At 63.1% G+C, this 56,145-nt stretch carries 58 protein-coding genes (1 of these 58 only partly in view); 24 read left to right on the forward strand and 34 right to left on the reverse strand.

The features are described 5' to 3' along the window. Window positions 1–239 precede the first annotated feature (239 nt). The 6 genes from iolG to JI744_RS00030 form a co-directional block, all read right to left on the reverse strand. Window positions 240–1,241, reverse strand: a complete 1,002-nt coding sequence (gene iolG / locus JI744_RS00005) for an inositol 2-dehydrogenase (protein ID WP_202657014.1) — start codon at window positions 1,239–1,241, stop codon at window positions 240–242. 39 nt (window positions 1,242–1,280) lie between these two features. Continuing rightward, window positions 1,281–2,048 carry an ATP-binding cassette domain-containing protein gene (locus tag JI744_RS00010; RefSeq protein ID WP_202657017.1) on the reverse strand — a complete coding sequence of 256 codons (768 nt, stop codon included), beginning with the start codon at window positions 2,046–2,048 and terminating at the stop codon, window positions 1,281–1,283. 11 nt (window positions 2,049–2,059) lie between these two features. After that, window positions 2,060–3,172 (reverse strand): ABC transporter permease, encoded by a 1,113-nt coding sequence (locus tag JI744_RS00015; protein WP_328756536.1) that lies wholly within the window; start codon window positions 3,170–3,172, stop codon window positions 2,060–2,062. A gap of 100 nt (window positions 3,173–3,272) precedes the next feature. After that, a complete protein-coding gene (locus tag JI744_RS00020) occupies window positions 3,273–4,214 on the reverse strand; it encodes a sugar ABC transporter substrate-binding protein (protein ID WP_202657019.1) in 942 nt (313 codons plus the stop codon). A 74-nt stretch (window positions 4,215–4,288) separates the two neighbouring features. Then, the gene (locus JI744_RS00025; RefSeq protein ID WP_236019177.1) at window positions 4,289–5,071 is read right to left on the reverse strand and encodes a TIM barrel protein; all 783 of its coding nucleotides are present in this window, start codon (window positions 5,069–5,071) and stop codon (window positions 4,289–4,291) included. A 155-nt stretch (window positions 5,072–5,226) separates the two neighbouring features. Next, a complete protein-coding gene (locus JI744_RS00030; RefSeq protein ID WP_202657021.1) occupies window positions 5,227–6,255 on the reverse strand; it encodes a LacI family DNA-binding transcriptional regulator in 1,029 nt (342 codons plus the stop codon). 105 nt (window positions 6,256–6,360) lie between these two features. Here JI744_RS00030 and JI744_RS00035 point away from each other — a divergent pair, with 105 nt between their 5' ends. The 3 genes from JI744_RS00035 to JI744_RS00045 are packed head-to-tail and all read left to right on the forward strand — an operon-like array spanning window position 6,361 to window position 8,579. Beyond that, on the forward strand, window positions 6,361–7,449 hold the full coding sequence (locus JI744_RS00035) for a fatty acid desaturase family protein (RefSeq protein ID WP_202657022.1): 1,089 nt from the start codon (window positions 6,361–6,363) through the stop codon (window positions 7,447–7,449). A gap of 21 nt (window positions 7,450–7,470) precedes the next feature. Next, window positions 7,471–7,782, forward strand: coding sequence for a MocE family 2Fe-2S type ferredoxin (locus JI744_RS00040; RefSeq protein ID WP_236019178.1), 312 nt, complete (start codon window positions 7,471–7,473; stop codon window positions 7,780–7,782). Then, window positions 7,782–8,579, forward strand: coding sequence for a 3-methyl-2-oxobutanoate hydroxymethyltransferase (locus JI744_RS00045; RefSeq protein WP_202657023.1), 798 nt, complete (start codon window positions 7,782–7,784; stop codon window positions 8,577–8,579). The genes JI744_RS00040 and JI744_RS00045 overlap by 1 nt, the downstream gene beginning before the upstream one ends. An 84-nt stretch (window positions 8,580–8,663) precedes the next feature. Here JI744_RS00045 and JI744_RS00050 read toward each other — a convergent pair whose 3' ends face one another. Next, window positions 8,664–9,797: a Gfo/Idh/MocA family protein gene (locus JI744_RS00050; RefSeq protein ID WP_202657025.1), complete on the reverse strand. Its 1,134-nt coding sequence runs from the start codon at window positions 9,795–9,797 to the stop codon at window positions 8,664–8,666. A gap of 79 nt (window positions 9,798–9,876) precedes the next feature. Here JI744_RS00050 and JI744_RS00055 point away from each other — a divergent pair, with 79 nt between their 5' ends. From JI744_RS00055 to iolB, 5 genes are all read left to right on the forward strand, one after another. Further along, window positions 9,877–10,701: a MurR/RpiR family transcriptional regulator gene (locus JI744_RS00055; protein ID WP_202657026.1), complete on the forward strand. Its 825-nt coding sequence runs from the start codon at window positions 9,877–9,879 to the stop codon at window positions 10,699–10,701. Between the two features lie 107 nt (window positions 10,702–10,808). Next, entirely contained in the window at window positions 10,809–12,716 is a 1,908-nt protein-coding gene (locus JI744_RS00060; protein WP_202657027.1) for a bifunctional 5-dehydro-2-deoxygluconokinase/5-dehydro-2-deoxyphosphogluconate aldolase, read from the forward strand. Next, window positions 12,713–14,539 (forward strand): 3D-(3,5/4)-trihydroxycyclohexane-1,2-dione acylhydrolase (decyclizing), encoded by a 1,827-nt coding sequence (gene iolD / locus JI744_RS00065; RefSeq protein ID WP_202657028.1) that lies wholly within the window; start codon window positions 12,713–12,715, stop codon window positions 14,537–14,539. The genes JI744_RS00060 and iolD overlap by 4 nt, the downstream gene beginning before the upstream one ends. Before the next feature lie 10 nt (window positions 14,540–14,549). Then, window positions 14,550–15,446: a myo-inosose-2 dehydratase gene (gene iolE / locus JI744_RS00070; protein ID WP_202657029.1), complete on the forward strand. Its 897-nt coding sequence runs from the start codon at window positions 14,550–14,552 to the stop codon at window positions 15,444–15,446. A gap of 63 nt (window positions 15,447–15,509) precedes the next feature. Further along, the gene (gene iolB, locus JI744_RS00075; RefSeq protein ID WP_202657031.1) at window positions 15,510–16,316 is read left to right on the forward strand and encodes a 5-deoxy-glucuronate isomerase; all 807 of its coding nucleotides are present in this window, start codon (window positions 15,510–15,512) and stop codon (window positions 16,314–16,316) included. A 23-nt stretch (window positions 16,317–16,339) separates the two neighbouring features. Here the strand turns inward: iolB and JI744_RS00080 are convergent, their stop codons facing one another. The 3 genes from JI744_RS00080 to JI744_RS00090 all read right to left on the reverse strand — a co-directional run bounded on the left by JI744_RS00080 (window position 16,340) and on the right by JI744_RS00090 (window position 18,377). Beyond that, a complete protein-coding gene (locus JI744_RS00080) occupies window positions 16,340–16,948 on the reverse strand; it encodes a hypothetical protein (protein WP_202657032.1) in 609 nt (202 codons plus the stop codon). Window positions 16,949–17,186: 238 nt separating this feature from the next. Further along, window positions 17,187–17,945, reverse strand: a complete 759-nt coding sequence (gene modA, locus JI744_RS00085) for a molybdate ABC transporter substrate-binding protein (protein WP_202657033.1) — start codon at window positions 17,943–17,945, stop codon at window positions 17,187–17,189. A 57-nt stretch (window positions 17,946–18,002) separates the two neighbouring features. Beyond that, window positions 18,003–18,377, reverse strand: a complete 375-nt coding sequence (locus JI744_RS00090; protein ID WP_202657034.1) for a winged helix-turn-helix domain-containing protein — start codon at window positions 18,375–18,377, stop codon at window positions 18,003–18,005. Window positions 18,378–18,549: 172 nt separating this feature from the next. Here JI744_RS00090 and JI744_RS00095 point away from each other — a divergent pair, with 172 nt between their 5' ends. Next, window positions 18,550–19,497, forward strand: coding sequence for a GAF domain-containing protein (locus JI744_RS00095; RefSeq protein ID WP_202657035.1), 948 nt, complete (start codon window positions 18,550–18,552; stop codon window positions 19,495–19,497). A 133-nt stretch (window positions 19,498–19,630) separates the two neighbouring features. Then, entirely contained in the window at window positions 19,631–21,148 is a 1,518-nt protein-coding gene (gene exaC, locus JI744_RS00100; protein ID WP_202657036.1) for an acetaldehyde dehydrogenase ExaC, read from the forward strand. Between the two features lie 219 nt (window positions 21,149–21,367). Here exaC and JI744_RS00105 read toward each other — a convergent pair whose 3' ends face one another. The 6 genes from JI744_RS00105 to JI744_RS00130 form a co-directional block, all read right to left on the reverse strand. Further along, window positions 21,368–22,207: a fumarylacetoacetate hydrolase family protein gene (locus JI744_RS00105; RefSeq protein ID WP_202657037.1), complete on the reverse strand. Its 840-nt coding sequence runs from the start codon at window positions 22,205–22,207 to the stop codon at window positions 21,368–21,370. Between the two features lie 11 nt (window positions 22,208–22,218). Further along, window positions 22,219–22,956 (reverse strand): SDR family oxidoreductase, encoded by a 738-nt coding sequence (locus JI744_RS00110; protein ID WP_202657038.1) that lies wholly within the window; start codon window positions 22,954–22,956, stop codon window positions 22,219–22,221. Between the two features lie 58 nt (window positions 22,957–23,014). Beyond that, window positions 23,015–23,905: a bestrophin family protein gene (locus JI744_RS00115; protein WP_202657039.1), complete on the reverse strand. Its 891-nt coding sequence runs from the start codon at window positions 23,903–23,905 to the stop codon at window positions 23,015–23,017. 90 nt (window positions 23,906–23,995) lie between these two features. Next, window positions 23,996–24,409, reverse strand: a complete 414-nt coding sequence (locus JI744_RS00120; RefSeq protein WP_236019179.1) for a c-type cytochrome — start codon at window positions 24,407–24,409, stop codon at window positions 23,996–23,998. Next, on the reverse strand, window positions 24,409–25,086 hold the full coding sequence (locus tag JI744_RS00125) for an ABC transporter ATP-binding protein (protein WP_202657040.1): 678 nt from the start codon (window positions 25,084–25,086) through the stop codon (window positions 24,409–24,411). The genes JI744_RS00120 and JI744_RS00125 overlap by 1 nt, the downstream gene beginning before the upstream one ends. Continuing rightward, entirely contained in the window at window positions 25,079–26,326 is a 1,248-nt protein-coding gene (locus tag JI744_RS00130) for a lipoprotein-releasing ABC transporter permease subunit (protein WP_202658215.1), read from the reverse strand. The genes JI744_RS00125 and JI744_RS00130 overlap by 8 nt, the downstream gene beginning before the upstream one ends. Window positions 26,327–26,506: 180 nt before the next feature. Here JI744_RS00130 and JI744_RS00135 point away from each other — a divergent pair, with 180 nt between their 5' ends. After that, on the forward strand, window positions 26,507–26,968 hold the full coding sequence (locus JI744_RS00135; protein WP_202657041.1) for a hypothetical protein: 462 nt from the start codon (window positions 26,507–26,509) through the stop codon (window positions 26,966–26,968). A gap of 2 nt (window positions 26,969–26,970) precedes the next feature. Here JI744_RS00135 and JI744_RS00140 read toward each other — a convergent pair whose 3' ends face one another. Then, window positions 26,971–27,513: a DUF2937 family protein gene (locus JI744_RS00140; protein WP_236019181.1), complete on the reverse strand. Its 543-nt coding sequence runs from the start codon at window positions 27,511–27,513 to the stop codon at window positions 26,971–26,973. Here JI744_RS00140 and JI744_RS00145 point away from each other — a divergent pair. Beyond that, the gene (locus JI744_RS00145; protein WP_202657042.1) at window positions 27,507–28,397 is read left to right on the forward strand and encodes a DUF4166 domain-containing protein; all 891 of its coding nucleotides are present in this window, start codon (window positions 27,507–27,509) and stop codon (window positions 28,395–28,397) included. The genes JI744_RS00140 and JI744_RS00145 overlap by 7 nt on opposite strands. 162 nt (window positions 28,398–28,559) lie before the next feature. Here the strand turns inward: JI744_RS00145 and proS are convergent, their stop codons facing one another. The 4 genes from proS to JI744_RS00165 all read right to left on the reverse strand — a co-directional run bounded on the left by proS (window position 28,560) and on the right by JI744_RS00165 (window position 31,460). Then, on the reverse strand, window positions 28,560–29,897 hold the full coding sequence (gene proS, locus JI744_RS00150) for a proline--tRNA ligase (protein WP_202657043.1): 1,338 nt from the start codon (window positions 29,895–29,897) through the stop codon (window positions 28,560–28,562). Window positions 29,898–29,966: 69 nt separating this feature from the next. Continuing rightward, window positions 29,967–30,620 carry an aquaporin gene (locus JI744_RS00155; protein ID WP_202657044.1) on the reverse strand — a complete coding sequence of 218 codons (654 nt, stop codon included), beginning with the start codon at window positions 30,618–30,620 and terminating at the stop codon, window positions 29,967–29,969. Continuing rightward, complete coding sequence (locus tag JI744_RS00160; RefSeq protein ID WP_202657045.1) at window positions 30,617–31,108, reverse strand: arsenate reductase ArsC; 492 nt, start codon at window positions 31,106–31,108, stop codon at window positions 30,617–30,619. Before JI744_RS00160 ends, JI744_RS00155 begins: the two co-directional genes overlap by 4 nt. A gap of 7 nt (window positions 31,109–31,115) precedes the next feature. Beyond that, the gene (locus tag JI744_RS00165) at window positions 31,116–31,460 is read right to left on the reverse strand and encodes an ArsR/SmtB family transcription factor (protein ID WP_202657047.1); all 345 of its coding nucleotides are present in this window, start codon (window positions 31,458–31,460) and stop codon (window positions 31,116–31,118) included. 96 nt (window positions 31,461–31,556) lie between these two features. Between JI744_RS00165 and JI744_RS00170 the strand changes: the two genes are divergently transcribed. Genes JI744_RS00170 through JI744_RS00210 form a run of 9 tightly spaced genes read left to right on the forward strand, consistent with a single transcriptional unit; the run spans window position 31,557 to window position 40,341 of the window. Next, window positions 31,557–32,642, forward strand: coding sequence for an AI-2E family transporter (locus JI744_RS00170; protein WP_202657048.1), 1,086 nt, complete (start codon window positions 31,557–31,559; stop codon window positions 32,640–32,642). A gap of 11 nt (window positions 32,643–32,653) precedes the next feature. Further along, complete coding sequence (locus JI744_RS00175; RefSeq protein WP_202658217.1) at window positions 32,654–33,322, forward strand: P-loop NTPase family protein; 669 nt, start codon at window positions 32,654–32,656, stop codon at window positions 33,320–33,322. A gap of 57 nt (window positions 33,323–33,379) precedes the next feature. Further along, a complete protein-coding gene (locus JI744_RS00180) occupies window positions 33,380–35,542 on the forward strand; it encodes an RNA degradosome polyphosphate kinase (RefSeq protein ID WP_202657049.1) in 2,163 nt (720 codons plus the stop codon). An 11-nt stretch (window positions 35,543–35,553) separates the two neighbouring features. Next, window positions 35,554–37,089 (forward strand): Ppx/GppA family phosphatase, encoded by a 1,536-nt coding sequence (locus JI744_RS00185; protein WP_202657050.1) that lies wholly within the window; start codon window positions 35,554–35,556, stop codon window positions 37,087–37,089. Beyond that, window positions 37,089–37,703 (forward strand): VOC family protein, encoded by a 615-nt coding sequence (locus JI744_RS00190; RefSeq protein ID WP_202657051.1) that lies wholly within the window; start codon window positions 37,089–37,091, stop codon window positions 37,701–37,703. Before JI744_RS00185 ends, JI744_RS00190 begins: the two co-directional genes overlap by 1 nt. Then, a complete protein-coding gene (locus JI744_RS00195) occupies window positions 37,700–38,176 on the forward strand; it encodes a GNAT family N-acetyltransferase (protein WP_202657053.1) in 477 nt (158 codons plus the stop codon). The genes JI744_RS00190 and JI744_RS00195 overlap by 4 nt, the downstream gene beginning before the upstream one ends. 32 nt (window positions 38,177–38,208) lie before the next feature. Continuing rightward, the gene (locus JI744_RS00200) at window positions 38,209–38,913 is read left to right on the forward strand and encodes a molecular chaperone DjiA (protein ID WP_202657054.1); all 705 of its coding nucleotides are present in this window, start codon (window positions 38,209–38,211) and stop codon (window positions 38,911–38,913) included. Further along, the gene (locus JI744_RS00205; RefSeq protein ID WP_202657055.1) at window positions 38,910–39,953 is read left to right on the forward strand and encodes an endonuclease/exonuclease/phosphatase family protein; all 1,044 of its coding nucleotides are present in this window, start codon (window positions 38,910–38,912) and stop codon (window positions 39,951–39,953) included. The genes JI744_RS00200 and JI744_RS00205 overlap by 4 nt, the downstream gene beginning before the upstream one ends. Window positions 39,954–39,984: 31 nt before the next feature. Then, window positions 39,985–40,341 (forward strand): hypothetical protein, encoded by a 357-nt coding sequence (locus JI744_RS00210; protein ID WP_202657056.1) that lies wholly within the window; start codon window positions 39,985–39,987, stop codon window positions 40,339–40,341. An 86-nt stretch (window positions 40,342–40,427) separates the two neighbouring features. Here JI744_RS00210 and scpA read toward each other — a convergent pair whose 3' ends face one another. The 9 genes from scpA to JI744_RS00245 form a co-directional block, all read right to left on the reverse strand. Beyond that, on the reverse strand, window positions 40,428–42,554 hold the full coding sequence (gene scpA, locus JI744_RS00215) for a methylmalonyl-CoA mutase (RefSeq protein WP_202657061.1): 2,127 nt from the start codon (window positions 42,552–42,554) through the stop codon (window positions 40,428–40,430). Window positions 42,555–42,642: 88 nt separating this feature from the next. Continuing rightward, window positions 42,643–43,878: a Y-family DNA polymerase gene (locus tag JI744_RS00220; protein WP_202657062.1), complete on the reverse strand. Its 1,236-nt coding sequence runs from the start codon at window positions 43,876–43,878 to the stop codon at window positions 42,643–42,645. 103 nt (window positions 43,879–43,981) lie between these two features. Then, window positions 43,982–45,985, reverse strand: a complete 2,004-nt coding sequence (locus JI744_RS00225) for an acetyl-CoA carboxylase biotin carboxylase subunit (RefSeq protein ID WP_202657063.1) — start codon at window positions 45,983–45,985, stop codon at window positions 43,982–43,984. Window positions 45,986–46,108: 123 nt separating this feature from the next. Beyond that, complete coding sequence (locus JI744_RS00230) at window positions 46,109–46,327, reverse strand: hypothetical protein (protein WP_202657064.1); 219 nt, start codon at window positions 46,325–46,327, stop codon at window positions 46,109–46,111. Between the two features lie 340 nt (window positions 46,328–46,667). Next, window positions 46,668–47,066: a hypothetical protein gene (locus JI744_RS00235; RefSeq protein ID WP_202657066.1), complete on the reverse strand. Its 399-nt coding sequence runs from the start codon at window positions 47,064–47,066 to the stop codon at window positions 46,668–46,670. A 69-nt stretch (window positions 47,067–47,135) separates the two neighbouring features. After that, window positions 47,136–47,264 (reverse strand): hypothetical protein, encoded by a 129-nt coding sequence (locus JI744_RS19200; protein WP_268885755.1) that lies wholly within the window; start codon window positions 47,262–47,264, stop codon window positions 47,136–47,138. Window positions 47,265–47,429: 165 nt separating this feature from the next. After that, window positions 47,430–47,564, reverse strand: coding sequence for a hypothetical protein (locus JI744_RS19205; RefSeq protein WP_268885756.1), 135 nt, complete (start codon window positions 47,562–47,564; stop codon window positions 47,430–47,432). A gap of 196 nt (window positions 47,565–47,760) precedes the next feature. Further along, on the reverse strand, window positions 47,761–48,156 hold the full coding sequence (locus JI744_RS00240; protein WP_236019182.1) for a DUF6497 family protein: 396 nt from the start codon (window positions 48,154–48,156) through the stop codon (window positions 47,761–47,763). A gap of 54 nt (window positions 48,157–48,210) precedes the next feature. Further along, window positions 48,211–49,737, reverse strand: a complete 1,527-nt coding sequence (locus JI744_RS00245) for an acyl-CoA carboxylase subunit beta (protein ID WP_202657068.1) — start codon at window positions 49,735–49,737, stop codon at window positions 48,211–48,213. Window positions 49,738–49,921: 184 nt separating this feature from the next. On the opposite strand from JI744_RS00245, the gene JI744_RS00250 reads away from it, so the two are divergent. Next, window positions 49,922–50,275, forward strand: a complete 354-nt coding sequence (locus JI744_RS00250) for a DMT family protein (protein WP_202657070.1) — start codon at window positions 49,922–49,924, stop codon at window positions 50,273–50,275. 46 nt (window positions 50,276–50,321) lie between these two features. Next, window positions 50,322–51,719 carry a helix-turn-helix domain-containing protein gene (locus JI744_RS00255; protein WP_202657072.1) on the forward strand — a complete coding sequence of 466 codons (1,398 nt, stop codon included), beginning with the start codon at window positions 50,322–50,324 and terminating at the stop codon, window positions 51,717–51,719. A 21-nt stretch (window positions 51,720–51,740) separates the two neighbouring features. On the opposite strand, the gene JI744_RS00260 is transcribed toward JI744_RS00255, so the two are convergent. The 4 genes from JI744_RS00260 to betI form a co-directional block, all read right to left on the reverse strand. Beyond that, window positions 51,741–51,983, reverse strand: coding sequence for a YdcH family protein (locus tag JI744_RS00260; protein WP_202657074.1), 243 nt, complete (start codon window positions 51,981–51,983; stop codon window positions 51,741–51,743). An 81-nt stretch (window positions 51,984–52,064) separates the two neighbouring features. Further along, on the reverse strand, window positions 52,065–53,714 hold the full coding sequence (gene betA, locus JI744_RS00265) for a choline dehydrogenase (RefSeq protein WP_202657078.1): 1,650 nt from the start codon (window positions 53,712–53,714) through the stop codon (window positions 52,065–52,067). Between the two features lie 73 nt (window positions 53,715–53,787). After that, window positions 53,788–55,242, reverse strand: a complete 1,455-nt coding sequence (gene betB / locus JI744_RS00270) for a betaine-aldehyde dehydrogenase (RefSeq protein ID WP_202657079.1) — start codon at window positions 55,240–55,242, stop codon at window positions 53,788–53,790. Beyond that, entirely contained in the window at window positions 55,239–55,823 is a 585-nt protein-coding gene (gene betI, locus JI744_RS00275) for a choline-binding transcriptional repressor BetI (protein WP_202657080.1), read from the reverse strand. The genes betB and betI overlap by 4 nt, the downstream gene beginning before the upstream one ends. A gap of 88 nt (window positions 55,824–55,911) precedes the next feature. On the opposite strand from betI, the gene choX reads away from it, so the two are divergent. After that, a protein-coding gene (choX, locus tag JI744_RS00280; protein ID WP_202657082.1) for a choline ABC transporter substrate-binding protein crosses the window boundary here: on the forward strand, window positions 55,912–56,145 show its beginning. It continues 702 nt past the right edge of the window; the window shows 234 of its 936 coding nt (coding positions 1–234); the start codon lies at window positions 55,912–55,914; its stop codon lies beyond the right edge, outside the window.

The following is a 56,145-nucleotide window of genomic DNA, read 5'->3' on the forward strand; positions in this document are numbered from 1 at the left end:
CCTGTTCCCTGATCATCCCGATAATCTGCGCCTCGGTGAAACGGCTTTTCCTCATGTCGTCTGCTCCTTCTCAGGTTGGGCAGACTCTACATCACAGCGAGGGAACTTCCGGGGGGCAGGTCAACACTGATGAAGTAACTCAATTCGTGAACATGCCACTCGCTCCATAGCGCAGGCACAAATCACACGCTCGCCACATATAGCGGCGAGCGTGTGAATTTAGTAACTTAGAGCGACGCTCACATCACCTCAGCCACCTTCACCACCCTGCCCTCGGTCACCGACTTCACCGCCGCATCGGCCAGCGCCAGCGCGATCAGGCCATCCTCGCCCGAGGGCTCGGCCTTGCCCTTCCCGGCCACCGCGTTGATGAAGGCGGCAATTTCGGCGGCATAGGCGTCGGTATAGCGGGTCATGAAGAAATCATGCAGCGGGGGGCGGGTGTAGCCCTTGGCCCCTGCGACCTCAATCGACACCGGGCGCTGGTTTTCCGCGCTGGCAAGGCCTTCCGAGCCATGCACCTCAATCCGCTGGTCATAGCCATAGGTCGCGCGGCGCGAGTTGGAAATCATCGCCTGCTTGCCCGAAGCCGTCTTGAGCAGCACTTGAACCGAGTCAAAATCGCCCGCCTTGCCAATCGCCGGGTCAACCAGAACCGCCGCCGTAGCGACAACTTCGGTCACCTCTTCGACCAACAGGAACCGCGCCATGTCGAAATCATGGATCGTCATGTCGCGGAAGATGCCGCCGGAGCGTTTGATATAGTCAACCGGAGGCGCGCCGGGGTCGCGGCTGGTGATCACCACCATCTCCACATCGCCAATGGTGCCCTTGTCAATCTCGGCCCGCACCGCCTTGAAATGCGGGTCGAACCGGCGATTGAAGCCCACCATCAGCGTGCCTTTATGGGCGCGCACCACATCGAGACAGGCCTTCACACGCGCCAGCGACAGGTCGATGGGCTTTTCGCAGAACACGGCCTTGCCGGCCTTCACGAACCGCTCGATCAGGTCGGCATGCGTATCGGTCGGGGTGCAGATCACCACCGCGTCGATGTCTTTCGCCGTTTCAATCGCCTCGATCGTCCGCACATCGCAGCCGTATTGCGCCGCAATGGCATCCGCCGCCGCCGGGAAGGCATCGGCCACCGCCACCAGTTTCGCCTGCGCGTCGCCCGTCACCGCCTTGGCATGCACCTTGCCGATGCGCCCGGCGCCCAAAAGCCCGAACCGAACCGTCATGTCTTTCTCCTTCCGGGCCTTGCGCCCGTTCTTGCAAATTCAGGCAACGGCGGCGTCAGCGCCGCCTTTGACCCCGGTAATATAGGACACGATGTCATTGCCATCGGTCTCGTGCTTGTTCAGGCTGGCCACGATCCGGCCCCGGCGGAACACGACAATCCGGTCCACCAGATCGAAGACCTGCCGCAGGTTGTGCGAAATCAGGATCATCGGGATGCCCCGGTCCTTCAAACCCCGGATGATGTTTTCCACCTGCGCGGTTTCCTGAACGCCCAGCGCTGCCGTGGGTTCATCCATGATCACCAGTTTGGAGGCGAATGCCGCCGTCCGCGCGATGGACACGCATTGCCGCTGCCCGCCCGACATGTTGCGGATGGGGTTATCGACGTTGGGAATTTTCACCGCCGTGGTCTTCAGCGCCTCTAGCGTGCGGTCGCGCATCGCCTTGCGGTCCAGCCAGGAAAACGGGCCAAGGCGGAACTTGTACAGCTCTCGGCCCAGAAACAGGTTCGACGGCACGTCCAGATCATCGGCCAGCGCCAGGGTCTGGAACACGGTTTCAATGCCTGCCTCACGCGCCTCCAAGGGGCCGGTGTGGTTCACCTCTTGCCCGTCGAAAAAGATCTGGCCGCCGGATTTCTGTTCAACCCCGGTCACCTGACGCACGAAGGTGGATTTGCCCGCCCCGTTGTCGCCGACCACCGCCACATGCTCGCCCTGACGCAGGATGAAATTGGCGTCTTCCAGCGCGTGAACCCCGCCATAGCGTTTGGTCAGACCGCGCGTTTCAAGAATGATATCGCTCATCTTTGCCCCCCTCAGCCGCGCGCGCGGCTGCGTTGCCGCCATTGGTCCAGAACCACGGCACCGACGATGATCACCCCTTTGACCATCTCTTGATAATACGCATCCAGCCGGATCGAGGTGAAGCCAGAGATGATGACCGAAAAGATCGCCGCCCCCAGAACCGTGCCCACCATCGACCCGCGGCCACCCGACAGGGAAACCCCGCCGATCACCGCCATGGCGATGGCATCAAGTTCGTACATCACCCCCATGCCCGCCTGAGCCGTCAGGTTTTTTGAGGTGAGAAGGATCGCCGCCACCGCCGCAAGGGCCCCCGCGATCATGTAAACCAGCACCTTGTGCCGATCGACCGCGATGCCCGACATCCGCGCCGCCGCCTCGTTAGAGCCGATGGCATAGGTGCGCTTGCCGTAGACCGTGCGGATCATCACCACCTGAAACAGCACCGTCAGCAGGGCAAAAACCACTGCCGGGTTCTGGCCGGGCCAATGCAACAGGCCAAAGGTCAGCGTGCCGAGCAGGTCGCCATTGGCAAGGCCCGCATAGCTTTCGGTTGGGAAAGAAACCGGCTGGCCGTTCGACCACCACCGCGCCACACCGCGCGCCGAAACCATCATGCCCAGCGTGGCGATAAAGGGTGGAATTCTGGTATAGGCAATCAGCAAGCCGTTGATCATTCCGGCGAAAAGCCCGCAAGCAAGGCCCACAAGTATCGGGGCCAGTACCGGCAAATCCATCGCCCATTCGCCCAGAACCGCCTTGGGGTTGGGGTTGCCGTTGACCAGCGCCGTCTGGGCAAAGCTCATCACGATCATCGCCGTGGCCCCCACGACAGAGCCGGAGGACAGATCGATCCCGCCCAGAATGATGACCTGCGTCACCCCCAGCGCGATGATCCCGGTGATCGACACCTGCAACAGCATGATGTCGATGCGCTGCTGGTTGAACAGGCCGGGCACATTGTCACGCAGATTGAACAGAAAACTGGTTCCGTTCAGGCGGTTCAGCACCTCGAAAATGATGGTGATGACCACAAGCGCCACCAGAACATTCAACTCTGGCGGCCGTGCTTTCTTGGCCGGATCGTATTTGAGGCCCCCAAGGCCATGCGTCCCCTGCGACACGGGCGTGCCCCCCATTTGCTTGAAATCTGGATAAATCCGGCTGTTGCCGGCGTGTGGTGTGGGGCGGCCACGCGGGCCGCCCCTCTGCCCAAAGGCAGGCTTAGTTCTTCGACAGATACTCGGCCACATTGGCCGGGGTCACCAGTTCGAACGGCACCCAGACCTTCTTTTCCACCGCTTCGCCCTTGGCCAGCTTCAGCGCGGCATCAAGCGCGCCTGCGCCCTGACCGGCGGCATTCTGGAACACGGTCACGTCCAGATCGCCCGCCTGCATCGCGGCCAGTGCGTCTTGCGTGGCATCCACACCGCCGACGACCACGGTCGCCATGTCGATGTTGGCGGCCTTCATCGCCTGAACCGCACCAATCGCCATTTCGTCGTTGTTGGCGATAACGCCATCAAACGCAGTGCCGGTGGACAGCCAGTTGGTCATCATGTTCTGGGCCTCATCGCGGCTCCAGTTGGCGGTCTGCTCGTCGATGATGTTGATCTTCACGCCGCAATCCGGCCCGCCGATCACATCATGGATGTCCGCAGTGCGCTGCACGGCGGCCTGGTTCGACAATTCGCCCATCATGACATAGACATTGGCTTCGGTCTTGCCGGCTTCCTTGAACAGACGGCAGACCTCTTTGGTTTCCAGCGTGCCGGAATCGACCTCGTTCGAGGCGACAAAGGCTTGCTTGTCGGGCAGGCTGTCCACGTTGACCGGCTGGCGGTTCACATAGACCAGCGCCACACCGGCAGCAGCAGCCGCATCGCTCATCGCTTGCGTGGCCGAGGTATCGACCGGGTTCACCACGATCGCATCGACGCCCGAGGCGATGAAGTTCTTGATCTGGTCAAGCTGCTTGGCCACATCGTTCTGCGCATCTTCGATCTGAACCGTCACGCCGCCCGCATCGGCCGACTTCTGGATGCCGTTACGCAGCACGGTCAGGAAGTTGTCGTCGAACTTGGCCATCGAAACGCCGACCGTCTCGGCCGTCGCGGTGGTGCCCAGAAGGGCCGCAAAGCCCGCGATCAAAAGGGTCTTCTTCATGGTTTCTCCTCCACATCGGTGCCGGCTCACCTGTTCTCCCCGCCGGGCCGCCCGAAGGCGGATATTCTTTCGCCTCAGGCCTCCACGCCTTGGCGAATGAATTCCATCGATGCGGCCAAGGCCGCCTGCGGAGTGTCCAGCGCATGGACAGACTCCGCGAAAGGTTCGTAAGACACCGGGCCAGCATAGCCCGCCGCGCGCAGGGCGCGGATCTGCGCCACATTGCCCAGCACGTCATTTGGCCCCACCAGAACCCGGTGACTGTCACGCATGTCATCCAGATAGATCGGGTCTTCGACACCGGAAACGTGAACGATTCCTGTCAGTTCCGGGAAGATCGGACCGAAACCGGCCAGCGCGTGGTGGAACGTGTCATGCACCATGTAATAAGTGCCCACTCCGCCCACCGCGTCAATGCAATCGGCCAGAACATCTTTGTAACGCAAAGAGCAGACCGCAAAGCCCAAAGGTTCCACCATCGCCTTCAGACCATGAGCCTTCAGCATCGGCAGAATTTCCCGCAGCGCCAGTTCGCTGACTTTGCGGCTGTCGGCACGGTCTGTCGCCACACCGTCATTGCGCGGAATCAGGCTGACCGCTTCAGCCCCCGCCGCCACTGCGATTTTCATCAGCGCCTCGGCCTCTGCCGCCTTGGCATCGGACCAGTCATTGAACATCTTCACTTCGGCCAATGCCAGAAACCGCAGGCCACGGACGCGGGTTGCCGCCCCCACCGCCGCCGGATCGGCCCCGCCGAACAGCGGGCCTTTCAGGTCATTGCGAAACTCGACCCCGACGCAGCCCAAGGCTTTGGACAGGTCAAGAAATGCTTCCCACCCCAAACGGGGTGCCGTCATGTGATTTAGCGCGAAGGGTAGCATCGCGGGTCGGTATCCTTGAAGACTCAGGCGCTCTCCACATCGCCTGATGGAATTGATATTCTATTTTTGTCGCGTTTCAACCGAAACTTTCCAGAAAACAGAAAATTTATTCCATTCACGGAACGGCAGGCCTACAGCGTTTCAGGCAAGGTATAGGCGGGCGGCAGGAACATCACATCTCCCCCTACGGGGGCCGGGCGCGCCAGAGCAGCCCCGGCCATCCGCTCCATCAACGCGCGGCACAGCGCCTCCAGCGGCGTGTCGATCACCAGTGTCACCTGACCCTCTGCCAGCCCCTTGCGCGATTCGGGCGTCAGCGCGCTGACCACCAACGCAACCCGCCCACCCGCGCCCGAATCGCGCAGCGCCGCCACCGCCCCCTCCATCCCGCCGCCCGCCACATAGATGCCGCGCAGCTCGGGGTGGCGTGCCAGCAGGCCGCGCACCGCCTCGTAAGTCACGGCCTTGGTCTCCAGATTGACGCGGGTTTCCAGGACCCGCAGCCCCGGCCCATGCTGGCGCAACCCGTCGCGAAAGCCTTGGTCGCGCAACTCGTGGCCATGCCAGCGGTGGCCGCCGACGAACACCGCCACTTCGCCCGGCGCGTGGGAATGGGTGGCCAGCATCCAGGCTGCCGTGCGCCCGACCTTAAGGTTGTCCAGACCCAGATAGCCCGCCCGCAGGCCAATCGCGAATTCCGACAGCAGCGCAAAAACCGCAATGCCCCGCGCGCGCAGCGTTTCCACCGCTGCCGTCACCTCGGGGTGGTTCACCGCCGTTGCGGCCACCACATCGCAGCGCGCGCCCACCTCCAGCAGCTTGGCCGCCATCTCGCCCGGTGCCTGCCCGGTGGAAAACTCCAGCACCAGCCGCCCCTCGATACCCGGAGCCGTCGCCACCGCGCGCCGCAACTCCTCGGCAAAGGCCTTGTAGAACCCCTGCCCCTGCTTGTGCAGCACCACGCCAAACCGCACCACAGGCCGCGCACCTTCGGCCCCGGCAAAGCGGTAAGCCGCCGGATGCCCGATGCGCCGCGCCACCTCGGCAATATGGGTGACCGTATCGGCCCGCACCTTTTGCCGCCCGTTCAGCGCACGATCCACGGTGGCCATGGAAACCCCCGCCGCCTTTGCCAGTTCCTCGAACCCCGGTTTCTTCATCGCATCCTCCCCCCTCAACATGACGAGAAATGACGAAGAATGAAAGTGCCGCCGTTGCCCAACATGGAACACAAATTCTATTCTTACTCCAACAGGGAGGATGCCATGACCAAACGCGATTACAGCCTGCTTGGCCCGGACGGGGCCCGCGCCGTGGAAACCGGCCTTGCCGCCGCCCAATGGTATCACACCGAGGTGCCGCGCAAGGTGATGAAAGACCTGATGCAGCGCTCAGACACCCCCGCCATCCGCGACACGGTCATTCTTTACGGCTGCATGATCCTGTTCGCGGGCCTTGGCATTGCGCTGTGGCCGTCGTGGTGGTCGGCGCCGTTCTGGCTGGCCTACGGCGTGCTTTACGGCTCGGCGATGGACAGCCGCTGGCACGAATGCAGCCACGGCACCGCCTTCAAGACGCCGTGGATGAACAACGTGGTCTATGAAATCGCCTCTTTCATGATGATGCGCAATTCCGCCACCTGGCGGTGGAGCCACGCGCGCCACCACACTGACACCTATATCGTTGGCCGCGACCCTGAGATCGCGGTGATGCGCCCGCCCGTACTGTTCAAGCTGATTGGCAATTTCTTTGGCGTTTTCGATGCCTGGGCGGCGCTGCAACGCATGGTTTACAACAGCTTTCTTGGCATTCATCCCGAAGAAAAAACCTTCGTCCCCCAGTCAGAATGGCCCAAGGTCGTGCGCACCGCCCGCATTCACCTTGCGATCTATGTCGTTACCCTCGCCGCGGCTTGGGCGCTGCACTCGGTCCTGCCGCTGATGCTGATCGGCCTGCCCCGGCTTTATGGCGCCTGGCATCATGTGATGACCGGCCTTTTGCAACATGGCGGTCTGGCCGACAACGTGACCGACCACCGCCTGAACAGCCGCACCGTCTATATGAACCCGGTCAGCCGCTTCATTTACTGGAACATGAACTACCACGTCGAACACCACATGTTCCCGATGGTGCCCTATCACGCCCTGCCCCGCCTGCATGAGACGATCCGGCACGACCTGCCCGCGCCCAGCCGCTCTATCGCTGCGGCCTTTGCCGAGATGTGGCCCGCCCTGATCCGCCAGCTTCGGTACGAGGATTACTTCATCAAGCGCGAACTGCCCGGCACCGCCAAACCTTACCGCGACGAATTTCATGCCGAGGTTCCCGTGGGCGGAACCGTCGCCGCTGAATAATGACCCTTTGGGAGGAAAATCATGCCTTGGATCAACGCCTGCGCCACCGATGACATCGACGAAGAAGACCTGATCCGGTTCGATCACGGTGCCCAAACCTTTGCCATCTACCACTCGCCCGAGGGCGATTTCTACGCCACCGCCGGGTTGTGCAGCCACGAAAACGTCCATCTGTGCGACGGGCTGGTAATGGGTCACCTGATCGAATGCCCCAAGCACAACGGCCAGTTTGATTACAGGAATGGCGAGGCGATGCGCGCCCCGGTCTGCGTCAACCTGAAAACCTTCCCTGTGAAGGTCGAAGACGGTCGCGTCTTTATCGAGGTCGCCTGATGCCCCGCCCCACTGTTCACGACCTGCGCGCCAACCGCGGCAAGCATCAATACGCCATGCTGCGTGTCGAAACCCTGGTCGAGGCCGAAGCGGCCGCCAAAGCCGGGGTCGAGATGTTCTCGGTTCCCCCCGCCATGGTCTTTGACCGCCGCTTTCGCGAAGTGGCCCCCGACGCTTTCATCTTTCCGGGCGAGAATTACTTTGAAATCGGCGGAACCGAGGATTTCCTGCGTTGGGCCATGCCGCTGATGAAGCACGGGGCCGATGCGGTCTATTGCTCGGGTTCTTTGCGCACCGTGCGCGAACTGGCCGATCATGGCATTCCGGTTTGCGGCCATGTCGGGCTGATCCCGTCCAAGGCCACCTGGACCGGCGGCTTCAAGGCGGTGGGCAAGACGCTGGGACTGGCGCAGCACGTCTGGACCCAGTGCAAGGCGCTGGAGGATGCGGGGGCCTTTGCAGTGGAGATTGAGGTGGTGCCCCATGCCATCACCCAGGCCATCGCCGAAAAGACCGACCTGTTCCTGATCTCCATGGGCGCGGGCCCCGCAGGCCATGCGCAATATCTGTTCACCGATGACGTGCTGGGCCAGAACCGGGGCCGCGTGCCGCGCCATGCCAAGGTCTATGCCGATTTCGCCGCCGAGGAGGATCGTCTGCAGGCCCTGCGGATTGAGGCGATGGGCCGCTTTGCGATCGAAGTGCACGAAGGCCTGTACCCCGCCCCGCAGCATCTGGTGGACAGCCAGACCGAGGTGGTCGAAGCCTTCCGCGACTGGCTGGATCAGAACGCCTGACAGAAAGGTGCGTGCAAAGCACGCACCCTACCCCTTATCTCCATGCATCCTACCACCCGCAGAGTGCGTGTTTTGCATGCACCGTCAAAGGGCGATCCGCTTGCCGCCATCACGCGCCGAATCCGCCATGGCATGGATGGCGCGCTCAATCTCATAGCCCGCCGCAAAATCGGGCCAGCACGGTTCCAGCCCGGCAATCGCGCGCAGGAACTCTGCCGCCTCGATCACCTTCAGATCGTTGAACCCGATCTGGTGCCCCGGCGCGGGACAAAAGCGGTCATATGGCGCGTGGGCAGGCCCGGTCAGGATGGTCTTGAACCCCTGCTCGCCCACCGGCCCCCGGTTCTGGTAAAGCTGCAGTTCATTCATCCGTTCCTGATCGTAAACGATCATGCCCTCGGTGCCATGCACCTCATAGCCCAGCCGCGATTTGCGGCCCCAGGCGCTGCGCGACATCACCATTGAACCCTGCGCGCCGCTGGCAAAGCGGATCAGGGCCGATGCCGCATCCTCATTCTCCACCCGGCCCACGCCCTTGCCATCGGGCATCGGGCGGGTTTCATGGATGGTCTGCATATCGGCTTGCAGGCTGGCAATCGGCCCCATCACCCCATGGGCAAGGCTGACCAGATGGCAACCGATATCACCCAGCGCCCCAAGGCCCGCCTGCGCGATGGTGCCGCGCCAGGTCCAGGGCAGGTTCGGGTCGGCCTGATAATCCTCATCCACCCAGCCGCGGAACTGCACCACGCGGCCAATAGCCCCCGATGCCACCAACCGGCAGGCATGGGCATGCGCCGGGTTGCGGGTGTAGTTATAGCCCAGCATCGTGGCCTTGCCCGCCTCCGCCGCCACCTGCCGCATCGCGCCCGCATCTTCCAGCGTCAGCGCCATCGGCTTTTCGCACCAGACATGCTTGCCCGCCAGCAGCGCGGCCGTCGCCATTTCGCGGTGCATCCCGTTGGGCGTGGTGATCGACACCACATCCACCTCGGGGTCATTGACCAGCGCTTTCCAGTCATCGGTCACGCGGGTAAAACCGAACTCGCGCCCGATCTGGCTGGCCTTGGCCAAGGGGGTCTCGCACAGCAGTGCCAGCTCCACCTCTGGCACCTCGCCCAGCGTATGCCCGAACACCGGCCAGACGTTGCGCCACGCCAGCGCATGGGCCTTGCCCATGAAGCCGGTTCCGATAAGACCAATGCGCAAAGCCTGCATGACGGCCCCTTTGCTTTCATGTTGGAATATTTGTTCCATGTGCTAGCCTGAACCATGGGGCAGTCGTCAAGAGGAAATGATGCCGGACGATCACATCATCGAAACCGCACCCGCCACGGTCGAGGAATTCCGCGAACGCCTGACCGCGATGCTGGACACGCTGCCCAAACGCCTGCGGCAATGCGCCGATTACATCGCCACCAACACCGACCGGATTGCGGTATCGACCGTGGCCGATATGGCCACCGGCGCGGGGGTGCCTCCCTCGGCGCTGATGAGGTTCTGCCAGATTCTGGGCTTTACCGGCTTTTCCGAAATGCAAAAGCTGTTCCGCGATGCCTATGTGCCCGGCTGGCCAGATTATGCGACCCGGCTGGAAAACCTGAAATCCTCTGCCACCGGCAGCCCCGCGGCCTTGGTGGCCGAATTCATCGAGGCCGGGCGCTTGTCCTTGGAATCCTTGGCCAAGAGTTTCGACGAAATCGCGCTGAATCAGGCGGTTTCCACACTGGCGGCAGCCAAGATGGTGCATATCGTCGGCTTGCGCCGCGCCTTTCCGGTGGCCAGCTATCTGGCCTATGTCTTTGAAAAAATGTCGGTTCCGGCCATGCTGCATGATGGTGTAGGCAAGCTGGACCACCGCCACGCCCTGCGCTCTGGCGATGCGCTCTTGGCCATCACCTTTGCGCCCTATTCCGAAGAAACCATCGCCATGGCGCAAGATGCGCATGACCGTGGCCTGCCCGTCGTTGCCCTGACCGACCGGCTGACCGGCCCCCTTGCCCGCGCCGCCACCACCACCATCACCGTGACTGAGGTGGATTTTGGCGCCTTCCGTTCACTCTCCGCCACCATCGCGCTGGCGATTTCGCTGGCCGTCGCGGTCGGTTCGGCCCGCGGCTGACACCGCAGCTAAATACCCCCTTCCCCCGGCGAATAAAATGGAATAAATATTCTAAAAATGCGGCACAGGCCTGAGTCTCGCCTGACCGGCCCAAGGGAGGGGACCATATGAAGACGCTGGATGTGATCACGATCGGTCGATCCTCGGTCGATCTTTATGGCGCGCAGGTGGGCGGCCGTCTGGAAGACATGGGGTCGTTTCAGAAGTATATCGGTGGTAGCCCCACCAACATCGCCGCCGGAACCGCGCGTCTGGGCCTGAAATCGGCGCTGATCACCCGTGTGGGCGACGAACACATGGGCCGTTTCATCCGCGAAGAGCTGGCGAAAGAGGGCGTCGATGTACGGGGGGTGAAAACCGACCCAGAGCGTCTGACCGCACTGGTCCTTCTGGGCATCCGCGATGACAAGCAGTTCCCGCTGATTTTCTATCGGGAAAACTGCGCCGATATGGCGCTGTGCGAAGATGACATCGACGAAGATTTCATCGCAGCCTCGAAATCCGTCGTCGCAACCGGCACCCACCTATCGCACCCGAAAACCGAAGCCGCCACGCTGAAGGCGCTGCACCTTGCCCGCAAGCATGGCTCGCAAACCGCGCTGGATATCGACTATCGCCCGAACCTCTGGGGTCTTGCGGGCCATGGCGACGGCGAAAGCCGGTTCATCGAAAGCGCCGCCGTCACCGCCAAGCTGCAATCGACCCTGCATCTGTTCGACCTGATCGTCGGCACAGAAGAGGAATTCCACATCGCCGGCGGCACCACCGACACCATCGCCGCGCTGCGCGCGGTGCGGGCGGTCTCCAAAGCCACGCTGGTCTGCAAACGCGGGCCGATGGGAGCCGTGGCCTTCACCGGCGCGGTGCCTGACAGCCTTGATGATGGCGAATCCGGCCCCGGTTTCCCCATCGAAGTCTTCAACGTCCTTGGCGCAGGCGACGGCTTCATGTCGGGCCTGATCAAGGGCTGGATCGACGGCGAACCTTGGCCCACCGCGCTGAAATACGCCAATGCCTGCGGGGCCTTTGCCGTTTCGCGCCACGGCTGCACCCCGGCCTATCCTTCGTGGGAGGAGCTGCAATTCTTCCTGAACCGTGGCGTCAAGGAACGCGCCCTGCGCAAAGATGCCGCCTTGGAGCAGGTGCATTGGGCGACCAACCGCCACAAGGACTGGTCAACCATGCGGGTCTTTGCCTTTGACCACCGCATGCAGCTTGAGGCGATGGACGGCGCGACCCCCGAAAAGATCGGCGCCTTCAAGGAACTCTGCCTGAAGGCGGCGTTGCAGGTGCAGGGCGGCAAGCCCGGCTATGGCATTTTGTGCGATAGCCGCCTTGGCCGCGATGCGCTGTTTCAGGCGGCCGGTTCGGGTCTGTGGATCGGTCATCCGGTGGAATGGCCCGGCTCTCGCCCGCTGACGCTGGAACCCGAGATCGGCCCCGATTTCGGCGGGCTGTCGGAATGGCCGTTGGAGCATGTGGTCAAGGTTCTGTGCTTTTACCACACCGACGATGACGCCGCGACCAAGGCCGCGCAGGAAGATACCGTGCGCCGCCTGTTCCACGCCTGCCGCCGCAACCGTCTGGAAATGCTGCTGGAAATCATTCCGTCCAAGGTGGCCCCGGTCAATGATGACACCTCGGCCCGGATCATCCAGCGGTTCTACGACATCGGCGTCTACCCCGACTGGTGGAAGCTGGAGCCGTTTACCACCGATGCCGCCTATGAAAAGGCCTGCGCCGCAATTACCGCCAATGACCCGCATACCCGTGGTGTCGTTGTGCTGGGCCTCGATGCGCCTGCCGAAGAACTGGCCGCCTCGCTTGCCATCGCCGCGCGGCATGACCTTGTGAAGGGCTTCGCCGTTGGCCGCACCATCTTTGGCGATGCCGCGCGCGGCTGGCTGGCGGGCACCCTTGGCGATGAGGCTGCCGTTGAGATGATGGTTCAGAAATACGCGGGCCTCTGCGCCGTCTGGGACAAGGTTCGCGCCAAGAAGGAGATCGCGGCATGACCACCATCCGTCTTACCGCCGCCCAAGCCATGATGCGTTGGCTGTCGGTGCAGATGACACCCGAGGGCGAGCGCTTTATCGAAGGCGTCTGGGCGATTTTCGGCCATGGCAACGTCGCCGGCATTGGTGAGGCGCTGCATGCCCACCGCGATGTGCTGCCCACCTGGCGCGGCCATAACGAACAGACTATGGCGCACACCGCGATTGCTTATGCAAAAACGCACAAGCGTCGCCGCGCGATGGCCGTCACCACCTCGATCGGGCCGGGGGCACTGAACCTTGTCACCGCCGCCGCGCTGGCCCATGTGAACCGCCTGCCCGTGCTGTTCATTCCGGGCGATGTGTTCACCAGCCGCGCACCGGACCCCGTTCTGCAACAGATCGAGGATTTTGACGACGGCACGGTTTCGGCCAACGACTGCTTCCGCCCCGTGGTGCGCTATTTCGACCGGATCACCCGGCCCGAACACCTGCTGTCGGCCCTGCCCCGCGCCTTCCGCGTGATGCACGATCCGGCGAATTGCGGGCCGGTTTGTCTGGCGTTCTGTCAGGACACCCAAGCCATGGCCTGGGATTATCCCGTTGAATTCTTTGAGCCAACCGTCTGGCACATCCGCCGCCCCGAACCCGACCGGCGCGAGCTGGAGGCGGCCGTGGCCGCGATCAGGGCGGCAAAGAAACCGCTGATCGTGACCGGCGGCGGCGTGATCTATTCCGGCGCGGAAGCCACGCTGCGTGATTTTGCGGTGAAGCACAACATCCCCATGGTCGAAACCCAGTCCGGCAAGGGCGCGGTCGATTGGGAGGAGCAACTGCACTTCGGCTCGCCCGGCGTGACCGGCACCGGCTGCGGCAACAAACTGGCGGCAGAGGCCGATCTGGTGATCGGCGTCGGCACGCGGTTTCAGGATTTCACCACGGGGTCGTGGACCGTGTTTTCCGCGCCGAACCGCAAGCTGCTGTCGATCAACATCCACGGCTATGACGCCGCCAAGCGCGGGGCGCAAAGCCTTGTGGGCGATGCAAAAATCTGCCTTGAAAAGATCGCCGCCGCCCTTGGCACGCACCGCTTCGCCGACCCCGATTTTGCCGCCCGCAAGGACTGGTTCCGCACCACCGATGCGCTACTGGCGGCCCCTACGGCGAACACTCTGCCCACCGACGCCCAGGTGATTGGTGCTGTGCAGCGCAACACCGGCAAGCAATCGGTCGTGATGTGCGCGGCTGGCACCATGCCCGGCGCGCTGCATGTGCTGTGGCGCGCGGCCCAAGGCGGCTATCATATGGAGTATGGCTTTAGCTGCATGGGCTATGAGGTTGCCGGGGCCTTGGGCATCAAGATGGCTGCACCTGAAAAGGATGTGGTCTGCATGGTCGGCGACGGCAGCTATATGATGGCCAACAGCGAGTTGGCGACGGCGGTGATGATGGGCGTGCCCTTTACCGTCGTCTTGACCGACAACCGCGGTTACGGCTGCATCGGGCGGCTGCAAACCTCAACCGGATCGGCGCCGTTCAACAACCTGCTGGACGACAGCTATCATGTGAACCCCGCCAACATCGACTTTGCGGCGCATGCGGGCAGCATGGGGGCGAATGTGGTCAAGGTGGGCAGCATCGCCGATCTGGAGGCCGAGATGCAAAAGGCCAAATCGGCCACCATCCCCACCGTGATCGTGATCGACACCGATCCGATCCCCGGCACCGGCGCGGGCGGCACCTGGTGGGATGTGGCCGTGCCCGAAGTGTCGGACCGTCCGCAGGTCAACGCGGCGCGCGAGAATTACGAACAGAACACCGCCCGGCAGTGGCTGGGTAACTGAGGTAGCAGACATGATCCAATTCGGAACCAACCCGATCGCCTGGGCGAATGACGACGACCAGTCGATCGGCGCCGACCTCCCCACCGCCCGCATCCTTGACGAAGCGGGCCGCCAGATCGGCTTTGACGGCATCGAGAACGGCCACCGCTGGCCGGATGAGCCAGAGGCTTTGCGCGCCCTGCTGGCTGCGAACGGGCTGAAGTTCATCTCTGGCTGGTATTCGACCGAACTGCTGGTGCGGTCGGTGGAAGACGAGATTAAGGCGGTTCAGCATCACCTTGCGAAGCTGAAGCACAACGGCTGCAAGGTCTGCATCGTCTGCGAAACCTCGAACGCGATCCACGGCGATGCGAAAAGGCCGGTGAATGACCGGTCCCGCCTGACTGCTGCCGAAATGGTGGCATTCGGGGCCAAGCTGGAGGCTTTCGCCGCCTATCTGGCGGGTGAGGGCGTGACGCTGGTGTATCATCACCACATGGGCACCATCGTTGAATCGCCTGAAGAAATCGACGCGCTGATGGCCGCGACCGGCCCGCACACCCACCTGCTGTTTGATGCCGGCCACTGCACCTTTGGCGGCGGCGATCCGGTCGCCGTGCTGACCAAACACGCCGCCCGCGTGCGCCATTTCCACGCCAAGAACATCCGCCAGGCGATCACCGCCAAGGTGCGCGCCGAGGGCTGGTCCTTCCTGCAAGGGGTCATCGGCGGGGCCTTCACAGTGCCGGGCGATCAGGAGGGCGGGGTGGACTTCGGGCCCTTGCTGAAGATCCTGAAAGGTGCAGGCTATGACGGCTGGATCGTGATCGAGGCGGAGCAAGACCCCAAAGTGCGCAACCCGCTGCTCTATCAGACTCTAGGTCTGGCGACGCTCAAGCGGCTGGCGAAAGAGGCCGGGTTGATCTGATGCAAGGCCGGGGGCTAGCCCCCGGACCCCAAGAGTATTTCTGCCAAGAGGAAGGGCAACAGGATGGCCGATCTGCTGGTGAAACCGTCGGGGACGGTGGGCAAGGTGCATGACGTCACGCCCTCCAGCGCGGGCTGGGGCTATGTGGGGTTTGGCCTCTATCGGTTGCAGCCCGGTGAGGTGGCGGCCGAGGTGACGGGGGATACCGAGGTTATTCTGGTGCTGGTCGAGGGCAAGGCACGCGTCGAGGCCGCCGGGCAGGACTGGGGCGAGATGGGCGATCGGATGGATGTGTTTGAGAAAACCCCGCCGCATTGCCTGTATGTGCCGAACGGCAGCGACTGGCGCGCGGTGGCGACCACGGCCTGCACGCTGGCGGTTTGCACCGCGCCGGGCAAAGGCAGCCATGCAGCGCAACGGCTGGGGCCGGAGGGGATTGAGCTGACGCCCCGTGGGCGCGGCACCAACACCCGCTATGTCAACAACATCGCGATGGAAGGCCGCGACGTGGCCGACAGCCTGCTGGTGACCGAAGTGTTCACGCCCGCTGGCAACTGGTCCAGCTATCCAAGCCACCGGCATGATGAGGATGACTTCCCCCGGATGACCTATCTGGAGGAGACCTATTACCACCGCCTGAACCCCGCGCAGGGCTTTGGCATCCAGCGGGTTTATACCGAGGACGGATCGCTGGACGAGACGATGGCAGTGAAGAACCACGATGTGACGCTGGTGCCCAAAGGTCACCACCCCTGCGGTGCGCCCTATGGCTATGAATTGTATTACCTGAACGTCATGGCCGGGCCACTGCGGAAATGGCGGTTTGGGAATGACCCGGATCATGCGTGGATTGCGGAACGGGATGCATGAGGGGGGGGCTGGGCCTTAATCTCTCAAGTCTTGGACGCACGTTTGAAGATCAAGTCTTGGAATTCGCCCGTTTGGAGATAGAGAGCCATGGCCTCACGGGCTTGGCTCATTCCCTCGGCCCAACTGCATAAATCGGAATGGGCCTGACCGACGCGCTCAAGGGAATCCATCAGAACCCGTTGCGCCGTGAGGCAGCCACTGAGCGTGCCTAGATCATGCTGTTCTAGGAAGTGATGAACAAGAAAATTTCGTAGCACGACGAGGTCGCGCAGATCGGCCGTGGTTTGGGCGAAATCTTCGGGGGGAAGTGTGATCCCCATTCTGATATCAACGGCAGAAAGACGTTCAGACGCGGCGACCGCATCCTGCCCTACGTCGGATGCAAGGAAAGAACCGGTCATCTCGCCGATCAGCGTCCCAAGCGTATGATGGTTGGTTTGGGCTACGCGGTTGGTGCGCGCCCTCTCGATATCAGCCTCTGAAACGGCGGAGGCGGGTATGGAGATGCGATGCGCCGCTATGAGCGATTTCAGCGAGATCTCGTAGTGCTGTAATTGCAAGATACATTGCCCGAATAGGCGAAACACCTCGTTCCGCTCAAATGTCAGGCCGTCGCTGCCGGGTGCTGTCACATTCTGTCCCTGTCGAAACTAAAGAAGAGTTTTGCCCCCGGCGCAAAGGCCATCACTGGCTCCAGCGCCCGCAAGACAGACCCTTTGCTTTGCCAACACACTGCCAAAAAGCATCTGGTTCTGCAACGCATGAGGACGCGGCTGTTTCCAGCAGAAACCCATCGATTTTTCAGGCCAACTCTGCAAAATCGGCCTAAAGGCCCCACTCAGCGGGGCCTTCTCTCACCTCGCTACCCCCTCACTTCCCCACAACAAACCCCTGCGCCTCAAACGCTGCATCCGCCTCAGCCCCGGACAGTGCCTCATAGAACGCTTTGTCCGCCGCATCCTTGCCACCTGTCAGCAAGGCGGCGGGGTAGATGATCGGTTTGTGGCTGTCTTCGGGGAAGGTGCCGACCACGGTGACATTCTCATCGGCCACAGCATCGGACGCATAGACGATGCCATAGGGGGCCTCGCCCGACGACACCAGCGCAAGGGCTGCACGGACGTTTTCGGATTGCGCCACGCTGCCCTCAACCGACGACCAGACACCAAGGCTTTCCAGCGAGGCCTTGCCATATTGCCCGGCGGGCACGGAATCGACCATGCCCATCGCCAGCTTGCCGTCACCCAGAAGGGATTTCAGGTCGAAGCCCTTGGCAATATCTACCGCCTTGGCATCCTTGCCATGGGCCACCAGCACCAGCGAGTTGCCCAGCAGATCCTGCCGCGCGCCATCGGCGATCAGGCCGGCCTCGCCCACCTTGTCCATCCAGTTGACGGCGGCCGAGATGAACACATCGGCCGGCGCGCCCTCGATGATCTGCTTGGCCAGTTGGTTCGAGCCGCCATAGGAAATCGTCACAGTATTGCCGGTTTCGGCCTGCCACTTGGCGGCAAAGTCATCCAGCCCGTTTTTCAGCGAAGCGGCCGCGAAAACCACCACCTCTTCGGCGGCGGCAAACTGGGGGGTTGCGACGGCCAAAGCAGCCGCAAGCAGGGGGGCGAAACGCATGGGAACCACCTCGATATGTTTGGCGAAACATATCTGCCGCGCCCCGAAAGGCAACCGCTATTTCCCGTCAGACATATCCCCCGCCCGCAGCATCGCCTGCAACTGCGCAATCTCATCCGCCCCAGCCTGGGCCGCGCGGGCCGTAACAGATTGATAAAGCTGCAAGACCCGTTGGCCTGCCGGGGTCAGTGAGGCCCCTCCCCCACCCGCCCCGCCGCGCGCGCTGGCCACCAGCGGCTCGGCAAATGCGGCGTTCATCTCTTCCACCAGCGACCATGCGCGCTTGTAGCTCATCGTCATCGCCCGCCCTGCGGCCGAGATTGATCCGGTATCGCGGATGCCTTGCAACAGTTGCGCCTTGCCGGGGCCAAGCATGGCGGCATCCCCGAACAGGATGCGCAGGAACAGGCGGGGAGAGGTGGGTTCGCTCATCCGCCGATCATCCCGCCCTGCGTGGCGGCTGGCAAGGGTCTTGTCAGACGGCGCGGCGCTTGCGATATTTCCATCTGGAAATATCGCTATATAAACCAAAGTCGCACTTCTCGTGGCAGCCGGGCTGGGGCAGAGAACACTGGCTGCCGCAAGCGGCAGTAAGGAGGAGGGGATGACGCCAAAATCGACGGCCAGCGCCCATGTGGCGCATGTGTCGGCGGCCCTTGCCGCCAATCTGGCGGCGCGGTCGGCCATCGTGGCGTCATGGGCGCGCTCTGCCCAGATGCACGGGCTGGACCCGCAGCGGCAAATCCGGCCCGACCGGCTGACAGCCGCCGAGTTCACCGCGCTGTGCCAACGGATGGAGCCGGTGTCGCGCGCGGCGCGCCCCGCGCTGGAGCGGCTGTTTCAAGCGGTGGGCGGCCTTGGGGCCTGCGTCATCCTTGCCGCCGACAATGGCGTTCCGGTTGAACGGCTGGGCCGCGATGCCGAGAACCGCGACTTTTCCGATGCGGGCCTGTGGACCGGTGCCCTGTGGACCGAGGCCGCCGTTGGCACCAATGGCATCGGCACCTGTCTGGCCGAGGGACGCCCCGTGATCATTCACCGCGACCAGCATTTTCTGTCCACTAACATCGGGCTGACCTGCGCCTCATCACCCGTGCATGACGACGAAGGGCGTCTGGTCGCGGTGCTGGATGTGTCAACCGCGCGCCAGGACGTGTCCGAAGGGATCGCGGGCCTGATCAGCCATTCGGTGCTGGAAGCTGCCCGCAAGATCGAGAGCGACCTGTTTCACGCCCGCCACCCCGATGCCCGCATGGTTCTGGTGCCGGGGCATGACCGGGCGGGGTCAGCGCTGTTGGCGGTGGATGCCGATGATCTGGTGGTGGGGGCCACGCGCGCCGCCCGCGCCCATCTGGGCCTGTCGGGCGATCTGATGCGCAGCCCCCTGCCCGTCGCCGACCTGTTGGGCCTGTCCAGCCATGACCGGCCAGAAGATGGCGAACGCGCCGTGCTGACCCGCGCCGTGGCCCGCGCCGGGGGCAATGTGTCTGCCGCCGCCCGCGCCCTTGGTATCAGCCGGGCAACCCTGCACCGCAAACTGGGGCGCGGCTGAATTTCCGCCGCCGACCTGTCTCAGATCTGCGACAGGTCGATGCCCTGGCCTTGCCTGCCCCTGCTGACGCAAGGCCAAACCGCCCCCACACTCCTTCTATTCGCCGCGGGAGACGGCGCTTGGAGGAGAGATCATGACCAAAGTCGAACAATTCGGCCTGAAGGCCACCCCGTTCAAGACACGCTATGACAATTACATCGGTGGCCAATGGGTCGCCCCGCGTTCGGGCCGCTATATGCCCAACATCTCGCCCGTCACCGGCGAAGTCATCTGCGAAGTGCCGCGTTCTGACGCCGCCGATATCGAGCTGGCACTGGACGCCGCCCATGCCGCGCGCCGCAAATGGGGTGCCACCTCGGCCACCGAACGGTCGAACATCCTGCTGAAAATCGCCGACCGGATCGAGACCAACCTCGAATCCATCGCCATCGCCGAAACCTGGGACAACGGCAAACCCCTGCGTGAGACGCTGGCCGCCGACATTCCGCTGGCCGTGGACCATTTCCGTTACTTCGCGGGCGCCATCCGCGCGCAGGAAGGCAGCATTGGCCAGATCGACAATGACACCGTGGCCTATCACTTCCACGAACCGCTGGGCGTTGTCGGCCAGATCATCCCGTGGAACTTCCCGATCCTGATGGCGGCGTGGAAGGTTGCCCCCGCGCTGGCCGCGGGCAACTGCATCGTGCTGAAACCGGCCGAACAGACCCCGGCCTCGATCCTGTATCTTTTGTCGTTCATCGAAGACCTGCTGCCCCCCGGTGTGCTGAACATCGTCAACGGCACGGGGATTGAGGCGGGCGCACCGCTGGCAGCCTCCCCCCGCATCGCCAAAATCGCCTTTACCGGCTCGACCCCGGTTGGCAAAGCGATCATGAAGGCCGCCGCCGACAACCTGACCAACATCACGCTGGAGCTGGGCGGCAAATCGCCGAACATCTTCTTTGAAGACGTGATGCGCGAGGATGACGAGTTTTTCGACAAGGCGCTGGAAGGCTTTGCCCTGTTCGCACTGAACCAGGGTGAGGTCTGCACCTGCCCGTCGCGCGCGCTGGTGCAGGAATCGATCTATGACCGCTTCATGGAACGCGCCCTGAAACGGGTGGAGGCGATTGTCGCGGGCGACCCGCGCGCCGCCAACACCATGATCGGCGCCCAAGCCAGCAAGCAGCAGTTTGACAAGATCAGCAGCTATCTGGAAATCGGCCGCGCCGAAGGCGCCAAGGTGCTGACCGGCGGTTCCGCCCAAAGCTTCGATGGCGATCTTGCCAAAGGCTTCTACATCCAGCCCACCGTCTTTGAAGGCCATAACAAGATGCGGGTTTTCCAAGAGGAAATCTTTGGGCCGGTCTGCTCTGTCACCACCTTCAAGACCGCCGATGAAGCGATCGAGATCGCCAATGACACGGTGTTCGGCCTTGGTGCTGGCGTGTGGAGCCGCGACATGAACCTGGCCTACCGCGCCGGTCGCGGGATCGAGGCGGGCCGCGTCTGGACCAACTGCTACCACGCCTATCCGGCGGGCGCGGCCTTTGGCGGCTATAAACAGTCGGGCATCGGGCGCGAAACCCACAAGATGATGCTGGACCATTATCAGGAAACCAAGAACCTGCTGGTCAGCTATAACCCCAACAAGCTGGGCTTTTTCTGATCCGGCAAAGCAGGGGGGCTGTCTGCCCCCCTGCACCCCCCGAGAGTATTTTTGCCAAGAGGAACAGGGAAAGGCTGCTTTCCCTTCATCTTGGCAGAAATATCCTGGGGGTCCGGGGGCAACGCCCCCGGCCTTTGATGCCGGAACGGGGGCACCTCCTCCCTCGAACCGCAACCGCGCGCGCGCCCCGAGCCTCCTCTCAGGGCGCGCGCAATCGTTTCAGCGATCGGCCTCGCAGACCTGACGCTGGCTGCCCAGACCTTCGATGCCCAGTTCCACCACATCGCCCGCCTTTAGATACCGCGGCGGTTTCATTCCCATGCCTACACCGGGGGGCGTGCCGGTCGAAATCACATCGCCCGGATGCAGGGTGAAGAACTGCGACAGATAGCTGACAAGGAACGGCACCTTGTAAACCATCGTCGCGGTCGATCCGTTCTGCATGGTCTGGCCGTTCACCGTCAGCCACATCGGCAGCGCGCCGGGGTCGCCCGCCTCATCCGCCGTCACCAGCCACGGCCCGATGGGGCCGAAATTGTCCGACGACTTGCCTTTGGACCATTGGCCAGCGCGCTCGGTCTGAAAGGCCCGCTCGCTGACATCGTTGCAGATGAAATAACCCGCGACATGATCCATCGCATCGGCCTCGGCAATGTATTTGCCGGGCTTGCCGATGACGAAGGCCAGTTCCACCTCCCAGTCGGTCTTTTCGCTGCCGCGCGGTATCAGGATGGGGTCATTCGGGCCGCAGACGGCGCTGGTGTATTTGGCAAAGATCACCGGTTCCGGCGGCACGGCCATGCCGCTTTCGGCGGCGTGATCGGCATAGTTCAGCCCGATGCAGATGAACTTGCCGATCCCGCCGACGCAGGCCCCAAGGCGGGGATTGCCCGCCACCAAGGGCAGGCTGGCCGGGTCAATCGCCTGCAGCGCCCCCAGATCGGCCAGCACCGCGCCCGCAATATCGGGCACATGGGCCGACAGGTCGCGCAAGGCCCCCGCAGCATCGATCAGCCCCGGCTTTTCCGCGCCGCGCGCACCGTAACGGACAAGTTTCATCGCATTTCTCCTCAGGTGGTCCAGCCGCCGTCAATCACATGCTCGGTGCCGGTGGTAAAGCCCGCCTCATCCGAGGCGAGATAGCAGACCAGCGCCGCAATCTCTTCGACCCGGCCCAGCCGCCCCATCGCCTGCCGGGCGATGAAGGCTTTCATCGCGCCCTCATAGTCACCGGTCGCGCGCAGCCGCTCATGCAGGCTGGGGCTGTCTACCGTGCCGGGGCAGATGGCGTTGCAGCGGATACCTTGGGTCACATGGTCGGCGGCAACCGCGCGGGTCAGGCCCACCACGGCGGCCTTCGACGCCGAATAGACCGCCCGGTTGACCGGCCCCTTCTTTGGCCCCGCGACCGAAGACATGTTGATGATCGAGCCCGCCCCCTTGGCCAGCATGCCCGGCAAAACGGCGCGGATCATGCGGAACTGTGCCTTGACGTTCAGATCGAACGCCAGATCCCATTCCGCCTCGGTCGCCTGCAGCACGGTGCCGGCATGGACCACACCGGCACAGTTGAACAGAATGTCAACCGGCCCGACCTGCTCGGCCAATGCGGCAATCGCCGCCCCGTCCAGCACGTTCAGAACATGCGCTTCGATCCCCGGCACCAAGGCCAGTTCGACCACCAGCGCGGGGGCCACATCGGTCGCAATCACCCGCGCCCCTTCGCGCGCCATCCGTTCGGCCGTGGCCCGCCCGATGCCCTGCCCCGCCGCCGTGATCAGCGCCACCTTGCCCTGCAACCGTTCCATCTTGCCCCTCAATGCTGCCCCGGCGATGTTAGCGCCCGAACCACCGCAGTGTCACGGGTCAGCTCAGGTAATAATCCACCGGTTTCAACGGGGCGGGCGGCACCTCGCCCAGATGGGGTGCCAGCGAGATTTCAGCCGCCCGGCAGATCGCACTCAGCGGTAATCCGTTCGCCGTAGTCGCGAAGGGATGGCTCAATTCCTCGGTCACTTCGGCCAGTCCAAGAAACACATAGGCCACGATGCCCACGATCAGCGGCGTCATCCACCCCGCAGGCCCCGCGAGAACAAGGGGCAACAGCAGGCAGTAAAGATAGGTTGTCCGATAGATCAGCAGTGAATAGACGAAGGGCAAGGGGCTGTTGGCAATCCGCTCGCATCCTGCCTGTTGCAGGCTGATCTGGCCCAGACGCGCCGTCAGACTGCGTGCGCCGTATCCGTCAACCGTGCCTGCGCGATAAGCCTCGGCCAGCATCGCATTCAGCCGGTCCATCGCGGCGCAGGCGGGCAGCGGGTCATGCAGCACGGCTTGCGTTTCGGCCGGAGCCGCCGGATCGGCTGTCATCTTGCGCAGGCTCATCCGGTGGGCATGCAGAAACCCCAGCGACTGGCGTAGCATTGCATGGCGCAAGGCCACATCAGGCACGAACACCTCGACCTCGCGCGCAAAGGCGCGCAGATCGGCCAGAAGGCCGCCCCACAGCTTCCTCGCCTCCCACCAGCGGTCATAGGCGGCGTTGTTGCGAAAGCCCAAAAACAGCGACAGCCCGATGCCGAACACCGTCACCGCCGTGCCTTCCAGATGCGGCAGAACCTTCAGCCAATGGTCCAGAAGGACCAACAGCACCGTCAGCAGCACCAAAGCCAGCAGCGCCCGCCAGATCTGTGGCAGAACCGACCCGCGCAGCGCGGTAAACAGGTCGGCAACGGTGGGTTTTTCTCGAACTATCATGGGCGCCTCTGTATACGGGCAATCCTGCCCCGGCGCGCGAATGGGTGCCGGGCCGTTTCCGCCGCCTTTCGGCAGCCAAACGCCGCCGCCTCAGTTGGCTTGCAGCGTTTTCAAATATTCAGCCAGCGCCACCAGCCGCACCGGAGTGGGTGTCATGATGCCGTCGCCGCCATCGTAGGGCACCATCTCGCCCGCCATCAGCGGCGCGAAATCGGGCATCACGCCCTGTCCCTTTGCTCCGGCATAGCCCCAGATCTGAGCCATGACGCGGGTAGTGGGGAAAGCCCCGTGGTTCGTCTTTGACAGAACGGTAAGATCGGCGGGCTTTTTTTTAAGCCCCGCAGCGGCAACCCCGTCACCCTTGCCCGATACGCCATGACAGGCCGCGCAGTAATCGGCGAAATCCTGTTTCGGATCAGGGGTTTCCTTGCCCTTGGGCAAACATCCCGCCAAAACCAGCCCTGCCAAAGCGGCAACCACCACGCCCCGCATCACCTTTGCCATCACACGACCCTGCCCTGATCCAGCCGAACCACCCGGTCCATCCGGGCGGCAAGTTCCATGTTATGGGTGGCGATCAGAGCTGCAAGCCCCGTTTCACGCACCAACGCCATCAGTGCCCCGAACACCTGATCAGAGGTAGCCGGATCAAGGTTGCCCGTCGGCTCATCGGCCAGCAAAAGACGCGGCTGATTGGCCAACGCCCGGCAAAAAGCCACCCGCTGCTGTTCACCCCCCGAAAGGGCCGCAGGCCGGTGGGTGGCACGCGGGGCGACGCCAACGCGGCCCAACAGGTCCATCGCCCGCGCCTCGGCCTCGGCCTGTCCAGCCCCATTGGCCAGTTGCGGGATCATCACATTTTCCAGCGCGGTGAATTCCGGCAGCAGGTGGTGGAACTGATAGACAAAGCCCACCTCCTCGCGCCGCGCCTCGGTGCGCGCCTTGTCCGACAGGCCCACCATGTTCCGCCCGCCAAGGGCGACCGACCCGTGGTCGGGCGTGTCCAGCAGCCCGGCAATATGCAGCAGCGTCGATTTCCCGGCACCCGAGGGAGCGACCAGCGCCACCACCTCGCCACGCTTGACCTCCAGCGTGGCGCCGCGCAGCACCGACACCTCTGACGGCTTGCCCCGGTTGTAAACCTTTTCCAGACCGGCCAGTTCCAGCGCAAACTCACTCATAGCGCAGCGCCTCCACCGGGTTCATGCGGGCCGCGCGGCGGGCCGGAAAGATCGTGACGGCAAAGGACAGGATCAGCGACAGGATCGCCGCCGACATCACATCATGCCACTGCAACTTGGCGCTTAAATGATAGATCGGCCGGACCGAAGGGTCCCAGACCCCGCCGCCCGCAACCCAGTTGATCCAGTCGAAAATCGCGGTAAAGTTCAGCGCGAACAGGCAGCCCAGCACGATCCCCATGATCGTACCCGCCAGCCCGGTGACCGCCCCGCACAGAAAGAACACCCGCAGAATGGCGCCCTCTGTCAGCCCCATTGTGCGCAAGATGCCGATGTCACGGCCCTTGTTTTTCACCAGCATCACAAGCCCTGAAATGATGTTCATCGAGGCGATCAGCACCAGAATCGACATCAGGATGAACATCATGTTGTCTTCCACCGTCAGGGCGCGCAGGTAATTGCCCGCGCCATCCTTCCACGTCCAGACCATCGCGTTCTGGCCGCCCGCAGCCAGCAGGGTATCGCCATATTTTTCTACGTTTTCGGGGTCTTCGACCATGACCTCAAATTCATCGGCCCGGCCTTCGGCGTTGAAATAGGCCTGCGCCTCGGCAAAGGGCAGATAAGCGCGGGTGCGGTCGATGTCGGGGCTGCCGGTGGTGAAGACATAGGTCACGGTATAGGCGTTGACGCGGGGGGACGTGCCAAACGCGGTCTTGACCCCATCTGCCGAAATCAGCCGCACCTTGTCGCCCACACCCACGTTCAGATCGCGCGCAATGCCCGCGCCCAAGGCGATGCCGTTCGGAAACTGCGCCAAATCGCCCATGTCATCACCACCGCCCGCAATGCTGGGAATGGTCGCCACATCCTCGGGCTTCATGCCAAAGATTTCTGCGCCCGAGTTTTGCCCGTTGGCCGAAATCATCACCTGCCCGCGCACCACGGGCGCGGCCCGCGTCACCCCCGGCACGGCGGCCAGTTGTGCGGCCACCGCGTCATAATCGGCAAAGCCGCGGCTCATCTGGCCCTGCGCGTCCATCTGACCCGATGAATACACCGTCACATGGGCATTGGCCCCCAGAATGGTGTTGACGAATTCCGACCGGAACCCCGCGCGCACCGCCATGGTGGCAATCAGCGCAAAAACCGCCAACGTGATGCCGATCACGCTGATCCAGGTCATCACCGATACCCCGCCTTCGGCCCTCCGGGCGCGCAAATAGCGCCAGGCAATCATGAATTCAAAGCGCGAAAAGGGGCGGGTGCTGGCCAAGGTTCTGCTCTTTCGTTTTGCCGCGCACAGTGATGCGGGGGGGGCGAAAGGTCAAGGCAAGCAAGCCCTGCCCCGATTGACGCGCGATCACGCCTTGGTCATCCTGTCCAAGTTGGGCAGAACCATCAGACAGGGGCCTATGCGATGAAAATGGACCTGCACCGCAGTTCTGCCGCGCCCGATGGCATCTGGATCACCAACGAATATTTCTCGGGGCATCTGCATCAAACCCTGCCCAGCGTGTTCCGGTCGATCGCGACGATCTGCAACAGCAATTCTGGCGTCAGCGATTTCTACATCGGCGTGGCCAGCGGGATCGACTATTTCGAGGCGCTGAAAAGCCGGATTGATGCCCGCAAGATCGCCTGGGGCGTGACGCATATGTATCTGCTTTATGGCTCCTCTAGCGAACGGTACACCCGCGCCATGGAACATGCGATCGAGGCGCATTTCAGCGGCAAAGAACAGCGCGCCAATATCCGGCCCGAGGCGTTTTCTGGCTTCAACCACCCGCCCGCCACCTTTCGCAACGCCACCGGCGGTGGGGGCGGCCGACGCGGGCAATCTGGCAACTATTTTCTTTATCTGGCGTTTCGCAAGGCCTGACCTCAAGCCACGCCGCGCCGCCGGAAGGGCATCAGCAGCAGGCCCAGAATGCCGCCCGTTCCCAGCCAGCCGCCCAGATAGCCTGCCACGGCGCATAAGGCGCCATCCATCGTCACCGGCATGGCCGGGCGAAAATCATCCCAGGTGGCGGCAAGGGTCTGCGGGTCGGCCAGACGCTGCGGCATGGTCAGGCGGGCCAGCGGCGTCGCCTCGCGCAGCGCCGCCAGATTGGCCGACAGCCGGTCATAGCGGGCAAAGGTCTGCGCCACATCGGCACGCTGATCGTCCAGAAAGGCCGTGCCCGTGATCTGCGCCAGCGCCGCCTCGCGGCTTAACCCATTCGCTGCCGCCGTCGCGTCAAACCCCACTACCACCAGCCGCAAGGCATCCACCTGCCCAGCCAGTCGTTGCAGATATTGCTGCGAAAACTCGGGAAACTGCGACAATCCCGCCGCTCCCGCCACGCCGCCCACCACCGCCAGAACCCGGATCATCGCGCACCCCGCCTTTGGCACAAGGCTGACCCCGGCCAGCCGGATTGTCAAACACTGCCGCCCTGCAACTGCCGTCGCTTGCCCCTCTGGCCCCGCTGGCGCATTGGCTGTTGAACATGCGCCCGACGGGCGAACACCGGGGTGGCATGTTCATCGAGGCGACTGGCACCGCCGATAACCGCCCCGTCACCCGCAGCTGGCATCTGCTGGCCGAAGGTGATGACGGCCCCCTTATCCCCTCGATGACGGTGGAGCGGATCATCCGCCACTGGCTGAACGGTCAGCCCCCCGCCCCCGGTGCTCGCGCCGCCCTTGGCGCCCTGACCCTTGCCGATTACGAAGCGGCCTTCGCCCGCCGCACCATCACCACCGGCTGGCGCGACGACGCGCCCGATGCGCTTTATCCCACCACCCTTGGCCCCGCCTTCGCCCATCTGCCCGAAACGCTGCGACGCCTGCACCAACCCGGTGCGCGCGCCATATGGCAAGGTCAGGCGCAGGTCACGCGCGGCAAGGGGCGCATCGCCGCCCTTGTCGCCCGCCTGTTCGGCTTTCCCGCCGCAGGGGTGCAGCCTGTCACCGTGACATTCACCACCGACGAGACCGGCCGCGAAAGCTGGAGCCGCGTTTTCGGCACGTCCCGCATGCGCTCTACCCAAGAGGCCGGACGCGGCGCGATGCGCCACCTTGTCGTTGAACGCTTCGGCCCGTTTGCCTTTGGCCTTGCCCTGCAACTGCGGGAAAGGCGGCTGAACATTATCCCTCGCAGGTGGTCACTGTTCGGCTTGCCCCTGCCCCGCGCCCAGCTGCCCGGTGGCGACGCGTGGGAGGAAGAGACTGATGGCACATTCCGCTTTCATGTGGAAATCACCTTGCCGCTGATCGGCCCGGTGGTGACCTATGAAGGCTGGCTGGAGTCGCAAGGTGGTGCGTGAAATCACACACCCTACTCTGCGGCAATGTTTGGAGTAGACGGCATGATTCACACGCAGCCCCAAAAACAAAAGGGCTGGCGAAACCTTAGTAAGTCACGCCAACCCTATTTACTTCAATACCTTACCTCAGATTTCACGCGTGAAATCTGAGGGGAAACAGGGTCAGACGCCTGCGTAAATCTGCGCGATGCGGTCCACTGCCGCCTCGGGCGACATCTCTTCGGACTCCCCGGTCCGCCGGCTGGTCAGCTCCACCACGCCATTGGCCAACCCGCGCGGGCCGACCGTGATGCGCCAGGGCAGGCCGATCAGGTCCATCGTGGCGAATTTCGCGCCTGCGCGTTCGTCGCGGTCGTCGTAAAGCGGCTCCAGCCCCTTGGCCAGCAGCGCTTTTTCCAGACCGGCACAGGCGGCATCGGCGGCCCCGTCACCCTGTTTCAGGTTCACGATCCCCACCGGGAATGGGGTCACCCCTTCGGGCCAGATGATGCCCTTGTCGTCATGGCTGGCTTCGATGATCGCGCCCAGCAGGCGGGAAACGCCGATACCGTGGCTGCCCATTTCGACCGGAACCTTGTTGCCCTCTTTGGTGACAACCGTGGCGCCCATGGCTTCGGAATATTTGGTGCCGAAATAGAAGATCTGGCCCACCTCAATCCCGCGGGCGACCTTGCGGCGCTCTTCGGGGATGGCGTCGAACAGGGCGGCATCGTGGGTTTCATCGGTGCGGGCGTAAAGGGTGGTGAACTCTTTGCAGACCGCTGCCACCTGTTCGCGGTTGTCATAATCAACGTCGCGGTTGCCCAGCTTCAGCTCGGTCACGGCGCTGTCGAAGAACACCTCCGACTCGCCCGTGCTGGCCAGAACCAGAAACTCATGCGTGTCATCGCCGCCAATCGGGCCGGAATCGGCGCGCATCGGAATCGCGGTCAGGCCCATCCGTTCATAGGTGCGCAGATAGCTGACCATGTGGCGGTTATAGGCGTGCAGCGCCGACTCGCGGTCCACATCAAAGTTATAGCCGTCCTTCATCAGGAACTCGCGGCCCCGCATCACGCCGAACCGGGGGCGCATCTCATCGCGGAACTTCCACTGGATGTGATACAGCGTCATCGGCAGATCTTTGTAGCTGTTCACATGGCTGCGGAAGATGTCGGTGATCATCTCCTCGTTCGTCGGGCCATACAGCATCTCGCGGTCTTGCCGGTCCTTGATGCGCAGCATTTCCTGACCGTAATCGTCATAACGGCCCGACTCTCGCCACAGGTCAGCCGGTTGCAGCGTGGGCATCAGCAGCGGAATATGCCCGGCGCGCACCTGTTCTTCATGCACGATCTGCTCGATCCGCTTCAGCACGCGGTAGCCCAAGGGCAGCCAGGAATAAATACCCGCCGCCTGCTGCTTGATCATCCCCGCCCGCAGCATGTAGCGGTGCGAGACGATCTGCGCCTCGGCGGGGTTTTCCTTCAGGACGGGCAGAAAATAGCGGGACAGACGCATCGGAAACCTCATCAGACCGGGTTGGCCGTTCCTAGCCCCTAGGCGGCGCGCAGGCAAGCGGGGCCGGGATCAGTCGCGCGGATTGCCCCGGAAAAGCCAGCCCGCAAAGCCCGCCGCCAGCAGGGCTCCCGCCACTTGGGCCAGCGCAAAGCCCGGCACGTCCTGCGGGCGGATACCGGCAAAGCTGTTGGTCAGGCTGCGCGCAATCGTCACCGCCGGGTTGGCAAAGCTGGTCGAGGCGGTGAACCAATAGGCCCCAACGATATACAGCGCCACCAGTCGCGGCAGGTCGGCACGGTGCAGGCCACCCAGAATGACGGCGATCAGGCCGAAACTTGCCACCCCCTCGGCCAGCCATTGCGCCCCGCCCGTGCGCACGGTTTCGCCAATCTGCACCAGCGGCAGGCCGAACATCGCATGCGCCAACAGGGTTCCGGCAACCGCCCCCATGATCTGCGCCGCCACATAGCCCAGCGCCAGACCGGGGCGGATTGCCCGCCGCAGCGCGAACACCAGCGTTACCGCCGGGTTCAGATGCGCGCCCGACACCGGCGCCAGCAGGCTGATCAGTACGATCAGAACCGCCCCCGTCGCCAGCGCATTTGCCAAGAGCGCCAGCGCCTGATCCCCGGTCATCGCGGTTGCCATCAGCCCCGATCCGACCACGGTTGCCACCAGCAGACAACTGCCGAAACCTTCGGCCACCAAGGCGCGGGCGGTCATGCCCCGGCCTGACCGATCTGATCCAGATGCTGCTTCAGCGACATGGCATCCAGCGTGGCAATCGGCAGGCTGGTGAACAGCAGTATCCGGTTGCGCAGCGCGCGGTAGGTATCGGCAAAGGCCAGATGTATGTCGATGTCGCTGCCCGTCACCGCGGCCGGATCGGGCAGGCCCCAATGGGCGGTCATCGGCTGGCCGGGCCAGTAGGGGCATTCCTCGGCCGCGGCGGAATCGCAGACGGTAAAGACAAAATCCATCTTGGGTGCCTCGGGCGCGGCAAATTCATCCCAGCTTTTCGAGCGGGCAAAGCCGATGTCATGGCCGTTTCCCGCCAGCACCTGCAAGGCAACGGGATGGGGTTCGCCCTTGGGCCACGATCCGGCTGAATAGGCGTTGAACCGGCCTGCACCCTCGGCGTTCAGGATGCCTTCGGCAAGGATCGACCGGGCAGAATTGCCCGTGCAAAGAAACAGGACGTTGTAGGGCATGAAATCCTCAGCAGGTGGTGCAGTTGGCTAGGGCCAGCCCGTCGATCAACGGGCGGCAAAGATCTGGCTGACCGCCGCAGCAATCCTCCATCAGGAACCCCAACAGGCGGCCCATGCCCTCCATGTCGGCGAAATAGCGGATCGAGCGGCCTTCGCGCTGCGCCCGCACCATTCCGGCCTGCGCCAGAATGGCCAGATTGCTGGACAGGCTGTTCTGCCGCTGGCCCAGCGCCTCGGCGATTTCCCCGGCGCAAAGCCCCCCCTGACCGGTGCGCACCAACAGGCGGAAAACATCCAGCCGGGCTTCCTGACCAAGGGCCGACAGCGCGGCAAGGGCGATTCTTTTATCCATAAATCGAGAATACTCGATATATTGATATACAGCAATCTACCTTGACCACCGCCGCCCCGCTTGCCAAATCAGAACCCAGCCGCGAGGAGAGCGCCCTTGTCCCTTACCGTCCGCGAACAGGTTCGATACTGGGGCATCGCCGCCGTGGTGTTCCTCGTCACACTGTGGCTGTTGGGCGATGTGATGCTGCCCTTCGTGGTGGGCGGGGCGATGGCCTATTTCCTCGACCCAGTCGCCGACCGGCTGGAACGGGCTGGCCTTGGCCGGACGGCAGCCACCTCGGTCATCACGCTGGTGGCGGTGCTGCTGATGGGACTTTTGGTGCTGGCGGTCATTCCCACGCTGATCAACCAGTTGATCGCACTGGTCAACGCCGCGCCAGAAATTGCCCGCAAGCTGCAAACCCTGCTGACCGAGAAATTCCCCAGCCTGAATGACGACACCTCTGCCATTCGCGAAACGCTGGCCAAGATTGCCACCACCATCCAGTCCAAGGGCGGCGCACTGGCCGAGGGGCTGATCGCCTCGATCATGGGGGTGATTTCGGCGGCGGTGTTCATTCTGGTGGTGCCGGTGGTGGCCTTTTATCTGCTGCTGGACTGGGACCACATGGTCGAGCGTGTCGACAGCATGCTGCCGCGCGATCATGCGCCCGTGGTGCGGCGCCTTGCGCGCGAGATCGACGGCGTGCTGTCCTCGTTCATTCGGGGCCAGTTGTCGGTGTGTCTGGTGCTGGGGCTGTATTACTCGGTCGCGCTGATGCTGGCGGGGTTGCAGTTCGGGTTGGTGGTCGGGGCGATTGCCGGAATGATCACCTTCATCCCCTATATCGGGGCCATCGTCGGCGGGGCGCTGGCGATTGGTCTGGCGCTGTTCCAGTTCTGGGGCGACTGGGTTTCCATCGGCATTGTCGCGGGCATTTTTGGTGTGGGCCAGTTTCTGGAAGGCAACGTGCTGACGCCCAAGCTGGTCGGCCATTCGGTCGGACTGCATCCGGTCTGGCTGCTGTTCGCTTTGTCAGCCTTTGGCACCTTGTTCGGTTTTGTCGGCATGCTGGTGGCGGTGCCGGTCGCGGCCAGCCTGGGGGTGCTGATCCGCTTTGGCCTTGGGCGTTATAAGGACAGCATCCTGTATCGCGGCACCCATCCCGCAGATGGACCCGCCAACGAGGATGCGGCGTGAGCCCACGACAGATGGCCTTCGATCTGGGACATGGCGAAAGCTATGACCGCGCGGGGTTTTTCCCGTCGCCCGCCAATGCCGGGGCGCTGGCGATGATTGGCGATGATGCAGCATGGCCGGGTGGCAAATTGCTGCTGGTGGGGCCAGAGGGCGCGGGCAAGACCCATCTGGCCCATATTTGGGCGCTGAATGGTGGGCGCATCGTCGCCTCGCACGACCTGCCGGGGCTGGACCTGCGCAGCCTTGGGCCGCGTGTCGCGGTAGAGGATGCCGAACTGATCGGCGGCAACCGGGCGGCGGAAGAGGCGCTGTTTCACCTGCACAACCTGATCCTGTCCGCCGCACAGCCCTCTGGTCGCCTGCTGATCACCGCCCGCACGGCCCCGCGCGACTGGAACCTGCACCTCCCCGACCTGCTGTCGCGGATGCAAGCCACCGCCATCGCCCGGCTGGCCCCGCCCGATGATGCCCTGCTGGCCGCCGTTCTGGTCAAGCTGTTCGCCGACCGCCAGATTTCGGTGCCACCCAACCTGATCCCCTATCTGGTTGCCCGGATGGAACGCTCCATCGCCGCCGCGCGCAATCTGGTGGCGCAGCTGGACCGGCTGGCACTGGCAGAGGGACGAGGTGTCACACGCCAACTTGCCGCCGAGATTCTGGACAGTGCCGGGCGTGAGTGAAACACTGTCCCCGCAACCGTCACATATTCGCCAAAGGCCGCCGGTATCAGCCGCACCATGATCAACACCGATTTCCTCAAAGCTCCGTTCCCCGCGCCGGTCACCTTGCCCGAGGCCGAAACCCACGGCCCGCGCCGGTTCTTCAACCGCGAACTGTCGTGGCTGGCCTTCAACTGGCGCGTGCTGGAAGAGGCGGCAAACCCGGCGGTGCCGCTGCTGGAACGGCTGCGGTTCCTGTCGATTTCGGCAACCAACCTTGATGAATTCTATACCGTCCGCGTGGCGGGCCTGCGCGAACTGGTCAAAACCGGCAACACCACGCCGTCAGAAGATGGCCGCACCCCCGCCGATCAGTTGCGCCTGATACATGCCGATGCCCGCAAGCTGATGAAAATGCAGCAGATCGTCTATAAAAAGTTGAAACGCGCGATGGAGGCGGAGGGTATCATCATCGCCTCACGGTCCAAGCTGACGGCACGCGATCTGAAATTTCTGGAAGATCACTTTCTGGCCAAGGTTTTTCCGGTTCTTTCACCGCTTGCCATCGACCCGGCGCACCCTTTCCCGTTCATCCCGAACACCGGCTTCTCGCTGGCGCTGGAACTGGAACGCACCCGCGACCACCGCACGCTGAAGGCGCTGCTGCCGATTCCGCAGCAGATTGCCCGCTTTATCCCCCTGCCGGGGCGCGAGGGCGAAGACCGCTTTCTGCCCCTGGAAGAACTGCTGCTGCTGCATCTGGATATGCTGTTCCCCGGCTATACCGACCGGGGCCATTGCACATTCCGCGTGCTGCGCGACAGCGATCTGGAGGTGGAGGACGAGGCCGAGGATCTGGTGCGCGAATTCGAGGTTGCGCTGAAACGCCGCCGCCGGGGCGAGGTGATCCGCATGAAAATGTCGGCCGGCGCCCCGGCCGAATTGCGCGCGCTGATCATGGAGGAACTGGCCGTCACCGGCGATGAGGTGGTCGAAGTGCGGGGCCTTCTGGGCGTGGCAGACCTGAAAGAACTGGTCCTCTCGTCACGCCCCGACCTTTTGTGGCCCCCCTTCACCCCGCGCATTCCCGAACGGGTGCAGGACCATGACGGCGACATGTTCGCCGCGATCCGGCAAAAGGACATGCTGCTGCATCACCCGTACGAAACCTTCGACATGGTGATCCGCTTTCTGGAACAGGCGGCGCGCGACCCGAATGTTCTGGCGATCAAACAGACACTTTACCGCACCAGTTGGGACAGCCCGGTGGTCTCTGCCCTGTGCGAGGCGGCGGAATCGGGCAAGTCTGTTACCGCGCTGGTGGAACTGAAGGCGCGGTTCGACGAGGCTGCCAATATCCGCCAGTCGCGCCGGCTGGAACGCGCGGGTGCGCATGTCGTGTATGGGTTCATGAATCAGAAAACCCATGCCAAGATTTCCACCGTCGTCCGCCGAGAGGGCGAAAATCTGGTGACCTATACCCACTATGGCACCGGCAACTATCACCCCATTACCGCGCGCATCTATACTGATGTCAGCCTGTTCACCTGTGATCCGGCTTTGGGGCGCGATGCGACCAAGGTTTTCAACTATCTGTCGGGCTATGTGCAGCCGCAGGGTCTTGAAAACCTGGCGATTTCGCCGATTGGGCTGAAACCGCGTCTTCTGTCGCTGATCGCGGCAGAGGCGGACCATGCCCGCGCGGGTCGCCCCGCCGCGATCTGGGCCAAGATGAATAGCCTGATCGAAGGCGAGGTGATCGACGCGCTTTACGCGGCATCTCAGGCCGGGGTGAAGATCAACCTTGTCATCCGTGGCATCTGCGGCATCCGCCCCGGTGTGGCGGGCCTGTCGGAAAACATCCGCGTCAAATCCATCGTCGGGCGCTTTCTGGAACACAGCCGGATCATGTGTTTCGGCAATGGCGGCGACCTGCCGGGCAAATCTGCCCGTGTCTTCATCTCTTCCGCCGACTGGATGGACAGAAACCTGTCGCGCCGGGTGGAAACCTTGGTCGAGATTCACAACGAAACCGTACGCTCGCAGATTGTCAGCCAGATCATGGCGGCAAACCTCGCCGATACCGCGCAAAGCTGGATCATGGCGGCGGATGGCACGTTCCACCGCAATCTGGCCGACCCTGACATCAACCGTTTCAACTGCCACCGCTTCTTTATGGAGAACCCTTCGCTGTCCGGCCGTGGTACGGCTGGCGCCAAAGACGTTCCCCGCATCGCCTGAAAGGACAAACCATGAGCGAGACCGACGACGACCATGGCCCCTTTGGCAAACCCCTGTTCGATGATCCGTCAACCCGCGCGCTCAGCCGTGTGGGGGTGGTGGATGTGGGGTCGAACTCGGTCCGGATGGTGGTGTTTGATGGTGCGGCCCGCAGCCCGGCCTATTTTTACAACGAAAAAATCATGTGCGGTCTGGGCAAGGGGCTTGCAGAAACCGGCCGCCTGAACCCCGAGGGGCGCAAGCGCGCGCTGTCCGCGCTGAAACGGTTTTCGTTGCTGGCCAAGGGGATGGAAGTGCAAAGCATGACCGTCGTCGCCACCGCCGCCACACGAGAGGCCGAGGATGGCCCAGAGTTTCAGTTGCAGGTGGTGCGCGAAACCGGCCTGAAACTGTGGGTGATCGACGGGGGAGAGGAGGCGCGACTTTCGGCCCAAGGCGTGCTGCTGGGCTGGCCCGATGCCAAGGGGATCGTCTGCGACATCGGCGGCAACTCGATGGAGCTGGCGCGGATCGGCGATGGCAAGGTAGGCAAGCGCGTGTCCACCCCGCTGGGCCCGTTCCGCCTGCAACAGGCCGCCGATACGCAGAAAAAGCGCGCGGTCCACATCGACCGCGTGCTGAAAGATGCGCAGGCCGAGATGCGGTCAGAAGGGGAACGCATCTATCTGGTGGGCGGGTCGTGGCGCGTCATCGCCCGGCTGGATATGGAGCGGCGGAACTACCCGCTGACGGTGCTGCACGAATACCGCATGACGCCGCAGGGCCTGCTGGACACGCTGGACTGGATCGCCTCGTCCGACCTTGCGCTGCTGCGCGCCCGCACCGGGGTGTCACCCGAACGGATGGAACTGGTGCCCTTGGCCTGCGAGGTGCTGCGCGAGCTGATCAAGATGCTGAAACCGTCGGAAATCGACGTGTCGGCCTATGGCATCCGCGAAGGGCTGTTGTTCGAACAGATGCCAGACCGCCTGCGCCAGCGCGATCCGCTGATCGAGGCGGCCCGCATGGCCGAACAGTTGCAGGCCCGGATGCCCGGTTTCGGCAAAAAGCTGTTCGAGTTTCTGGAGCCCCTGTTCAAAGGCGTGCCCGATGACCGCCTGCGCCTGATCAAGGCCGCCTGCCTGCTGCATGACACCACCTGGCGCGCGCACCCCGATTACCGGGCTGAGGCCTGTTTTGACAACGCCACCCGCGCCAATCTGGGCGGGCTGGATCATCCGGGCCGGGTGTTCCTGGGCCTGTCGCTGCTGCACCGGTACAAAAACAGCCGCTCTGGCAGCCGGATGGAACGGCTGTTCACCCTGCTGGGCGAAGAAGATCTGATGGCGGCAGAGGTTCTGGGCAAGGCCATGCGGTTCGGCGCGATGTTTTCGGTCGGCGATCCGGCCCGCGCCGGGCGGCTGAACTGGCAGCCCAAGAAAAAGGTGCTGGAACTGCAATTGACGCCCGATGGCCTTGGCCTGTTCGGAGAGGTGGCGGCTGCGCGCTTTGCCTCGCTGGCGCTGGCCTTGAAGGCCACCACCAAAGTATCAGAGATTGCCGCCTGATGCTGACCTTCGACCATCTGGCCGTATCGGCCACCACGCTGAAGGAAGGTGTCGAAGCGGTTGAGGCCGCCCTTGGCGTGGCGCTGGCAGGTGGCGGCAAGCACCCCTACATGTCCACCCACAACCGCCTGCTGGGTCTTGGCGATTTGTATCTGGAGGTGATTGCCGCCGACCCGGATGCCCCTGCCCCGCAATGGCCGCGCTGGTTCGATCTGGATAACTTTACCGGCCGCCCGCGCCTGACCAACTGGATCGCCCGCACCGATGATCTGGCGGGCGCACTGGCCGCAGCCCCTGCCGGCTGTGGCGTGCCGGTGGCACTGGAACGCGGCGATTACCGCTGGCAAATGGCGGTGCCCGCCGATGGCAAGCTGCCCTATGACAGTTGCTTTCCCGCGCTGATACAATGGTTTGGCACATTGCACCCCGCCCGCGCCCTGCCAGATACGGGCGTGCGCCTGACCCGGTTCGAGATTGCCCACCCCGAAGCCGCCGCCCTGCGCGCCGCCCTTGCGCCCCTGTTCACCGACCCGCGCGTGGTGATCGTCGATGGCCCGGCCAAGGCAATGCGCGCCACGTTTCAGACAGCGGCAGGCATCCGGGTTCTGGAATGATCCGCCCTGCCCTGCCCCAAGATGCCCCGGCCATCGCCGAGATCTGGAACCGTGTGATCCGCGAGACGACCCAAACCTTTACCACGGTCGAGAAATCGGCCGATGACATCGCCACCCGCATCGCCCAAGGCGCGCCATGGTGGGTGGCCGAGGCTGATGGCACGATTCTGGGCCATGCGACCTATGGCCCCTTTCGCAGCGGCCCCGGCTATGCGCAGACGATGGAACATTCGGTCCACCTGACCGATGCCGCCAAGGGCAAGGGCCTTGGCCGCGCCCTGATGGCTGCGCTGGAAGATCACGCCCACGCGGCAGGCATCCATGTGATGGTTGCCGGAATTTCGGGCGGCAATGCCGCCGGATTGGCCTTTCACAGCGCCCTTGGCTATGCCGAGGTGGGCCGGATGCCCGAGGTGGGCCAAAAATGGGGCCAGCGTCTTCACCTTGTGCTGATGCAGAAAATCCTCTCCTGACACGGGCGCAAGGGGTCGCTATTGTGCCGGTCATGTCGATCTGGACCCGCATCGCCGAAGCTCTTTCCGCCCTTGCCCACGGCCAACCGCTGGAGCAGGTGTTTGATCTGTTGCGCGGGCGGGCCGACCCGGAACGCTCGGTCGGGTTTACCATTGCCGTCATCGCACTGGGGGCGAAAATGGCCAAGGCCGACGGTCAGGTGACCAAGGACGAGGTGACCGCCTTTCGCCGTGTCTTCACCATCGCCCCCGAGGAAGAAGCCAACGCCGCCCGCGTCTTCAACCTTGCCCGGCAGGATGTGGCCGGGTTCGACATTTACGCCCGCAAGATCGCCAATATGTTCAGCGACCGCCCGCAGGCCGAAAACCGAGCCCTGTTCATCGACCTGATCGAAGGGCTGTTTCACATCGCATTGGCCGATGACATCCTGCATGAGAATGAAGACACCTTTCTGGCCCATGTCGCCGAAATTTTCGGGCTGGATCAGCGTTGCTATCTGTCCATCCGCGCCCGGCTGGTTGAAGGCGGGCGGCGCGACCCCTATGACCTTCTGGGCCTGACGCCGCCGGTATCGCTAGAAGCGGCCCGCGCCGCCTGGCGCGCCGCGGTCAAGGAAAACCACCCCGATGCGATGATTGCGCGGGGTGTCCCACCAGAGGCCGCCAAGATGGCTGAACGCCGCCTGATCGCCATAAACGAAGCCTGGGACGAGATTCGCGTAAGGCTGGCGGCATGACAGATCGCCCCCTCCGGCTGGCCAGTTACAACGTCGAATGGTTCAACGCCCTGTTCGATGATCGCGGACATCTCTTGGAGGATGCCACCCTTTCGGCGCGCTATCAGGTGACACGCGCCGACCAACTGACCGCACTTGGCATCGTGTTCAATGCGCTGGATGCCGATGGCGTGATGGTGATCGAGGCCCCCGATCAGGGATCGAAACGCTCCACCGTAGTCGCGTTGCAGAATTTCGCCGTGAAATACGGGTTGCGGGCGCGCAAGGCAGTGATCGGCTTTGCATCGGAAACCGAGCAGGAGATTGCCTTTCTCTATGACCCGGACCGGCTGACCCTGCACCACGATCCGCAAGGCGAACCCTCGACAAGCGCGGGTGCCCCCGGTGCGCCAAGATTTGATACCGGCCTGCGCGCAGATCTGGACAATGACGGTACTGATGAGCTGATCCGGTTTTCCAAGCCGCCGCTGGAACTAGCCGTCTCCTTTGGCAACCATGGCTTTCGACTGATCGGAGTTCATGCCAAATCCAAGGCCCCGCATGGTGTGGTGTCACCCGCCGAATTCAAACGGATTTCCATTGAAAACCGCCGCAAGCAACTGGCCGAATGTGTCTGGCTGCGTCGCCGGATCGACGGGCATCTGGCGACAGGGGAAACCATCCTCGTGATGGGTGACTTCAACGATGGCCCGGGTCTGGATGAATACGAGCGGCTTTTCGGTCATTCGGGCGTCGAAGTGGCGCTTGGCCTGCACTGCACGCCCGACATGCGGATGTATGACCCGCATGCCGATATGGCGCTGACCAGCCGCATCGGCCTGTCGCCCACCACGGCGCGGTTCTGGCTGGCTCCGAAGAAACGCTATTTCGAGGCGCTGTTGGATTTCATCATGGTCTCGCCGGACCTCGCGGCGAAATCGCCCGACTGGCGCATCTGGCACCCGTTCAATGACCCCGGCGTCATGGCCGTGCCGGAACTGCGAGAGGCGCTGCTGGCAGCATCTGACCACTTTCCGGTGACGATCGACATTCCGCTTTGAGTCGCCCCACCCCCTGCCGCATACTCGCGGCATGAGATATTTCATCCTTGCATTGACCCTTGCCGCCACACCCCTTGCCGCGCAGGACGCGCCAAAGGACGAAGGCCCCAGCCTGATGGAACAGGGCGCGCGCCTGTTTTTGCGCGGCCTGATGTCGGAAATGGAACCCGCGTTGACCGATATGCAGGGCGCGCTGGAAGAGATCGGGCCAAAACTGGCCGAGTTGAAACCCCAGATCGACCAGTTGATCGCCATGGTCGATGACGTGCGCAACTATCACATGCCGGAAAAGCTGCCGAACGGTGACATCCTCATCCGCCGCAAGACGCCCGAGGAGTTGGAAAAGGAAAAGGCGGCACCCGTGGCGCCGCCCGAGATCGAACTTTAGTGCCAAGCAATTTCTTTCAAGAAATCGCATCGAAGCCTTGAAGGCTCCGGGCCGGAATTTTTCAAAATTCCGGCCTCAGGTGCGGCTCAGGTCCGGGTCTGCCGGATCAGGTCCAGAATGTTCCGCGCGGCAGAGGGGATATTGGTGCCCGGCCCGAAGATTGCCTTCACCCCCGCGCTTTCCAGAAAGGCGTAATCCTGCTGCGGAATGACCCCGCCGCAGATCACCAGAATGTCGCCTGCGCCCTTGGCCTTCAGCGCCTCGATCAGCTTTGGGGCAAGGGTCTTGTGGCCCGCCGCCTGACTGGAGATGCCGACGACATGCACATCATTGTCGATGGCATCCTGCGCGGCTTCCTCGGGCGTCTGGAACAGCGGCCCCACATCCACATCAAACCCAATGTCGGCAAAGGCGGTGGCAATCACCTTGGCGCCCCGGTCGTGGCCGTCCTGCCCCATCTTGACCACCAGCATCCGGGGGCGGCGGCCCTCTTCTTCGGCAAAGGTCTCGACATCCTTCTGGATGGCGGCAAAGCCCGCATCGCCCTCATAAGCCGCGCCATAGACGCCAGCCAGAGTTTTCACTTCCGCCCGGTGACGACCGAATACCTTTTCCATGGCGTCCGAAATCTCCCCTACGCTGGCCCGCGCGCGGGCGGCTTCAACGGCAGCTTCCAGCAGGTTCCCGCCTTCGCTGGCGCGGCGGGTCAGTTCGGCAAGTGCGGCTTGGGTGCGCGCCTCGTCCCGCGCGGCGCGGGTGGATTTCAGGCGCGCGATCTGCGCCTCGCGCACCGCCACATTGTCGATGTCGAGGATGTCGATCGCGTCTTCCTTGGCCTTGCGGTATTTGTTGACGCCAACAATCACCTCTTCGCCCCGGTCAATCATCGCCTGTCGCTTGGCCGCAGATTCCTCGATCCGCAGTTTGGGCATGCCGGTGGCGACGGCCTTGGTCATGCCGCCCATCGCCTCGACCTCTTCGATCAGCGCCCAGGCCTTTTCGGCCAGTTCCGCCGTCAGGCTTTCGACATAGTAAGACCCGGCCAAAGGATCGACGACATGGGTAATGCCGGTTTCCTCTTGCAGGATCAACTGGGTGTTGCGCGCGATGCGGGCTGAAAATTCTGTTGGCAAAGCAATGGCTTCGTCCAGCGCATTGGTGTGCAGCGATTGCGTGCCCCCCAGCGCCGCCGCCATCGCCTCATAAGCCGTGCGGATGACGTTGTTATAGGGATCGGCTTCTTGCAAGGACACGCCCGAGGTCTGGCAATGGGTGCGCAGCATCAGGCTGCCGGATTTCTTCGGGTTGAACTCTTGCATGATGCGCGTCCACAACTGGCGCGCGGCGCGCAGCTTGGCCGCCTCCATGAAGAAATTCATGCCGATGGCGAAAAAGAACGACAGGCGGCCCGCGAAGTCATCCACATTCATGCCGCGCTCAATCGCTGCGCGCACATATTCGCGCCCGTCGGCCAGCGTATAGGCCAGCTCTTGCACTAGGTTCGCGCCCGCCTCTTGCATATGATAGCCAGAGATCGAGATGCTGTTGAACTTTGGCATCTCTTTGGCGGTGTATTCGATGATATCCGCGATGATCCGCATCGAGGGTTCGGGCGGATAGACATAGGTGTTGCGCACCATGAATTCCTTCAGAATGTCGTTCTGAATGGTGCCCGACAGCTCGGCGCGCGGCACGCCCTGCTCTTCACCCGTGACGATGAAATTGGCAAGGATCGGGATCACCGCACCATTCATCGTCATGGAAACGCTGACTTTTTCCAGGGGGATGCCGTCAAACAGCACCTTCATATCTTCAACGCTGTCGATCGCCACCCCGGCCTTGCCCACATCCCCCACCACGCGCGGATGGTCACTGTCGTAACCGCGATGGGTGGCAAGGTCGAAGGCCACGGAAACGCCCTGCTGCCCGGCGGCCAGCGCCTTGCGGTAAAAGGCGTTGCTTTCTTCGGCGGTGGAAAAACCCGCATACTGCCGGATCGTCCAGGGGCGGCCCGCATACATCGTGGCACGCACGCCGCGCGTGAACGGTGCAACGCCCGGCACCTCGCCCATCTGGGGCAGGCCCGCCACATCGGCGGCGGTATACAGCGGCTTGACCGTGATGCCTTCCAGCGTCTGCCAGTTCAGGCTGTCCAGCGGCTTGTCGCGCAGTTCCTTGGCAGCCAGTGCCGCCCATGCCTTGGTGTCCGTCATGCCATCCTCCGTCCCGCCGCGGCAATCGCCCGGCGCAATTGGGTTTCAGGGGCGGCCAGCGCCCCCGCACATCTGCCCTGTCGGGCGGTTATTCCAGAAAATCCTCGGCCACCGGAATGCGGCCAAAGGCGATCTTGGCCCCGGTGTAGGGCACGCGGTGCGGGGGCAATTGCCCGAACCGCACCGTATCCTGCCCGAACCGCTGGTTCAGCGCGTCGATGGCGCGGCACAGGTCGGCGCGCGGCGGCTGCGGGTCTGGGGCCGGGTCGAACAGATCGCCCGTTTCCTGCCCCACCGGCAGCAGGCCGCCCAGCACCACATTGACCGCCTTGGGCCGATGCACCGCCAGGTTTTCCCAATACCGATCCAGCGTTTGCAGCAGGAAAAACGTGTCCTGCGTGGCCTTTATCTGCCCCTCGGCCCCAGGACGGTCGCCATTGTCCAGCCGCAGCCCGACATGCAAGCTGCGGGCGAAAAACCCCTCGCGCCGCAACCGCGCCGCCGCCTTGACCAGCAGCCGTCGCGCCACCAGCCGCGCGCCCTCGGGTGTTTTGTTGCCCGCCGTCAGCACTTGCCCATGGCCGATCATGCCGCGCCTTGTGTCCGGCCAGACCACGGTTTCGCCGCGCAGCTCGCGCAGGAACCGCTCGCCCGAGACGCTGCCCCACAGGGCGCGCGCCCGCTTGGGGTCCAGCGCATAGAGCGCAGCCACATCGGCAATGCCTGCCGCCTCCAGCCGCGCCTTCATCCGCCAAGAGATCCCCGGCAGATCGTCCAGCGCCAGATGCGCGATGCGGTCGGGCAGCACATGCGGCAACAACCAGTGCAACCCGCCCGGCTTTTGCAAGCCCGCCGCCACCTTGGCCAGAAGCCGCGTCGGCGCAAGGCCGACCGAGCAGCGCAACGCCGGGCTGACCTGCGCCAGCACCGCCGCCTGCAAGGCAGCCCCGATCTCCAGCGCGCGGGGCAATTCCTGTTCCGAACCCATCAGCAAGCAGGAACATTCGTCGATCGACCACACCCGATGCACCGGCACCACGGTTTCCACTGCCGCCAGGATCGCATGGTGATAGCGCACGCAGACATCGTGTTTCACCGCGCGAAAGACGATGCCGGGGCACAGTTTCCGCGCCTCGTCCTGCCGCGTGCCCATGCCAACGCCCGCCCGCTTGGCGTCGATACTGGCCGCGATGCAGCCCGCATTCGGCGCGTCCGTGGTCAGCACACCCACCGGGCGGCCCATCAGCGCAGGCTCCTCGGCCTGCGCGACCGAGGCATAGAAACTGTTCATGTCGAAGAACAGGGTCGAGACGCGATGGCGCATGGCGGGCCGACTCGGGGCAGCGAGAACAAGGCGTCACACTAGAACAAATAAGGAACATTTGTCCAGCCTCCCGTCCATTCGCCCCGGCCCGCCACGTCATGGGTTATTCAAACTCCATGATGATCTCATCGACCTTCAGGCTGGCGCCGGGGCTGGCCTTGATCGCCTTGACCACGCCGCGCCGTTCGGCCTTGAGGATGTTTTCCATCTTCATCGCCTCTACCGTAGCCAGTGCCTGCCCTTCCTGCACCTCATCCCCCGCCTCGACGCTGATCTTCACGATCAGGCCGGGCATCGGGCACAAGAGGTATTTGGACGTGTCGGGCGGCAGCTTTTCCAGCATCAGACCGGCCAGTTCCTTTTGGCGCGGCGTTTGCACATGCACCTTCAGGTCGGCCCCGCGCAGGCGCATGCGGAACCCCATCGGGATCTTGGCGGTCTTGATCACCACCGGCTCGCCGCCCACCGACAGGCGGGCAAGGGGCTGGCCCGGCTCCCAATCCGACTCGACGCGCAGGGACTGGCCATCGGCAAAGCGCACGGTCGAGCCATGGGCATCGGCGGCGATCTTCACCGGAAAGGCCGCGCCCTGCAGTGTCACCACCCAGTCATCGCCCACGCGGCGGGTGTGGTTGTCCATCGTGCCCGAAATCTTGGTGCGGCGAATTTCGGCAACCCGGTTCATCGCGGCAGCAGCGGCAGCCACCTTGCGCAAGGACGCATCATCCAGCACGGCACCCTGGAAGCCTTCGGGGTATTCTTCAGCGATGAAAGCGGTGGTGATATTGCCGCTGACAAAGCGCGGATGATCCATCACCGCGCCGACGAAGGGCAGGTTGTGGCCGATGCCTTCCACCTCGAACGTGTCCAGCGCCAGCCGCATCTCTTCAATCGCCTTGTCTCGGGTGGGGGCCCAGGTACACAGCTTGGCGATCATCGGGTCGTAGAACATGCTGATCTCGCCCCCTTCGAACACACCGGTATCGTTCCTGACGATGCCGCCACGGGGCGTCTGCCCTTCGACCGGGGGCCGATAGCGGGTCAGACGGCCGATCGATGGCAGGAAGTTGCGATAGGGGTCTTCGGCATAAAGGCGGCTTTCCATCGCCCAGCCGTTGATTTTCAGGTCTTCCTGCTTGAAGGGCAGCGGTTCGCCACTGGCGACACGGATCATCTGTTCCACCAGATCGATGCCGGTGATCAGCTCGGTGACGGGGTGTTCCACCTGAAGGCGGGTGTTCATTTCCAGGAAGTAGAAATTGCGGTTGCCATCGACGATGAACTCCACCGTCCCCGCGCTGGTATAGCCCACCGCCTTGGCCAGCGCGCAGGCCTGTTCGCCCATCGCCTTGCGGGTCGCCTCATCCAGGAACGGCGAGGGGGCCTCTTCAATCACCTTCTGGTTCCGGCGTTGGATGCTGCATTCGCGTTCGTGCAGGTAGACACAGTTGCCGTGTTTGTCGGCCAGCACCTGAATTTCGATGTGGCGGGGCTGCGTCACGAATTTCTCAATGAAGATCCGGTCATCGCCAAAACTGTTCGCGGCCTCGTTCTTGGACGATTCAAAGCCTTCCTTGACCTCGGCCTCGCTCCACGCGATGCGCATCCCTTTGCCACCGCCGCCAGCGGAAGCCTTGATCATCACCGGGTAGCCGATCTGGTTCGAGATCTTCACCGCCTCATCGGCATCGGCGATCAGGCCCATATAGCCCGGAACGGTCGAAACCCCCGCCTCCATGGCGATTTTCTTGCTGGTGATCTTGTCACCCATCGCCTCAATCGCCGGGCTTGGGGGGCCGACAAAGACGACGCCTTCTTTTTCCAGCGCGGCGGCAAAGTTCATGTTTTCCGACAGGAAGCCATAGCCGGGGTGAACCGCCTGCGCGCCGGTCTTGCGCACCGCCTCCATGATCTTGTCGATCACGATATAGGACTGGTTGGCAGGGGGCGGCCCGATATGCACCGCCTCATCCGCCATCGACACATGCAGCGCGTTGCGGTCGGCGTCGGAATAGACCGCCACGGTCTGAATGCCCATCTTGCGGGCGGTCTTGATCACCCGGCAGGCGATCTCTCCACGGTTGGCGATCAGGATTTTCTGGAACATGGCGCTCTCCCCTCGTGTCGGCCGGGCCGGGGCCGATGTGCAAAATGAAAAAGGGCCAACCGGGCGGTTAGCCCGATTGACCCTTGCTGGATTTGGTCAGACGCCGCCGAAGCGGCGGTCAGATCAGTAGTAGCCAGCCTGACGGCACTGTGCCGCAGGCAGCGAGCAGGATGCAGCGCCCGCAAGGCCGCCGATGACGGCACCGGTAAGGGCGTTGTTGTCGGTTGCATCGGCAACGACGGCGCCCGCAGCCGCACCGGCCAGACCGCGCGACGCGGGGTCTTGCATGCAGCCGGCGACCGGCATGGTGAGAAGAGCGATGAAGAGGATGGTTTTCCGCATGGGAGGCTGCCTCGATTGGTTATGGTTATTGCGCTGGATTCTACCCTATCCGGCGCGAATGCAAACCCAAAAAACCGCGAGGTCGATGCATCGGCAAGCCCCCGCCGGACGGCCCCGGCGGCGCAATCCCTGTTGCAGAAAAATGGCCCGACCCACAGGGGGCCAGGCCAAGGGGAAGGGAAAGGGTAACAGTCACGGCAAGCGGGGGTGGTAGGATCGCTCCCCCGCACCACAAGGTCACCATGGCCCATGGCCCGAGTCGCCGCAAAGCCCGTTTCGCCCTGCCCCCAAAGGGCGGCGAAGTCCTGCCGGAACGGTTGGGCCTTGCGCGGAAACATGCCTAGTCGTCTCCCTCGTCATCCCAGTCGTCAAAGCTGACGGCGGGGGCATCCGGGGCGAACACCTCTGGAAACGCGGCTTCGGCGCGCTTCAGGTCGATGCGCAGCAGCGCCTCATACGAGGCTGGATCAAACGGGTCTTCGGCGGGCACAACCTCGCGCCCGAACAGCCACGACAGCCGCCCGGCATCCAGATTGCCGCGCTCGAACGGTTCTTCACCAAAGGCGGCCCACAGGGCAGCCATAAAAGCGCTGTCCGCCTTTTTGTCTACAGATTTGCGATCTTTGAACCGTTCACGACGGATGATCTTGGTGGCGCCTTCCTTGACGTTGGCGCGACGGATCGTGAACTGGAAATCGGTGCCGGTAAGACGGCTGGGGATTCCGCGATGCTTCAGCATGGCCACTCCTTCGGCGAAGGGCGGCCGCAGGCGACGGGGCGCGGTTGCGACGCGCCCCGCGCTGTCGTGTTACTTGTACTTGCCGGTGTAGGTCGGCTCGGTCGAAACCGCAGGAGCGGGCTCAACAGGAGCGGGCTTTTTGGCGCAAGCTGCGACGGTGGCAAGGGCCAGCATGGCGATGAGGGCAGTGTTCCGCATATCAACCTCCAGTATGAATCGGTGCGAGTGGCGGCACCATATGTGGGGAGGCCGAAAAGGGCAAACGGGTATCCACCCGATTGGCCCTGCATTGCCGATGGGTCGGCCATGCAAAGAATAAGGGCGGGCCGGGGCTGAACAGCCCCTTTGGCCCGCCCCGAAGTGTTACTTGTACTTGCCGGTGTAGGTCGGCTCGGTGGTGACGGCCGCCGGTTCGGTGTAGACAACTTCTTCTTTTTTGGCGCAGGCCGCGACGAAAGCAACGGCGCACAGAGCCAGGATGATCTTGGTGCTCGACATTCTTTTCTCCTGTTTTCTTGGAGGGTGGCTGCCCACCCCCTGTACGAAGCATAGGCCGCGTTAAGGCGGCCTGCCTCAACAATAGCCGACAAAGCCCCGCCTTGACACGAAAATCCGGGATTTGTCCGCGATTGTGGCAGGAAGGCATCACCTTCGCGGCAAGAAGCTGTACAGATGTGCATATCGGCCCGCGCCATCAGAACGCCTCCCAGATGCACTGGCCGTCTTCCAGACGATAAGCCTCAAAGAACTGGGTCGCTTCCTCATCGGCCTGACCGAAGGGAATGTCGCGGTCGGCCAGCGAAATGATCACCTGCTGCGGCGCAGGCCCCAGCGTTGAAATCCGTTCAATCGCGAAGTTTTGACACAGCCACAGCATATCCGCCGAGGCTGCCTCAAAATTCACCGTTCCACCGCTCCGCGCGATCTGGGGCGCCAGAAACCGGAACCGCGCCGCCAGCCCATCCGGCCCCGGCACGTTCCACAGCACCTCTTGCAGCGTCACGGCCTGCCCCGACGGCACGGCCACCTGCTGCCCGTTACCGGGCAACACCTCGCCGCCCTCGGCGGTGATCGGCACGGGTCCGGTCATGCCCGCCCCCTTCTGATCGCGGTTCGCCACATCATCCCTCTCCTCTTTTGGGTGTCAGAGGGGGATATTGTCGTGTTTCTTCCACGGATTGGACAGCTTTTTACCCCGCAAAGAAGCAAAAGCCCGCGCCACGCGCCGCCGGGTCGAGCGGGGCTGGATCACCTCGTCGATAAAGCCCTTTTCCGCCGCCACGAACGGGTTGGCGAAACGGTCTTCGTATTCCTTGGTCAGACGGGCGATTTCCTCGGGCGATTTGCCACGATGGATGATCTCGGTCGCCCCCTTGGCCCCCATCACGGCAATTTCCGCCGTGGGCCAGGCATAGTTGAAATCGCCGCGCAGGTGCTTTGACGCCATCACGTCATAGGCCCCGCCATAGGCCTTGCGGGTGATCACCGTCACCTTCGGCACCGTCGCCTCGCCATAGGCGAACAGCAGTTTCGCGCCATGCTTGATCACGCCACCATATTCTTGGCCTGTGCCCGGCAGAAAGCCCGGCACATCGACAAAGGTCAGGATCGGAATTTCAAACGCATCGCAAAACCGCACGAACCGCGCGGCCTTGCGGCTGCTGTCGATGTCCAGACAGCCCGCCAGCACCATCGGCTGGTTGGCCACAACGCCCACGGTCTGCCCCTCGACCCGGACAAAGCCGATGATGATGTTGCCCGCGTAATCCTTTTGCACCTCGAAGAAATCGCCCTCATCGGCGATCTTCAGGATCAGCTCTTTCATGTCATAGGGCTGATTGGGATTATCGGGGATCAGCGTATCCAGGCTGGATTCCACCCGCGCCGGATCGTCAAAGAACGGACGCACCGGAGCTTTTTCGCGGTTGTTCAGCGGCAGGAAGTCGAACAGGCGGCGAATCTCGGCCAGCGCCTCGACATCGTTTTCAAAGGCGCCATCGGCAACCGAGGATTTTTTGGTATGGGTCGAGGCGCCGCCCAGCTCTTCAGCCGTCACCACCTCATTCGTCACGGTTTTCACCACATCGGGGCCGGTGACGAACATATAGCTGCTGTCCTTCACCATATAGATGAAGTCGGTCATCGCAGGCGAATAGACCGCGCCCCCCGCGCAAGGCCCCATGATCACGCTGATTTGCGGCACCACGCCAGAGGCCATGATGTTGCGCTGAAACACCTCGGCATAGCCGGCCAGCGAGGCGACGCCTTCTTGAATCCGCGCCCCACCGGAATCGTTCAACCCGATCACCGGCGCGCCGTTCTGCATCGCCATATCCATGATCTTGCAGATCTTTTGCGCATGGGTTTCCGACAGTGACCCACCGAAGACGGTGAAATCCTGCGAAAAGACATAGACCATGCGGCCGTTGATCGTGCCCCAGCCGGTCACCACGCCATCGCCTGCGGGCCGGTCCGCCTCCATTCCAAAGTCGGTGCAGCGATGGGCGACGAACATGTCGAACTCTTCAAAGCTGCCTTCGTCCAACAGCAGGTCGATCCGCTCGCGCGCGGTCAGCTTGCCCTTGGAATGCTGCGCATCGATCCGGCGTTGCCCGCCCCCCGCGCGTGCGGTGTTCCGGCGGTCCTCAAGCTGTTGCAGGATGTCCTTCATGGCGGCCCCCTCCCATGGATGCGGCGGGACCATAGGGGCACGCAGGCTGCAAACAAAGTGGAATCCCGCAACTTTGCAAATAATTGGCAGTGATATGATTGCAAATTGAATACATGCAAATTCACCTGTATTCCCAATTCCCCCGCCGCGCGCTATGTCGAAAGCAACCCAACAGGAGCGCGCAATGCCTGCAATTCCCGTACCCGTCCTGACCATCGGCCTCTTGCTGGCCTCGAATATCTTCATGACCTTCGCCTGGTATGGCCACCTGAAGTTCAAGACCGCACCCCTGCTGACGGCCATTCTGGTAAGCTGGGGCATCGCGTTTTTTGAATACCTGTTGCAGGTGCCTGCCAACCGCATCGGCTATGGCCATTTCAACGCGGCCCAGTTGAAGACCATACAAGAGGTCATCACCCTTTCCGTTTTCGCCGTCTTCTCCTGGCTTTACCTGAAAGAACCCATGTCGTGGAACCATCTGGTCGGCTTTGCCTTCATCGCCGCCGGGGCGTTTTTCATCTTTCACAAGTGGGCTTGACGTGCGGCCTTTGCAAAGCCCATCGTGACTTTGCAAAGGGGACACCATGGCAACGCAGAAACTTTACGCGGGGGCAAAGCTGCGCGAATTGCGCGGGCGGCTTGGCCTGACCCAGCGGGTCTTTTCCGACAAGTTGGGCGTGTCCCTGCCCTATCTGAACCAGATGGAGAACAACCACCGCCCGGTCTCGGCCGGGGTGGTTCTGGCTTTGGCACAAGAGTTCGGGCTGGATGTCACCGAACTGACCGTGGGCGAAGGCGAACGCTTGGTCAGCGACATGAGAGAGGCGCTGGCCGACCCGGTGTTCGCCAAGGCCGCCCCCCCGCTGGCCGACCTGCGGCTGGCGGCGTCAAACGCCCCTGCCCTGGCCCGCGCGTTCCTTGATCTGCACCGCGCCTATCGCCAAACCCATGAAAGACTGGCCTCGTTGGATGAGGCTTTGGGCCGCGAAGACGCCTCCCTGCGGTCGTCCCCATGGGAAGAGGTGCGCGACTTCTTTCACTATTGCGACAATTACGTCGATGCCATCGACCGGGCCGCCGAACATTTCATATCCAGCGCAGGCCCCGGAAAAGACCCGCTTTTCACCGCTGCCGACGCCTTGCGCAAGCGGGGGGTGGATGTGCAGTTTTCCGATACCGGCCCCCTGCGTGCCTTTAACGCCGCGCAAAAGCGGCTGGACCTGTCGGCCCGCGCCGCAGCCCCCACCCAACGCTTTCAACTGCTCTATCAGGTCGCGCTGCAAACCCAGAATGAGCTGCTGGAGGCGACGCTGGATCTGGCCCGTTTCGCCACGCCAGAGGCGCGCGACATCGCCAAGATCGGCCTGGCAAATTACTTCGCAGGCGCCGCGCTGATGCCCTATCGCGCCTTTCTGGAGGCCGCCCAAGCCACCCGCCACGATCTGGAACGGCTGTCCGATATGTTCGGCGCCAGTATCGAACAGGTCGCCCACCGCCTTTCCACCCTGCAACGGCCTGGCGCAAAGGGGGTACCGTTCTTCTTCGTGCGCGTCGATCAGGCGGGCACGATAACCAAGCGGCATTCGGCGACCCGCCTGCAATTCGCGCGCTTTGGCGGCGCTTGCCCGCTCTGGAACGTGCATCGCGCCTTTGAAACGCCGGGACAGTTCCTGCGGCAACTGGCCGAAACCCCTGATGGCGTTCGGTATTTCTGCCTGTCGCGCGATGTGACCAAGCCGGGGGGCGCTTTCCTTGCGCCCGTACGCCGCTATGCCATCGGCCTTGGGTGTGAGGTGACGCATGCCCCCAGCCTGGTTTATGCCGACGGGCTGGACCTGAAAGGGCGGTTCGAGCCGATCGGCATTTCCTGCCGGATCTGCGAGCGGCGAGACTGCCACCAAAGGTCGGTCCCGCCGCTGGAGCGTCGGCTGAAGGTCGACCCCGACAGGCGCGGCCTTCTACCCTATGATATTGCAGATTAGGCGCCTGCGCGCCGGGGCCGATTAGGCGGTTTCGCGCAGCATCCGGGCGATTTCATCCTTGATATGGCTGCGCTTCTTGCGCAGGTCGGCTTCTTCCGCCTCTGACAGCAGGTCGATCCGGGTTTCGGCGCGGTGAACCTTGTCATTCACCGTGTCATAGTCGGCCAAAAGCCGTGCGAAATGCCCGTTCGACACCTTCAACGCGCTGATCTTTTCAGCTTCGTTCGGAAATTCGGCGTGCAGGGTATGGGGCGTGTTCGACATAGGCGTCTCCTTCTTTGCCCATCCACCCTATCCCCGCACCGACAGGCCGACTTTGATGCGGATCAACTCATCGCTCACCAATCACCGCTGACTGGTGCGCCAGTTCGGGTTCATCACCGGTTCCAGATTCGATTTCGGCAGCTTGCGCCCCAGAATATGATCCGCCGCCTTTTCGCCCGTCATGATCGACGGCCCGTTCAGGTTGCCATTTGTCACCTGCGGGAAGATCGAGCTGTCGGCCACCCGCAACCCCTCAACCCCGATCACCCTGCATTCCGGGTCAACCACTGCCATCGGATCATCGGCGCGCCCCATACGGCAGGTGCCACAAGGGTGATAGGCGCTCTCCACATGTTCTTGCAGAAATGCGTCAAGTTCGGCGTCAGTTTGCGCAGCCAAGCCCGGCTGAATTTCACTTTTCACATATGGCTGCATCGCGGGCTGGCCAAACACCTCTCGCGTAAGGCGGATGCAGCGGCGGAATTCGTCCCAGTCATCGGGATGCGACATATAATTGAACAGAATGCGCGGCGCATCCGCCGGATCGGCCGACCGTAGGGTAACGGCCCCGCGCGATTTCGACCGCATTGGACCGACATGCACCTGAAACCCGTGCCCCCCCGCCGCCGCCTTGCCATCATAGCGCACGGCGATGGGCAGAAAGTGGTATTCGATGTCGGGATAGTCGATTCCCTCGCGCGTGCGGATAAAGGCGCAAGCCTCGAACTGGTTACTGGCACCAAGCCCGGTCTTGGTGAACAGCCACTGCGCCCCGATGATCCCCTTGCCCCAGAGGTTCCAGTATTTATACAAGGTCACCGGCTTGGCCGATTGATATTGCATATAAATTTCAAGGTGATCCTGCAAATTCTGCCCCACGCCGGGCCGATCTGCCACCAGCGGAATCCCCATTTCGGACAGATGTGCAGCAGGCCCAATGCCCGACAGCATCAACAGTTTGGGCGAGTTGATGGACGAGGCCGCCACGATCACCTCTGCCCCGGCGCGGATCACCTCAACCTTGTCACCGCGCGACACCTCGACCCCGACGGCACGACCGTTTTCGATCACAATCTTGCGGGCAAAGGCGCGGACAAGTTGCACATTGCCCTGTTTCAGCGCCGGGCGCAGATAGGCGTTGGCGGCGGACCAACGACGGCCCTTCCAGATCGTCGCCTCCATCGCGCCAAAGCCTTCCTGCGCGGCGCCATTATAGTCGGCAGTCGTCGGGTAACCGGCCTGCTGACCGGCCTTGATGAAGGCGTTGAACAAGGGGTTCTTGCGCGGCCCGCGGGTGATGTGCAGCGGGCCATCGGTGCCGCGCCATTCGGCATCGCCCTCGTCCCCGTGCCAGGTTTCCATCCGCTTGAAATAGGGCAGCACGTCCGCGAAAGACCAGCCCTGCGCGCCCATCTCTTCCCAGGTATCATAGTCGCGGGCATGACCGCGCACATAGACCATGCCGTTGATGCTGGAAGACCCGCCAATCACCTTGCCGCGTGGCGTGGCAAGGCGGCGGCCGCCCAAATAGGGTTCCGGTTCCGACTGAAACCCCCAGTCGTAGATGCCCATGTTCATCGGATAGGACAGCGCGGCCGGCATCTGGATGAACGGCCCGGCATCGGTGCCGCCCTGTTCGATCACCACCACGCGCTTGCCCGCCTGCCCCAGACGGTAGGCCATTGCCGACCCGGCCGACCCGGAACCGATGATCACATAATCTGCCGTCATGATCCAAACCGCCCGCAGCGGCCCTTCTTGCAAAGGGGCGAAAGCCCTTGTTTTCGTTCGTTTTCAGAAGGTATCAGTAGGGCGCGTCAACCGGGCCCATACCGACATAGACACTTTTTACCTGACTATAATGTTCCACCGCCGCATGGCCGTTTTCACGCCCTACGCCAGAGTGTTTCGACCCACCGAACGGCATTTCCACCGGGGTCAGGTTATAGGCGTTGATCCAGCAGGTGCCCGCCTGAAGGCCCGCAATCACCCGATGCGCGCGCGTCATGTCGGCGGTGAAGACCCCCGCCGCAAGGCCAAAGTCGGTTGCATTGGCGCGGGCCAGCACCTCGTCCTCATCGTCGAAATCAAGGACCGCCATCACCGGGCCAAAGATTTCCTCGCGGGCAATCGTCATGCCATCGGTCACATCGGCAAAGACGGTGGGCTGCACGAAAAAGCCGGTATTCAGGCTGGCCCGGTCGCCGCCCGTCACCAGCCGCGCGCCCTCGGCCTTGCCGGTTGCGATATAGCCCAGCACCTTGTCCAACTGACCCGACGAGACCAAAGGCCCCATCTGGGTCGCCTCGTCCAGCGGATCGCCCAAGCTGATCGCCTTGGTGCGGTCGGCCAGCCGGGCCAGAAACCGCTCCTTGATACCCTTTTGCACAAACACCCGGGTGCCGTTGCTGCACACCTGACCGGCGGAATAGAAATTCGCCATCATCGCGGCACCCACGGCATCCTCGACCGATGCGTCATCAAAGATGATCAGGGGCGATTTGCCTCCCAGTTCCATCGTGACATGGCGCATTCCGGCAGCCGCAGCGGTGTAAACCTTTTGCCCCGTCGGCACCGATCCGGTCAGCGATACCTTGTCCACCCGTGGGTCGGTCACCAGCGCACCGCCCACGGCCCCACGGCCTTGAACCACGTTGAACAGGCCCGCAGGCAGACCGGCTTCGATATAGATTTCAGCCAGTTGCAGGGCACCCAACGGCGTCACCTCGGACGGTTTGAACACCATCGCATTGCCCAGAGCCAGCGCCGGGGCGGACTTCCAGCAGGCGATCTGGCTGGGATAGTTCCACGCGCCGATACCCACACAAACGCCAAGAGGTTCGCGAATCGTATAGGCGAAATCGCGGCCAAGGGGGATGGTTTCGCCGGTAATCGAAGGGATAAGGCCCGCGAAATATTCCAGACAATCGGCCCCCGAGGGCCAGTCAGCGACCAAGGTTTCCTGAATCGGCTTGCCCGTATCCAGTGTTTCCAGACGGGCCAGCGCGGGATTACGGTCGCGGATGATGTCGGCAGCGCGGCGCAGAATGCGGGCACGCTCGACCGGGCGGGTCACGGCCCAGGCGGCTTGCGCGGCCTTTGCACTGGCCAGCGCGGCCTCGATCACCGCGGGCGTCGCTTCATGCACCACAGCGATCACCTCGCCCGTGGCGGGGTAAATCACCTCGATCGGCGCGCCAGCCGTATCTTCAACATAGGCGCCATTCACAAAATGGCTGGCTTTCGGCTGCGCCTTCATGCGCCTTTTCCCTTCAGTTCCGTGTTCAGATAATCCAGCACCACGGCCACAGCCGCCGCACTGTCCGGTGGCCCGGATTTCAGTACTTCGCGCAGGTAAACCCCGTCGATCAGCGCGCCCAGACCATCGGCCATCGCCCCGGCCCGGTTGCCCGCCAAGGGGCGCAACCCCGCCAGCAGGTTTGACCGCAGCCGCCGCTGATAAACCGCCAGCAGGCGCTTGGCCTCTGGCACGGTTTGCGCCAGAACCCAGAAATTCAGCCACGCCCCCACCGCCTCACGGCGAAAGTTGCCAGGGCTGAAACTGGCGCGCAGCACGGCGTGCAACCGCCCCTCGGGCCCTTCGGCGGTGGCCAAGGCCCCCCGCACCTCGGCGCCATAGAGCGTCAGCACATGGCGCATCGCGGCCAGAAACATCTCTTCCTTCGAGCCAAAGTAGTGATGGGCCAGCGCGCTGGACATGCCCGCCCGCTTGGCGATCTGGCTGACGGTCACGTCAAGCGAACCGGCCCGCCCGATCTCGACGATCGTGGCTTTGACCAGTGCCGCCTTTCGGATAGGCTCCATCCCAAGCTTCGGCATGTCGGAAAACCTGCAAAATACTTCTTGCTTTTTTCAACCTGTCCGAAGTTTATTGACTCGTCAATCAACAAAAAACAGGGAGCCCACCATGAAACTTCGTTCTGCGCTTCTGGCCAGCGCCGTCGCCTTTGCCTTTGCGGGCACCGCCCATGCCGAAGGCTGCGACAAAATCACCTTCTCGGATGTTGGCTGGACCGACATCACCGCCACCACGGCCGCCACGACGCTGGTGCTGGAAGCGCTTGGCTACACCACGGAAACCCAGGTGCTGGGCGTTCCGGTGACCTATGAGGGCCTGGCTTCGGGCGATATCGACGTGTTC

It is taken from the genome of Fuscibacter oryzae (assembly GCF_016765795.1).
Taxonomy (GTDB): Bacteria; Pseudomonadota; Alphaproteobacteria; order Rhodobacterales; family Rhodobacteraceae; genus Fuscibacter; species Fuscibacter oryzae.

Coding starts and splice junctions, on each gene's coding strand:
- iolG (WP_202657014.1), bottom strand. CDS start 1,241: ATGACGGTTCGGTTCGGGCTTTTGGGCGCCGGGCGCATCGGCAAGGTG.
- JI744_RS00010 (WP_202657017.1), bottom strand. CDS start 2,048: ATGAGCGATATCATTCTTGAAACGCGCGGTCTGACCAAACGCTATGGC.
- JI744_RS00020 (WP_202657019.1), bottom strand. CDS start 4,214: ATGAAGAAGACCCTTTTGATCGCGGGCTTTGCGGCCCTTCTGGGCACC.
- JI744_RS00025 (WP_236019177.1), bottom strand. CDS start 5,071: ATGACGGCACCCCGTTTGGGGTGGGAAGCATTTCTTGACCTGTCCAAA.
- JI744_RS00030 (WP_202657021.1), bottom strand. CDS start 6,255: ATGAAGAAACCGGGGTTCGAGGAACTGGCAAAGGCGGCGGGGGTTTCC.
- JI744_RS00035 (WP_202657022.1), top strand. CDS start 6,361: ATGACCAAACGCGATTACAGCCTGCTTGGCCCGGACGGGGCCCGCGCC.
- JI744_RS00040 (WP_236019178.1), top strand. CDS start 7,471: ATGCCTTGGATCAACGCCTGCGCCACCGATGACATCGACGAAGAAGAC.
- JI744_RS00045 (WP_202657023.1), top strand. CDS start 7,782: ATGCCCCGCCCCACTGTTCACGACCTGCGCGCCAACCGCGGCAAGCAT.
- JI744_RS00050 (WP_202657025.1), bottom strand. CDS start 9,797: ATGCAGGCTTTGCGCATTGGTCTTATCGGAACCGGCTTCATGGGCAAG.
- JI744_RS00055 (WP_202657026.1), top strand. CDS start 9,877: ATGCCGGACGATCACATCATCGAAACCGCACCCGCCACGGTCGAGGAA.
- JI744_RS00060 (WP_202657027.1), top strand. CDS start 10,809: ATGAAGACGCTGGATGTGATCACGATCGGTCGATCCTCGGTCGATCTT.
- iolD (WP_202657028.1), top strand. CDS start 12,713: ATGACCACCATCCGTCTTACCGCCGCCCAAGCCATGATGCGTTGGCTG.
- iolE (WP_202657029.1), top strand. CDS start 14,550: ATGATCCAATTCGGAACCAACCCGATCGCCTGGGCGAATGACGACGAC.
- iolB (WP_202657031.1), top strand. CDS start 15,510: ATGGCCGATCTGCTGGTGAAACCGTCGGGGACGGTGGGCAAGGTGCAT.
- modA (WP_202657033.1), bottom strand. CDS start 17,945: ATGCGTTTCGCCCCCCTGCTTGCGGCTGCTTTGGCCGTCGCAACCCCC.
- JI744_RS00090 (WP_202657034.1), bottom strand. CDS start 18,377: ATGAGCGAACCCACCTCTCCCCGCCTGTTCCTGCGCATCCTGTTCGGG.
- JI744_RS00095 (WP_202657035.1), top strand. CDS start 18,550: ATGACGCCAAAATCGACGGCCAGCGCCCATGTGGCGCATGTGTCGGCG.
- exaC (WP_202657036.1), top strand. CDS start 19,631: ATGACCAAAGTCGAACAATTCGGCCTGAAGGCCACCCCGTTCAAGACA.
- JI744_RS00105 (WP_202657037.1), bottom strand. CDS start 22,207: ATGAAACTTGTCCGTTACGGTGCGCGCGGCGCGGAAAAGCCGGGGCTG.
- JI744_RS00110 (WP_202657038.1), bottom strand. CDS start 22,956: ATGGAACGGTTGCAGGGCAAGGTGGCGCTGATCACGGCGGCGGGGCAG.
- JI744_RS00115 (WP_202657039.1), bottom strand. CDS start 23,905: ATGATAGTTCGAGAAAAACCCACCGTTGCCGACCTGTTTACCGCGCTG.
- JI744_RS00120 (WP_236019179.1), bottom strand. CDS start 24,409: ATGGCAAAGGTGATGCGGGGCGTGGTGGTTGCCGCTTTGGCAGGGCTG.
- JI744_RS00125 (WP_202657040.1), bottom strand. CDS start 25,086: ATGAGTGAGTTTGCGCTGGAACTGGCCGGTCTGGAAAAGGTTTACAAC.
- JI744_RS00130 (WP_202658215.1), bottom strand. CDS start 26,326: ATGATTGCCTGGCGCTATTTGCGCGCCCGGAGGGCCGAAGGCGGGGTA.
- JI744_RS00135 (WP_202657041.1), top strand. CDS start 26,507: ATGAAAATGGACCTGCACCGCAGTTCTGCCGCGCCCGATGGCATCTGG.
- proS (WP_202657043.1), bottom strand. CDS start 29,897: ATGCGTCTGTCCCGCTATTTTCTGCCCGTCCTGAAGGAAAACCCCGCC.
- JI744_RS00155 (WP_202657044.1), bottom strand. CDS start 30,620: ATGACCGCCCGCGCCTTGGTGGCCGAAGGTTTCGGCAGTTGTCTGCTG.
- JI744_RS00160 (WP_202657045.1), bottom strand. CDS start 31,108: ATGCCCTACAACGTCCTGTTTCTTTGCACGGGCAATTCTGCCCGGTCG.
- JI744_RS00165 (WP_202657047.1), bottom strand. CDS start 31,460: ATGGATAAAAGAATCGCCCTTGCCGCGCTGTCGGCCCTTGGTCAGGAA.
- JI744_RS00175 (WP_202658217.1), top strand. CDS start 32,654: ATGGCCTTCGATCTGGGACATGGCGAAAGCTATGACCGCGCGGGGTTT.
- JI744_RS00180 (WP_202657049.1), top strand. CDS start 33,380: ATGATCAACACCGATTTCCTCAAAGCTCCGTTCCCCGCGCCGGTCACC.
- JI744_RS00185 (WP_202657050.1), top strand. CDS start 35,554: ATGAGCGAGACCGACGACGACCATGGCCCCTTTGGCAAACCCCTGTTC.
- JI744_RS00190 (WP_202657051.1), top strand. CDS start 37,089: ATGCTGACCTTCGACCATCTGGCCGTATCGGCCACCACGCTGAAGGAA.
- JI744_RS00195 (WP_202657053.1), top strand. CDS start 37,700: ATGATCCGCCCTGCCCTGCCCCAAGATGCCCCGGCCATCGCCGAGATC.
- JI744_RS00200 (WP_202657054.1), top strand. CDS start 38,209: ATGTCGATCTGGACCCGCATCGCCGAAGCTCTTTCCGCCCTTGCCCAC.
- JI744_RS00205 (WP_202657055.1), top strand. CDS start 38,910: ATGACAGATCGCCCCCTCCGGCTGGCCAGTTACAACGTCGAATGGTTC.
- JI744_RS00210 (WP_202657056.1), top strand. CDS start 39,985: ATGAGATATTTCATCCTTGCATTGACCCTTGCCGCCACACCCCTTGCC.
- scpA (WP_202657061.1), bottom strand. CDS start 42,554: ATGACGGACACCAAGGCATGGGCGGCACTGGCTGCCAAGGAACTGCGC.
- JI744_RS00220 (WP_202657062.1), bottom strand. CDS start 43,878: ATGCGCCATCGCGTCTCGACCCTGTTCTTCGACATGAACAGTTTCTAT.
- JI744_RS00225 (WP_202657063.1), bottom strand. CDS start 45,985: ATGTTCCAGAAAATCCTGATCGCCAACCGTGGAGAGATCGCCTGCCGG.
- JI744_RS00230 (WP_202657064.1), bottom strand. CDS start 46,327: ATGCGGAAAACCATCCTCTTCATCGCTCTTCTCACCATGCCGGTCGCC.
- JI744_RS00235 (WP_202657066.1), bottom strand. CDS start 47,066: ATGCTGAAGCATCGCGGAATCCCCAGCCGTCTTACCGGCACCGATTTC.
- JI744_RS19200 (WP_268885755.1), bottom strand. CDS start 47,264: ATGCGGAACACTGCCCTCATCGCCATGCTGGCCCTTGCCACCGTCGCA.
- JI744_RS19205 (WP_268885756.1), bottom strand. CDS start 47,564: ATGTCGAGCACCAAGATCATCCTGGCTCTGTGCGCCGTTGCTTTCGTC.
- JI744_RS00240 (WP_236019182.1), bottom strand. CDS start 48,156: ATGACCGGACCCGTGCCGATCACCGCCGAGGGCGGCGAGGTGTTGCCC.
- JI744_RS00245 (WP_202657068.1), bottom strand. CDS start 49,737: ATGAAGGACATCCTGCAACAGCTTGAGGACCGCCGGAACACCGCACGC.
- JI744_RS00250 (WP_202657070.1), top strand. CDS start 49,922: ATGCCTGCAATTCCCGTACCCGTCCTGACCATCGGCCTCTTGCTGGCC.
- JI744_RS00255 (WP_202657072.1), top strand. CDS start 50,322: ATGGCAACGCAGAAACTTTACGCGGGGGCAAAGCTGCGCGAATTGCGC.
- JI744_RS00260 (WP_202657074.1), bottom strand. CDS start 51,983: ATGTCGAACACGCCCCATACCCTGCACGCCGAATTTCCGAACGAAGCT.
- betA (WP_202657078.1), bottom strand. CDS start 53,714: ATGACGGCAGATTATGTGATCATCGGTTCCGGGTCGGCCGGGTCGGCA.
- betB (WP_202657079.1), bottom strand. CDS start 55,242: ATGAAGGCGCAGCCGAAAGCCAGCCATTTTGTGAATGGCGCCTATGTT.
- betI (WP_202657080.1), bottom strand. CDS start 55,823: ATGCCGAAGCTTGGGATGGAGCCTATCCGAAAGGCGGCACTGGTCAAA.